The following is a 49,543-nucleotide window of genomic DNA, read 5'->3' on the forward strand; positions in this document are numbered from 1 at the left end:
GGAGACCTCTTCAGTTATCGATCACCGCCACGCCGTGACCCCACCCGACCAACACCCACTTACGAAACGCGCCCTAGTGCCGTTGCTTGCGCCCCCGCCACCGTCGGATGTTCCCTAGCGACGGTTAGCGCCGGACCTCTTGCTGACTTCTCGCTGACGTGGCGCCCAGACACCCCCGGCGTCCGGCCGGCCCTGGCCAGTACCGGCGGTCGCGCCGCCAGCAGGTCAGAGCCGGCCCGGGAACCAGCGGATTAAGAGTGCTCCCTCTCGACCGAGCTCAACCGCCCTAGCCTCATCCCTGCTAGCCAGGCGGCTTGGCCGATCGTGCTCATCTTGCGGCCGGCTGGGGTCAGAGCGCCACGGGGTCGCTTCGTCCCGAACGCCGGCGCGGCGCACCGTAGGTTGTCAGCTGCGGCCGTTTCGATGCCTTCATGCTGCCTCTGCCCCCAGGAGATCAAGACTCGCATCAACCAAACGGTCGGTGACTGGTGCTGTCCTACTCGCCATGTCGTGTCCCGCCGGTCTCCGACGGGGTACGTCGGCCGGCTTAGCCCATACGGATGGTCGCACATCCAAGCGAGGCTCCGATCGGCCAATCACCAGTCCGCCCCACCAGCGCATAGGTGCCGCTCAACCATCAAGCCGCCAGGAAGTCCGATACCCGACACCCTGCATCCTTGAGTATCCATGCTAAGGCATTGAGGATGTCGATGACTGATGCCATGCTCACCTACCATGAATTGCAGCATGCAGGCCCGAATCAAGTTTCCGATTCCGCTGGCGACGCCCATCGCGAACGAATGCTGGTTTCCTGACGTCTCCGACAACCACATCAAAGACGATTCGACCCTACGAGTTTCGGGGACAAAATAGTGACAACTGGCGTAGAAGCAGGGATCGCACGTGCAGTTGTCAGCGCAACACGTTTCATCGTGCCAACAATTGCCGAGAAGCAGCGTCGCAAGAAATTGGCGGATGAGGTCAAGCCCCTCCTTGCTGCACACAACGCCGACATCCTGATGAATGAAATCGGCAGCAAGAATGCAAAGCCGCTGTTAAGCTTCTTCGAGTCTCCGGAATTTGAAAGAATAGCTTTGACTCTAACGGTGTCCGTTTACAACGGATCGAAGGAGCCGGAATTATCTCAAGTAAGGGAAGAGTTGCGACTAGGGCTTGCCCGGCACATCAATGAGGAATCGGAACGGCTCTTTGAAATCACGGAAGTGACATTCAACATCCTGCTGGCTTCCGCAAACATGGTGCAGGCAACATTAAGGACTCCCGTCGGAGGGCACGCCTCTCCTGCTCTTCTGGCAACTACAGCCCAACTTGTCGCAGCTTCGTCGCGCAACTGCGACATCCTATCTAGAACCAAAGAGACTGCCGCCTTCGAGGATTTCTGTACTGCACTTAGAGGACAGGCGAAAGCGGCATATGCAACGATGAAGTTGCCACACGCCGGACTTAACCGTGCTGTTTCATACAGTCGAATATTCGTCCAGCCAGACATTTACAGATTCCAGCTCAGAGAGAATCAGAAGGCGTCCCAGGATCAGGCTCGAACCACGGTATCCAAGCTAATTTCAACCAAGCTCAGATTCGTGTTACTCGGCGATCCAGGCGCGGGCAAATCCACATCGGCAAACAAGCTTGCTTTCGACATCGCGACCAACAAGATACCCAGCTTGGTGAACCGCGTGCCATTCCTTGTCCAGCTTCGCGATCATACCGAGAAGTTGAAGGGTTCCGCAGATGCCACCCTCATCGACTGCATTAAGGCAAGCTGCAACCGGCCGCACCATATATTCCCTAGCACGGAACAGATAGAGCATGCGCTACTCGGGGGGCGCGCCGTGTTAATCATCGACGGCGTGGACGAGTTGGGCGAGCCATCTTTACGCGCCCGGCTCGCCGATCTCGTCGAAGGATTCGCAGTACGGTACCCTCTAACTCAAATCATGGTTACTTCCCGCCAAGTTGGCTACTTCGACGCACCGCTAAATGAAGAGGCGTTCCCGATTTACCGTGTCGCCCCTTTTAGCGAGAACCAGGTAATTAGCTACTCCAATAAATGGTTTCAGGCGGGATCGGGAGCTTATCAACTGAGTGCGAGCGAAATGTCGAAAGCGTTCGTGCAAGAAAGCCAGACAACCGTCCCCGACCTGCGCACCAACCCTCTCCTGCTTTCGCTATTGTGCGGCATGTACGCGTCAACGCAATATCTACCTAGAAATCGCCCCGAAGTTTACGAGAAGTGTGCCGAGATGCTCTTTGAACGCTGGGATCGTTCTAGAGGCGTCCACGTACCGCTCCGCTTCGCCGCAGACATTCGGCCCGCTGTCCAGCAGCTCGCTTGGCTACTTCTAACTGATCAAAAAAGCCGCGTGGCTCTTCCGCGCTCTGAAATTCTTCGGTTCCTGACCGACTACCTCAAGAGCAAACGATACGAGGACGAGGATGAGGCCACCCAGGCGGCGACTGATTTCGTCGACTTCTGTGCGGGCCGAGCCTGGGCGCTATCGGAAGTCGGTTCTAGCCTCGCCGAGCCCTTATATGGGTTCACTCATCGCACCTTCCTTGAATATTTCGCCGCTAGCAGAATAGTGCGCCACGCGCCAGATGCACGTATGATCTGGAGCTTAATAGGAGATAAGATCCTGGACAGTTCCTGGCGAGAGGTGGCCCATCTTTCCATGCAGATCCTCGATCGAACAGTCGAGGACCAGGCCAACTTGTTTCTTGAGCTAATTCTCGACACCTTGCCCAGCGAACATGAATATGAGCGAGGCCAGTATCTAGCATTCTGCGTAAACTCCCTGAGCGCGATCCATCCCTCACCTGCGACTTTCCGAAGGCTTGTCAACAGCACAGTCCAAATGGCGAGCGCTCGCACGGTTCAAGAGCGCTGCCCGGTCATCACCCAGCCCATCTACCTCGGCTCCATGTTCGGGGGAGATGATGCATTAATTATGCTCCTCATGAATCGACACGAATATCGCGAGAAAGCATGTCGCCTCGCTATCGAAGAGATGCTGTCTTTGTCTAAAACATCTCCTTGGTACGAAAACGCCGCAAGCCTACTAATAGCGAGCCTCTTGCCGGGCCATCCTTTCAGCGATGTGACCATCCCTGAACTCTCCGGCAAAGAGGCAATAGGAGCCTCTTTGCCGTGGCACCAACTCTTTGACGCAGTCTGTCCGCCCGATGTAGAGAAGCTGACGGCTCGTCACTTCCTTGGACGACCGCTCTTTTTTTCGAGGATTACCTCATCCCCCCTTGAGAAAGTTATCGAGCTCGGACTACAAGATGAGCTGAATTCTTCGACCAGACGACTGGCGAAACAGATGGAGAACACGCTCATCTCCACGCCAAACCCCTGGGAGACTGTGGTTTACTCCGCTACTCCAAGCCGAAATTCTTTGCGTGAACGCACATTGCTACTTCCGCCGTCAACAATTATCAAGAACTCGAAGCGGACCGACAGTATTGCGCTTTCCTCGATGGAGGAAAGCGGTCTGGTTGCGATTCCGGAAGAATGTCGAGGGCTGGCTATTCTCGGGGCGTTGCCGATGGTAGAGATTTATAGCGATGCGCCTGACAGCACTGAAGATGACTGGCTTTCCCTCAACTCGTCGTTCTACATGAAGCTCTTGCGGGCGCGATCCGTGGGGCTGGCCCGCGATCGTGACTATGCCCGTTCTGCTCTAAAGCGACTCAAGCTGCAACCGAGAGTAGAAGAGTTTATAGAGGGCTGGATTGAGCACCGAGTCTCTGTGCTATCACTTCAACTGATTCATCCGAGCGAGAAACTCCGCCTCGTATCGCCGTGACCTACCGCGCGCCCGCTTCATAACTGCACCTCAGCTAGGTTCTGCCATCCCGATGCTCCTATGGAGGTCAAGGGGTGAGGGCGGCGAAGTCTGCGCGTAGGGCGGTGTAGACGTCGCGGACGATGTAGCGCTTGAGGCAGCGGAGGATTTCTTGCTTGCTAAGGCCTTCGGTGATGCGTCGTTGCTGGTAGGCGCGGGTGCGTTCGTCGTAGCGCAGGCGGCAGAGCGCGATGGTGTGTAGGGCGTGGTTGGCGCCGCGGTCGCCTCCTCGGTGCAGGCGGTGGCGGCGCACCCGTCCGGAGCTGGCGGGGATGGGTGCTGCGCCGCAGAGGTGGGCCAGGGCTGCTTCGGAGCGCAGCCGGTCGGGGTTGTCGCCGGCGGTGGTGAGCAGTTGGGCGGCGACGTCGGTGCCGACGCCGTACAGGGCGCTGGTGTGTGGTGCGGCTTGGCGGACCAGGGGTGCCAGCTGCCGGTCGAGGGTGGTGATCTCCTCGGTAAGTGCGACGACCCGTCGGGCGAGTCCGGCCAGTGCAGCAGCGGTGGCGTGTTCCGGGTCGTTGAGGCGGGTCGGGTCGATGGTGAGGGCGGTGCAGCGTGTGACCAGGACGGCTGCGCTGAGCTTGGTCAGCTTCGCCCGCAGAACTTCCGGTGCGGCGGCGACCAGGCCGCGCATCTGGTTGATCGCCGCTGTGCGGGCCTTGACTGCACCTTGGCGGGCTACTCGCAGGGCGCGGATGGCTTCGACAGGTCCGCTGCGGGTCTTGGGCGTGCCCATGGCGGTGCCCGCGAGGGTGGCCCTGGCGGCGGCGATGGCGTCGATCGGGTCGGACTTGCCCTTGCTCCGGCGGGTCCTGCGATCCGGGCGGTCGACCTCGACAACGGTGATCTTTTGGCTGGTCAGGTGGCGGGCCAGGCCGGCGCCGTAGCTGCCGGTTCCCTCGATGCCGACGGCGATCAGCCGGCCGAACGAGCGCATCCAGGCCAATAGGTCGGCATAGCCGGCGGCGGTCGCCGCGAACTCGGCGTCGCCCAGGAGCCCGCCCGTGCTGTCGATGGCTGCCGCGTGGTGGGTGTCGCGGTGCGTGTCAACACCGCCGATGACCGCTCGCTTCTTCGCTGCCATGCTGGTGAGGTCCGCCTTTCTCGGTCGCGTCGAGAACACGTGGACACGTCACCGGTCAGGCGATGCGGACAACACAGTGGTGGGCGCCTCTCGCACAGGCTCCTATCAAGTCACGACGCCTGGCCGGTGACATGCAGATGTCGGGGCCACCGAGCCGGCCGACGAATCGGGATCAGGACAGCAACCGTCGGTCTGCCGGTGAGTCAGACCAACCCGGCGACCCACCCCACCATCCTCACTGTCTGCCGCCGACCCACACACCGTGGAGCGGGCCAGGGCCAGGGTGACAAGGTGGAGCGCCCTACCGGACGTACGACCTTGTCGCCCTGGCCCTGGTCTGCTCGGCTTGCCTGGGTCGGTGGCTGGCGGGATGGCATCCCACCCCAACCACCCATGACCGCAACCGTTCGGCAACTCCATCCTGGAGTCGTTGCGCCCCCGCCGGAGGCAGCTCTAACCCCAACCCCGCCCCCACCCTCCGCCCCCTCCCCTACCTACACCCCTTCCCCACCTCGGACCCGTGAGCGGCCTGACGGATTCCGTTCGGCAACTCGACCGGGCGACCGTCGACCGGTCCGCGGTGAAACGTCACCAGGGCTGGAAGCCACGGAAGGTAGAGGCTGTCGCATGGTCCCGGTCAGTCCCGGGACTCGTCACCGGGTCCCTTCACGGACCCAGGCGTGACGCGCGGGGCGGGGCGTGGTTTGCGGGCCGGCTGACTTTCCGCCCCGGCGCCGTAGGCGGCCGGGGCGGCGGCTCCGTAGGAGCCGGTTGCCGCGCCCCGGCCCGCGCCGCGCGGAGCGCCTTGATCTAGTACAGGCCAATTCGGCAACAGATCACAGGCAGCTCCGAGCCGACCAAGGCCAACACGACACCACCCACCGCCCTGCACTTCCACCCGCAGCGGCTACGCAACCCGGCACCGCACCAAGTCTGGCCCCTGACCGAGCTGCCCCCGCTCGCAATCCGGCCAGCCACTCCCCCGGCACCTCCCCAACCAATGACGCCGCGTTCGTGCTCGTGCCTCAACCTCGGCTCGCCTTGCCCTTCCCCTTCTCCCCCGCTGAACAAGCCGAGGGCGGCTCCTCTCGAAGCCGCCCTCACCCTGCGCCACCTCTTGCCCTGGTCACTTCAACGGAAGCGCCTGCACGGTTCGCCACTCGTACATCTGCTGATCGCGGTGCATCTCGATGAGGTCGACGTGGTTGATCGTCAACCGTGCGGTCCCGACCTCTGCGCGACTCACGGCGTCGACGTACGGCACCGCCGATCCATCCGCAGTGATGTAGGCGACGCTGACGTGAGGGCGAAACCGGTCCGCGTCCTCGGCGACCTGGTCCTCACCGAGAACCCGACTGAGGGCCTGGCGAGTCAGGCGGCGTAGCTCGCGAATCGGTTCCGCTGGCTCGGCAGGCATGACAATCGCTTCGTCTGCCACGACGATCGGTCCGAACTCCACATCGAAGGCCGGAACGCTCGCGAGTATGGACCGGGCCTCCGCGGCGATCCTGCCGACCACGTCGGGTGCGAGTTCATCGGCGAAACCAACGCCCTGCATCGTGAGGTGTAGCCACCGGTCCGGAATGAGGGTCAGGCTCGGCTTCTCTGCCAGGGTCGTTCGATATGCGGTCGCCAGGTCGTAGAGGGTGGGTTGGTTGTCGAAGGTGATGTGGAAGGCGTAGAAGCGCCTCCCGACATGCCATCCGGGACGCCATCACCAATGGTTGCGAACGTGGGCGGCGTGCGTGCCGGGAGGGAGGTCAACGAGCGACATGGGCTACCTCAGACTTCGGAGGGCGTGTCGGGTTCGGAGGGCTCCGGCTCTACCGGGTACTCGTCGATGACGACGATGCGGTCTGCCGGCCAGACCGATTCGGATACCTCCAGCACGGTTCCGTCCTCGGCGCGGGCCACGTGGATGACCTGCATGACCGGTGCGCCTGTCGGCAGTTCCAGCGCTGAGGCTTCCTCGGCGGTGGGAAGACGAGAGAGCCAGTGATCGCGAGCGGTGGCGTACCGCTTGCCGCTCAGCTCTTCGATACACAGGAACAGGGCTTTCGGCACCACGGTGGGCTCTTCGAGGTAGGTCCCACCGCCGATGTCGGTCAGGATGTAGCTCGCCCCGATTTCTTCGGGCTTGCCCGTCTCACGGTTGTAGAGGTGCCGGCGCCGGACCACTACCTCTGTGCCCGCTGGTAGGTCCATAGCCGTGGCGATCTCGCCTGTCACCGGCGCCCGTCCCGCGAACACGATGTCGTGGCGCAAGTGCGCCGTCAGTAGCTTCTGATCGTTCCTCGCTCGGCCGTAGCGGTGCCGTGAGCGCCTTTGAAGGCGGCGGCTTTCACGGACGAAAGTCCCCACGCCGTGACGGGACTCGATCAGCCCTTCTGCGCGGAGCACGCTGATGGCGTTGCGCAGGGTAATCGGGCTGACCTTGAAGCGTTCGGCCAACGCCGTCTCGGCTGGCAGCCGTTCTCCGGCCTTCATCTGCCCGTCGCGGATACTCCGCCGCAGCTCTGCTGCGATCTGTAGGTATTTGGGGGCCCTTGTGCCCCCGACACCCCCGGCCGCCTGCTCCGCATGGCCGACAGCCGGGCCGTCTACTCCGTCCGCGAGGTCGCCCGGCTGCTCTCCCTCTCCCTCGGCAGCACCTACGCCCTGGTCCGCGAGGGCGAGATACCCGCCCGCAAGCTCGGCGGACGCTGGGTCATCCCCAAGAAGCGATTCCACGCCTGGCTCGACGAATGCACCGAGCAGCCGACCGACGAACCGGAGGGCTGGGCCTAATGGGACACATCATCAAGACGCCTGCGGGCACTTTCCGGGCCAACTGGCGGGACGCGAGCGGCCGGCAAAAGGCCAAGACTTTTCCGACCAGGCGTCAGGCGGCTTCCTTTCTCGCCGAGACGGAAACCGCCATCGCGCGGGGTGGGTACGTCGATCCTCACGCCGGTCGGCTGCCGTTCGGGAAATACGCGGAACGGTGGCGGGAGTCACGTAACGACGAACTCACCACGAAGGCCCGGGATGCCTCGATCCTGCGAACGCACGTACTCCCGCGCTGGTCCGACGTGCCGCTGCACCGGATCGATCACCTTGCCGTACAGACCTGAGTGACGGAGCTCAGTGCACGACGCTCGCCCGCCACCGTGGCGGAGTGCTTCCGCCTGCTCTCGGCTGTCCTTCGTTCCGCCGTCCGTGATCGGCTCATCGGCACCAACCCGTGTGAGGGCGTCAAGGTGCCAGCGCGCCGTAGGAAGGACACGGACGGACTGGTCCTGTCCCGCGCTGATCTGGTCGCCAGACTCCTGCCGGCCGTGCCTGACCGGTACCGCGCCCTGGTCGCGCTTGCCGGCGGTACCGGGCTGCGTTGGGGCGAGTGCATCGGGCTCCGCTGGGAATCGCTCGACCTGACCAGGAAGACGGTCGAGGTCGTCCGGGTCGCCGTCGAGGTCGCCGGCACCGTCACCAGCAAGCCCTATCCGAAGTCGCGGGCAGGTCGGCGTACCGTCCCGGTCCCGGACTTCGCGGTCGAGCTGCTGACGGCCCACCGCGACGTCTTCCCCGCCGGTCCCCGCGGTGAGGTCTTCACCAACTCGTCCGCCGGTCCGCTACGCCGGACGCTGTTCCGCGCTCGCGTCTGGCGACCGTCGCTGGTCCGTGCCGGCCTGCTCGGGAACGTGAGTCGGCTCGGGCACTTCAAGTGGCGTGCGGCCTGGCTCGACCTCGAAGGCGTCGAGTGGACGGCGGATTTCACCACCGAGCGGGAGGCGGTCGCGCACGTGGCGAAGATGGCGCCGGGCGGTCTTCGCTTTCACGACCTGCGGCACTCGTACGCCACGGAGCTGGTGTCGCGGGGCGTCCCGGTCAACGACGTCCAGGCCGTGATGGGCCACGAGAAACCGTCGACCACCCTGAATCTCTACACCCACCGATCCGACGGGCGGGATCAACGCATCCGCGAGGCGTTCGCTGACGATCCGCTGACGCCCAACGACGACTGACGATGGAATCAGCAAGAGCCACCCTCTTCCGAGGGTGGCTCTTCTGCGTTACTTCGATGGTGGGCGATACTGGGATCGAACCAGTGACCTCTTCGGTGTGAACGAAGCGCTCTCCCGCTGAGCTAATCGCCCTCAGCGCCGATGACTCTACCTGATCGAGGGACCGGACCGGAAATCCGGGGTCCGCGTGCCGCGCGGCGGCCGGTCGCCCCGGCGGAGCGCCGGGTCAGTGCGTCGCCAGGTAGTGCAGCGCCTCGGCGACCACGTCGATGCCGAAGCTGTACTTCAGCGACAGCCAGACCACCGAGCCGACGAAGACCAGGCCGACGGAGCCGAGCAGGAAGCGTACGGCCAGCGACCGGTCCTTCACCCACTGCGTCCAGTTGTGCACGTGCCGACGGGTGAAGCCGAGCAGCCGGCGGGCCCAGTGGAACTCGACGGCCCAGACGCCGAGGCCGGCGATCACGAGCAGCCAGCCGGGGCCGGGCAGCGGGATGAGGGCGATGCCGATGGTGACGACGAGGGCCCCGGCGATGGCGATGAAGATCTTGAGCGCGACCCGTCCGGTGGGGTTGGCCCGGATCAGTTCGAGGGTGGTGCTCAGCCGCTGCCGCCAGCGCGGTCGCTGCCGCCGTTCGGCCAGCATCGTCCGGCCGGCGTCACCCCGGTCGGCTCCCGGCCGGCCGGGCCGCTCGTGCTGCTCCATCGGCACCCCGTACCCCCGCTTTTCGGCTGGCCGGGCCGCGACTTTCGGCGGGCCCGGCTCTGCCATCGGATCCACTGAGGATCGTTTCGTAACCATTTCCTCCCCCAGTGTGGCTCGCGCCCGTCACTGCAACGGCCGACTGGACGTTACCGGAGTAAGTCGACGACTGAACCACCCGATGCCGGGCGGGATCACGCACTGGGCAGAACCGGAAATCCTACATGAATCTTCACATTCACGCGGCCTTTCCGACCCCCTTCCCACCACTGGGTGAAGTCAGCGTATGGCGGAGCGTAGCCAGGAGTAGCACCTGAGTATGGGAAAAGCGGGACACGCGCGTTCCGCAGCGGTGCCGGGGGGAGATCGTCCATGAGTGTCATCCGACCGACGACCGTAGAGGTCGAGACGTCGCTAAGGCTCGTCGCACCTGATGCCACCGCCTTGCCGGTGCGTGCCAGTCTGCGTTACGACCCTGCTGATCCGTATGCGGTCCATGTCCTGTTCCACGCCGAATCCGCCGGCGGCGAGGCGGTCAGCTGGTCGTTCGCCCGGGAGCTGCTGGTCACGGGTCTCGACGAGCCGGCCGGTATCGGGGACGTGCGGGTCTGGCCCTGGGCCACCCCGCGCGGGGACTTCGTCGCGCTGGCGCTGTCGTCGCCCGACGGCAACGCACTGTTCGAGGTGCCGCGCAGCGTCCTGGTGCGCTTCCTGCGCCGGACCTACGTCGTCGTTCCGCGCGGCCGCGAGGCCGAGCACCTGGACGTCGACACCGCGGTGAGCCGGCTGCTCGCCGGCCGCTGAACCACCGGCCACTCCGGCCTACCAGGGGGTACGCGCACCGTCTCCCGCCTCCCGCCGTGCTCAGCCGTGGGTGGTGATGCCGCCGTCGACCGGGATCACCGCACCGGTGAGGTACGCGCCGGCGCGCGACGACAGGTAGATCGCGGTGCCGGCCATGTCCTCCGGCCGACCGATCCGGCCCAGCGGCACCTGCCCCTCGATGGCGGTCCGGGACGCGGGGTCGTCCAGCGCGAACGCCATCATCTTGCTCTCGAACGGCCCCGGCGCGATCGCGTTGACGGTGATCCGCTCGCCGGCGAGCTGGTGCGCCAGGCTGCGGGTGAGCATGTGCACGGCGGCCTTGGTCGCCGAGTACGCGTACACCTCCATCATCGGCACCCGGATGCCGTCGATGGAGCCGATGTTGATCACGCGGGCCGGGTCGTCGGCGCTGGCCGAGGCGCGCAGCGCGGGCAGCAGTGCGGTCGTCAGCCGGAAGACCGCCTTGACGTTGACGGCCCAGAGCTTGTCGAACGCGCTCTCCGGGTACGACTCCAGCGGCGCGCCCCAGGTGGCACCCGCGTTGTTGACCAGCACGTCGAGCCGGTCGAACCGCTCCCGTACGGCGGCGGCCAGGCCCTCGGCGCCGGCGTCGTGGCCGAGGTCGGCGGGGATGGCCTCGCAGCGCCCCTCGGCGGAGAGTTCCTTGGCCACGGCCTCGCAGACCTCCGCCTTGCGGGACGAGATGATCACGTGTGCGCCGGCCCGGACGAAGCCCTGGGCGATCATCAGGCCGATCCCCCGCGAGCCGCCGGTGACCAGGACCGTCTTGCCTTCGACCGAGAACAGATCCGTCATGCCCATCCCATCGCGAGTCGGCCGGGGCCGCCGGGGCGGGGCGGCCCGACCGGCGCGGACCGGCTCCGGCCGTGCCTCGACCAGACGGCGCTACCGCTCGGTAACGTAGCCCGGCCCCGGTGACCTCGACAACCCCCGCCGGCCCTGGCGCGCCGTCCGGCCGGTGACCGGGAGCCGCAGCGTGCCCGCATGCCGCCCGGCCTGGGCGGCCGTCCCGGGATGCGTTGATCGTCGCCCCGGGCTACGGTCGCAGGCGATGGTCTCTTCCGGTCAGCTCTCCCCCGCTCCGCCCGGCAACCCGGCGACCGCCCCCGCCGAGATCGACACGGTGGCCCTCGGTGACCTCGCCTCCGAGCCGCGTTGGCGGCGCCCGGTGCTGCTTGACAGGGACCTGCTCGTGCTGACCACGGGCGGACACGGCACGGCCGAGCTGGATTTCCGCGCCCTGCCCTGCCGCCCCGGCACCCTGCTGCGGGTGCGTGCCGGGCAGGTGCTGCGCTGCGCCGGCCCGCAGCTCGACGCGACGGTGGTGCGCTGGGATCCGGCGGCGCTGCACGGGCTCGACGTCGACCCGGACGCCGTCGGGGCCTGGTTCCAGCTCGCCGGCGAGGACGAGGACGCGGTCATCAACGAGGTCAGCCAGCTCGCGGTCGACTGCCAGCGGCACCGGGGGGTGGCGGCGGCGCGCGGCCTGCTCCGCCACCAGCTCGCCGTGCTGCTGCTGCGGCTGTCGCTGCTGCCCGAACGCGCCTCCCGGGCCACGCGGGCGGAGGCGGCCACGTTCCACCGGCTCTGCCGGGAGGTCGAACGCGGCTACCAGCACACCCGCCGGGTCGAGGACTACGCCGATCGGCTGGGCTGCTCGGTGCGTACGCTCACCCGGGCCTGCCTGGCGGTGACCGGGCGCAGCGCCAAGCAGGTGGTTGACGAGCGGGTGGCCCTCCAGGCGAGCCGGCTGCTGGCGGCCACCGACGAGCCGATCGCCCGGATCGGCCGGCGGCTGGGCTTCTCCGAGCCGACGAACTTCGGCCGGTTCTTCACCCGCGAGGTCGGGGTGAGCCCGGGCGCCTTCCGTGCGGCCCGCGAGCAGCCGCTGCCCGGGCCGCTCGTGCGGCCCCGCCCGCCCGCCGAGGCGACCGGCCGCCCGCGCGGGGCATGATGGCGGGGTGCAGATCTCCGCGCGCGGCGACTACGCGGTACGGGCGGCGCTGAGCCTCGCCACCGCGTACCCCCGGCTGCTCTCCACCCAGGCCATCGCGGCGGAGCAGGACATGCCCCGCAAGTTCCTGGAGGCCGTCCTGGCCGACCTGCGGCGGGCCGGCGTCGTGCGGGCGCAGCGCGGCGCCGAGGGCGGCTACACGCTGGCCCGGCCGCCGCGCGAGGTGACCGTCGGCGCGGTGCTGCGCGCCGTGGAGGGTCCGCTGGCCGGCGTCCGCGGGCTGCGCCCGGAGGAGACCAGCTACGAGGGCGCGGCGGAGAACCTGCCGGGGCTGTGGGTGGCGGTGCGGGCCGCGGTGCGGCGCGTGGTCGACGAGGTGAGCCTCGCGGAGATAGTCAGTGGCCGCCTGCCCGCCCACGTCCGTAGGTTGACGGCGTTGCCCGACGCCTGGGAGCCACGCTGATGCCCACCCCCGTCCTGCGCACCGCGCGCCTGCTGCTGGAGCCCTACCGGCCCGACGACGCCGAGGACTTCGTCGCCCTGCTCACCGACCCGGAGGTCGGCCGGTTCATGGGCGACGGACCGCTGAGCGCCGAGGAGGCCGGCGCCCTCTTCGGGCGGGTGTTCACGAAGGTCTACGCCGAGGACCTCTTCGACGTCTGGGCGGTACGCCGCGACGGCCGCTACGTCGGGCACGCCGAGGTCAAGCGGACGGACCAGGTCGACGGGCACGAGATCATCTACGCGTTGGCGAAGCCGGCCTGGGGCGTGGGCCTCGGCACGGAGCTGGCCCGGGCCCTGGTCCGTCACGGCTTCGACACCCTCGGCCTGCCCCGCGTGTACGCGACCGTCGCCGACGCCAACCACGCCTCGCTGGCGCTGCTGGGCAGGATCGGCTTCGTGCACGAGCGCGACATCGCCGAGGACGACGGCAGCGTCACCCGCGTGCTCGTCGCCGACCGCGCCACCGCCTGACGCCGTCCGCCCCGTCCCCGCAAGGGGCCGTCCCCGCCACCGACCGGCGTGCCCGCCGTCCCCGTGTACCCCACGACGGCGCCGCCGGCCGACGTGTCGGCGGGGGCCCGGCCGGGTCACGCCCGCGTCGGCGGGCCCGTGGTGGTGTAGCCGCCCCGGTGGTAGACCAGCGGGTCCCCGTCCTCGCCGCCGCCGAGCGCGAGCGGCTCGGCCACGAAGAGCGTGTGGTCGCCGGCCGGCACCCGGTGCGCGACGCGGCAGAGCAGCCGGGCCAGCACCCCGGACAGCAGCGGCACATCGAACGGCCCCGGCGTCCAGTGCGGATAGGCGGCGAACCGGTCGATCCCGCCGGTGGCGAAGACCCGGGCGGCCTCCCGCTGCTGGGCGCCGAGCAGGTGCACGGCGACGTGCTCGGCCCGGGCGAAGACCGGCCAGCTCGACGAGGCGGTGCCGAGGCAGAACGAGACGAGCGGCGGGTCCAGCGACACCGAGGTGAAGGACGTGGCGGTGAAGCCGGCCCGCACGGGCTCGCCGGAACCGTCGGCGCGGGTCGGCCCGGCGGTGTCCGGGGCGGCGGTGGTGACCACGGTGACGGTGGCGGCCTGCCGGCGCAGCAGCGTCCGGAACAGGTCCCGGTCCACCGGAAGCAGGTCGGCCGCGTCGGGCCGGGACCACTCCACGGTGGTCACGCCGCCACCGGCGCCGGGCGGACGTGGGGCAGCCCTGCGTCGACGGGCGGGCGAGCCGCGTGGAGAAGATCGTCCCGCTGCGTCATCGCCCCATGCTGCCGCCGACCGCATCCCCGGTCAATGCCCCTATCGATGGCGGCATCGACGTCGGCCGACACCGTCACCGACCCCTACCCCGGCGGCCGGGCCGCGCGTCACCCGTCGGCGTAGGGGTTGCCGGCGACCCCAGGGCTCGATCCACGCCGGCCGGACCGGGTTTCCCGATCCGGCCATTCGGGAATGTTCGGTTTCGACAGGGCAGGGAAGGGATTCGAAGGGAGCTTGAGCGATGGGTCTGATGTTCCGCAAGCGCAAGAAGTACGGCCCGATCATCCTGAACTTCACCGAGAACGGGTTCTCGTCCTGGAGCATCAAGATCGGTCGCTGGTCGTGGAACTCGCGGGCCAAGGCGCACCGCGTCGACCTGCCGGGCCCGCTGTCCTGGAAGCAGGACAAGTCCCGGGCGTGAGATCCCGAGGTCGAGCGGGGTGCCGGTGATTCACCGGCACCCCGCTCGGCGTCGGGTCAGCGGGCCGTCGCGGCGCCGTGGGCGGAGATGACCACGTCGCCGCCGAGCCGGCCGTGCTCCGGGTCGCGGGTCGCCTCCCCCGCGTCGAGCAGGCCGGTCAGCGCCCGGACGGCGTCGGACGACCGGTAGACGGTCGCCGTGAGGACGTGCCGGCGCAGCTCGGTGACCGTACGCGGGCCCGAGCGTCGCAGCTCGGCGAGCAACTCGTCGCGCAGCGGGCCTGCCTCCGGGACCTCGACGACGTCGAGCAGCCCGCCCGCCGGGTCGCGGTAGCGCACGCCGGAGGCACCGTCGCCCGCCCAGAGCGCCTCCTTGAACGCCTCCAGGCTCTTGTCCGACCCGGTCGCGAAGGCGAACAGCCGCGCCGGGTCGCCGTCGGCGGTCACCAACTCCACCTCGCTCGTCAGCGGGAACCCGGCGTCGGCGAGGGCCGCCCGCGCCGGGGTGCCGACGGCGGTGGCGAGCAGCACGTCCGCCGGCTTGCCGGCCGCCGCGGCGGTCAGCACGGCGGGATCGGCGGTGTCGTCGTCCACGACGGACAGCAGGGGCGCGCCGGCCGCGCCGGCCGCCTTCACCGCGACCGGCAGCCGGGCCGGGCCGCCGGGCACGAGGTGCACGGCGACGCCCGCCGGCAGTTCCGCCTCCACGGCGCCGAGCCGGGTCGGCAGGTCCTCGGTGCCGTCGGCGAGCACCAGCACGGTGAGTTGCCGGCCCCGCAGCCGGTCGGCGTGTCCGGCGACCACCCGCAGCGCGGCCTCCGCGCAGCCGGCGTCGCCACCGGCGTACGCCAGGGCGAGGGTGGCCCGGCGGGCGCGGTGCAGCGCCCCCGGCAGCCAGGTCTCCAGGTGTCGGACGAGCAGCTCGCGCAGGACGGCGTCGGTCGGCATGCTGCCGTTCTACCGCACGTCGCCCCGGGCCGGGCACGGCTCCCCCGACCGCAGGGGGCGTCCCGGCCCCCGGGCGGGCCTCGTCGGCCCTGCGGTCGGCTCGCAAGACCCCGGTGCCGTCGGCCCGGGTCCGGTCAGGCCGGGACGGAGATGCCCACGCCGCCCCGGGTCTGGCCGCCGTAGCGCCGCCGCTCGGCGTCCAGGTCGAGCCGGCCGATCCGCTTGCGCGCGGCCAGGGCGGTCTCGTCGAGCCGGTCGGCCGGCACCAGCCAGACGATCTCGAACTCCAGCCCGTCCGGGTCCTGGCCGTAGAGGCTCTTGGTGGTGCCGTGGTCGGACGCGCCGACGAGCGCGCCGGCGGCGGCGAGCCGCTGCGCGGTGGCGTCCAGCTCGTCGAGGGTGTCGACCTCCCAGGCCAGGTGGTAGAGGCCCACGGTGCCGCGGCCGGCGGTGGAGCGCCCGGCGCCCGCGCCGACCTCGAACAGGCCGAGGTCGTGGTCGTTGGTGGAACCGGGCGCCTGGAGGAAGGCGGCGCCCCGGAAACCGTCCGGCGTCATCGGGATCGGCCGGAAGCCCAGCACGTCCCGGTAGAAGTCGACGCTGCGGGCGAGGTCACTGACGTAGAGCACGGCGTGGTTGAGGCGGTGGATTCCCATGCCACCGACGCTAGCGCGGTTTCGTTGAACGTTCAACTAAGTGCCGTATGATGGGCGTCATGACCCGCTGGCTGGATCCCGACGAGCAGCGCACCTGGCGCGCGTACCTGACCGCGTCCCGGGCACTCATGGAGGCGCTGGACCGGGAGCTGCAACGCGACGCCGGGATGCCGCACGCCTACTACGAGATCCTGGTCCGGCTCTCCGAGGCACCCCAACGGCGGCTGCGGATGAGCGAACTGGCCCAGGTCAGCGGCTCCTCGCGCAGCCGGCTCTCCCACGCCGTGGCCCGGCTGGAGGCCGAGGGCTGGGTCCGCCGCGAGGAATGCCCCACCGACCGGCGCGGGCAGATCGCGGTCCTCACCGACGAGGGATTCGCCACCCTCGCCGCCGCCGCGCCCGGCCACGTCGAGGGGGTACGCCGGCACCTGTTCGACGCGCTGACCCCCACCCAGGTGGACCAGTTGCGCCGGATCAGCGAGACGCTCGCCGCACACCTGACCGGTTCTTGACCAATACACTCCCCCTCGGGTCTTGTACTTACCGTCGTCGGATGAGCACGATGGGGCGTGCCTTCCGGCTTCGGTGATCTGACTGACCAGGCGCACCACCTGGTGTCCTCCGGCGACCTCGCCGGCGCCCAGCGGCTGCTCGCCGACGCGCTGACCGACGCCGACCCGCGTCCGGCCAACGCCACGCCCGAGCTGGCCGAGGCCGCCAGCCTCCAGGCCCGCGTACTGGTCGCCCTCGGCGAGCCGCACTCGGCCCGGGGCTGGGCCGCGTTCGCGTACGCGGCCACGACCCGGTTGCACGGGCGCGCCGACCAGCGCACGGTGGCCGCCGCGGCCACCCTCGCGGCGGTGCTGCACCGGGTCGGCAGCTGGTCGCGCGCCGCCCGGCTCTACCAGGAAGTGATCATCGAGCTGACCGCGCTCGACGGGCCGGAGTCGCTGCGGGTGCTCGCCGCCCACGCCGACCTGGCCACGGTGGAATACGCGCGCGGCCAGTGCCAGGTGGCCCGCGACCGCTTGCAGGACGCCTGGGAGCTGCACCGCGAGGTCTACGGCGACGGGCACCCCAGCGGCATCAAGATGCTGGCGCGGCTCGGGGCGATGCAGCGCGACTGCGGGCAGTTCGCCGAGGCGCACGACAACCTCGCGCTGGCCAGGGAGCTGTGCCGCCAGCACCTGCCGGCGGACGATCCGCTGGCGGCGCAGGTGGCGGGGCTGGCCCGGGCGGCGGCCAACCCGGACCACGTCTGCGCCGACACCGCACCCGTCGGCCGCGACGGCCCGATCGTGCCGTCCGCGCGTACCCCGCCCCCGGGCGACGGACCGGCGACGGCGCAGCACCCCTCGCAGCAGGGCTACCGCCCGGCGGAGCCGGACCCGTACGCCGCAGCGGCACACACCGACCCCTACGCCGCGCCGCCGCACCCGGTGCCGACGCCCCGGCAGCCGACGGAGGATCCGCCGCCCGGCTGGTGGCCCCCCGACGCCGACGACGGCCCGGCCGACAGCGCCGTGCCGCCGGCGGTCGTACCCCTGGCCGGTGGCGCTGCCACCGAGGAGGCCGACGGGGTGCACCGGGTCCACCGGCCCGACGCGCCCGAGGAGCCCTACCAGCCGTCGCGGCTGCTGCCGGTGCCGGTGCACCGCGCGCCGGCGCGGCGCGGCAACCTGCTGCTGCCGCTCGCCGTCGGTGGCGTCGCGGTGGTGCTGCTGGGCACGGTCGCGGTGATCACCGGGGTGGCCGCAATGGACGGTGCCCCCGACCCGGCGCCCCCTGCCGCGACCGGCGCGCCGGCCTCCACGCCGGCGGGCGGGTCGACCGGCACGGGCGCCCCGCCCGCCGCCGGCCCGACGAGCGGGGCCGCGGCCTCCCCCGGCAGCCCGCCGGGCGCGGTCACGCTGCGGGACAACCGCGACAACGTGGCGCTGCGCTGGACCTACCCGGCCGGCGGAGAGGGTCCGGTGGTCATCTCGGGCGGCCGGGCCGGCCAGGCGCAGACGGCCTTCGCCAACCTGCCCGCCGGCACCACCACCTTCGTCGTCTACGGCCTGAACCGCAGCACCGACTACTGCTTCACGGTCGCGGTCGTGTGGTCGACGGACACGATCGCCCGCGCGCAGCAGGTCTGCACCCGTCGCGGCTGACGGCCCGGTCCCGGCTGACGGTCCGCCGCCGGTCCCGGGCGCGGCGACGCCGATCGCAGGCGTGCCGGATGGTCCGGAATTGGGCCCCGCCCGGCGTGGCGTCCTTCGTCAGGGTTTCTCCGGGTCGGGCAGGGTCGGCAGCAGCAGCCGTACCCGCAGCCCCGGCCCGCCGGCCCGCCCGGGGTGGGCGTCGGTGAGCTCGATGCCGCCGCCGGCCCGGCGGACCAGCTCGCGCACGATGGCCAGGCCGAGGCCGGCGCCGCCGTCGTCGCGGGCGCGGGCGTCGTCGAGCCGGGTGAACCGGCCGAAGACCCGCTCCCGGTCCCCGGCCGGGATCCCCGGCCCGTCGTCGGTCACCGTCACCAGGTGGTACGCCCCGACGCCGCTGCCGCCCGCTCCCCCGCCGCCTGCCGCTCCCCGGCCGGCCCGCCCGCCGGCGGCCTGGCCCCTGCCGGACGTCCCACCGTCGCCGCCCGCCCCGTCGGCGCCCGGGCCGGCGGCCAGCACCACCTCGCCGTGGGCGTGCCGGACGGCGTTGTCGACCAGGTTGGTCAGGATGCGACGCAGCTCGTCGGGATCGCCCTCGGTCCACAGCGGCGCCGCCGGGGCGTCGAGGCGCACCGGCGGCGACGGGTACCGGGCGGCCACCGCCGCCAGCAGGGCCCCCAGCTCGACCGGCCCCGTGGCCCGCGCCGGCGGCCGCTCGTCGAGCCGGGCCAGCAGCAGCAGGTCGTCGACGAGCCGACCGAGCCGCTCCGTGTCGGCGAGCAGGTTCGCCGACACCGCCGTCCAGTCCGTCCGGTCGGCCAGCCGCCGGGCGACCTCCAGCTCGGTACGGATGTTCGCCAGCGGGCTGCGCAACTCGTGCGCGGCGTCCGCGACGAACGCCCGTTGCCGGTCCCGGGCGGACTCCAGCCGGCCCAGCATCCCGTTGAGCGTCACCGCGAGCCGGTGGATCTCGTCCCGCGACGCCGGTACGGGCAGCCGCCCGCCCCCGTCCCGCCCGGTGATCTCCTCGGCCCCCCGGCGCAGCGCCTCCACCGGGCGCAGGGTCGCGCCGACCACCCGCCAGGCCACGGCGGCGAGCACCACGACCAGCAGCGGGAAGCTCACCAGCAGGATGGTCCGTACGACGTGCGCGCTGTGCCGCACGTCCGCCAGCGACCGGGCCACCAGGACGGTACGCGGGTCGGCGGCGGTGCCCGCCGGTACGGCCACCACCCGCACCGGCCCGGTCAGGCCGACCCGCTCCCCCGACACCGTCAGCCGCTGCCGCACGCCGGCGTCGAGGCTCCCCGGCGACACCATCGGCACCAGCCGGTCGGCGTCGATGGAGGCCGCCCGCACCCGGCCCGCGGCGTCGATCACCTGCACCCGGACCTGCCCGCCGGCCACCGGCAGCGGATCGGGCAGTACCTCCTCGGCGGCGAGCAGCGCGACCGCGTCGGCGGTACGGAACGCCTCGGTGTCGACGGCACGTTGCAGGGCCCAGCCCAGCACGGCGAGCAGGACGAGCCCGCCGACGGCGAGTCCCCCCGACACACCGAGTACGCCGACCGCCATCAGCCGCCCGCGCAGCCCGGGCCCGGCGCGCAGCCGCCCGCGCGTCCCCCGCGTCACGGGGCGAGCCGGTAACCGGCGCCCCGGACCGTCTCCAGGCGCTCCCGGCCGATCTTGCGCCGCAGGTACCCGACGTAGACCTCGACCGCGTTCGGCGCCGTCTCGACGCTGGCGTCCCAGACGTGGTCCAGCAGCTCGGTCTTGGAGACCACCTCGCCGGGGCGGCGCATGAGGTAGTCGAGCAGCGCGAACTCGCGGCTGGTCAGCGCGACCTCGGCGTCGGCGCGGGTCACCCGTCGCCGCGCCGGGTCCAGCCGGAGGTCGCCGACCGCGAGCACCGTCGGGCGTTCGGGGGCGCCCCGGCGCAACAGGGCCCGCAGCCGGGCCAGCAGCACCACGTACGAGAAGGGCTTGGTGAGGTAGTCGTCGGCCCCGCAGTCCAGCCCGTCGGCCTGGTCGTACTCGCCATCCTTGGCCGAGAGCATGAGCACCGGCAGCCAGTGCTCCTCGGCGCGCAGCCGGCGTACCAGCTCGTAGCCGGAGAGGCCGGGCAGCATCACGTCGAGGACCATCGCGTCGTACCCGCCGTGGCGTGCCGCGTCGAGCCCCTCCGGGCCGGTCGCCGCCACGTCCACCGCGAACCCCTCGGCCTGCAACCCCCGTTGCAGGGCGGACGCCAACCGCGACTCGTCCTCCACCACCAGCAACCGCACGCCTCCAAGGGTGCCACCCGGGCGCCCGGGGTCGTACGGCCGTCCTCAGCGCCCTCACAGCGTCGAGGAGGCAGGATGTCCGGCAGGAGGTGTCACATGTCCGTCCTGAAGAGCCGTCCCGTCCTACGCTGGCTGGTCCCGGTGACCGCCGTCGCGACCGTCATCGGCGGCGGCGCCGCGCTCGGCACGTTCGCCGCCCAGGCCGAGCCGAGCCTGCCGCCGCGCACCGCCGCCCAACTCCTGGTCGACCTTCAGACCTCCCGGCTGGAGGGGCTCTCCGGCACGGTCGTGCAGCGCGCCGACCTGGGCCTGCCGCCGCTGGCCGGCCTGGTCGGCGGCGACGGCCTGACCGGCCTGCTGACCGGCACGCACACCCTGCGGGTCTGGCACTCCGGGCCCGACCGGCAGCGCGTCGCCCTGGTGGACACGCTCGGCGAGCACGACATCGTGCGCAACGGCCGGGACGTGTGGGCCTGGAACAGCCGGTCCAACACCGCCACCCACCGCACGCTGCCCGAGGGCACCACCGGGGCCCAGACGCCGGAGTTGCCGGTCACCCCCGGGGAGGCGGCCGACCGTGCCCTCACGGCGATCGGCCCGAGCACCGAGGTGAGCGTCGGCCGCTCCGCCACGGTCGCCGGCCGCGACGCGTACGAGCTGGTGCTCGCCCCGCGCGACGCCGCCTCGCTGGTGCACCAGGTGCGCATCGCCATCGACGCGCGGCAGCACGTGCCGCTGCGCTTCGAGGTCTTCGCCGACGGCAGCGACAAGCCGGCCTTCGAGATGGCCTTCACCCAGGTGTCGTATGCCCGGCCCGACGCCGACCAGTTCACCTTCAACCCGCCGCCCGGCGTGAAGGTGACCGAGGAGACCGCCGGCAGGCAGCCCGCCGACGCCCCCGGGAAGCGGCGCGCGGACGGCGAGCGGCCGGACGTGCGTACGGTCGGCGAGAGCTGGGCCACCGTGGTGGTCGCGCGGCTCGACGGTGCCGGCGCGCCCGCGGACCGACCCGCCGCCCCCGGCCGCGCCGGGAACGGACCGGCCGGCGACCCGGCGGCGTTGCTCGGCGCGCTGCCGAAGGTCAGCGGCGACTGGGGCAGCGGCCGGCTGCTGACCGGGAAGCTGTTCAGCGTGCTGCTCACCGACGACGGCCGGCTCATCGCCGGCGCGGTGACGCCGGAGCGGCTCTACGAGGTGGCGAAGGGCTGAGAATCGGCAGTCCGGGGGCCCGCCACGCGGCGGGCCCCCGCTGTCTGTGCGGGACGAGTCGCGGTGTGGCCCGGCGCGCTTGGTCGAGGCGACCGGCGCACGGTATCTTTCTCAGTTCAGGCAACAAAAAAGAACGGCTGATAATAGCCGTTCCGAGAGAGATGCTACTCGAATGGGAGACGGCTTGTCAAGGCATTCCGCCGATTCCGCCGAATTGCAGCCCGATGACGAAATCGGCCGCGAACAGGAATACGTCTCGATGCTCTATCGCCGGCTGGACGAGCTGCGTGAGCAGGCCTCCCGCCGGCTGACCGACGAGCTGCGGGCGACCGGCGGCACCCTCCAGGCCCGCTCCCAGCGCGACAGCGCGGTGCGGATGTACGCCGACCAGGTCGAGCAGTTCTCCTCGGTGGAGAGCGGCCTCTGCTTCGGCCGGCTCGACACCGACGACGGCGGCCCCCACTACATCGGCCGCATCGGGATCTTCGACACCGGCGGCGACTACGACCCGCTGCTGATGGACTGGCGCGCCCCGGCCGCCCGCGCCTTCTATCTCGCCACCGCGGCCAACCCTCAGGGCGTACGCCGCCGCCGGCACCTGCGTACCCGGGAACGCAAGGTGACCGCGCTCAACGACGAGGTGCTGGACCTGGACACCGCCTCCCCCACCGCGCACGAGGAGCTGACCGGCGAGGCGTCGCTGCTCGCCGCGCTCAACGCCGGCCGCACCGGCCGGATGCGCGACATCGTCGAGACCATCCAGGCCGAGCAGGACCGGATCATCCGCGCCGACCTGCCGGGCGTACTGGTCGTGCAGGGTGGCCCCGGCACCGGCAAGACCGCCGTCGCGCTGCACCGCGCGGCGTACCTGCTCTACACCCACCGCGAGCAGCTCTCCACCCGGGGCGTGCTCCTGGTCGGCCCGAACGCCACGTTCCTGCGCTACATCTCCCAGGTGCTGCCGGCGCTGGCCGAGACGGGCGTGCTCCTGCGGACCCAGGGCGACCTCTTCCCGGGGGTCAGCGCCCGCCGCGCCGAGCCCGCCGCGACCGCCGCGCTCAAGGGCAGCGCGGTGATGGTCGGGGTGCTGGCCGCCGCCGTCCGGGACCGGCAGTGGGTGCCCGACGAGCCGCTGGAGATCGAGCTGCCGCAGCAGGAGGTGCTGCGGCTCGACCCGGAGACCGTGCGCGCCGCCCGGGACCGGGCCCGCCGGTCCGACCGGCCGCACAACCTGGCCCGGGCGCTCTTCGACGTCGAGATCGTCCATGCCCTCGCGGCCCAGGTCGCCGAGCGGATCGGCGCGGACCCGCTGGGCGGGGAGAACCTGCTCGACGAGGCCGACGTGGCGGAGATCCGCCGCGAGCTGCGCGAGGAGCCCGAGGTGCGCGCCGTGCTGGACCAGCTCTGGCCGGTGCTCACCCCGCAGCGCCTGCTCGCCGACCTGTACGCCTCCACCGAGCGGATCGCCGTCGCCGCGCCCATGCTCAGCGACGCCGAACGGGCCGCGCTGCACCGCGAGCCGGGCGGCTGGACGCCGGCCGACGTGCCGCTGCTGGACGAGGCGGCCGAGTTGCTCGGCGAGGACGAGCGGGCCGCCGCCGCCCGCCGGGAACGGATCCGGACCCTGCAACGGGAGTACGCCGAAGGCGTACTGGAGATCGCCCGGGGCTCCCGCTCCATCGACGTCGAGGACGAGGCCGACGGCGGTGAGATCCTCGGCGTCACCGACCTGCTCGACGCCGACCGGCTGCTCGAACGGCAGGAGGAGGCGGACCGGCTGACCACCGCCCAGCGGGCCGCGGCCGACCGGCGCTGGGCGTTCGGGCACGTGATCGTCGACGAGGCGCAGGAGCTGTCGCCGATGGCCTGGCGACTGCTGATGCGCCGCTGCCCGAGCCGCTCGATGACCATCGTCGGCGACGTGGCGCAGACCGGCGCGCTGGCCGGCACCCCGTCCTGGGCCGACGCGCTGGAGCCGTACGTGGCGCAGCGCTGGCGGCTGGAGGAGCTGACCGTCAGCTACCGCACCCCGGCCGAGATCATGGCGGTCGCCGCCGAGGTGCTCGCAGAGATCGATCCGGCGCTGCGCCCGCCCCGCTCCGTACGCTCCAGCGGGGTGCCGCCGTGGGACCGCGCGGTGCCGGCGGAGCGCCTGACGGCGGAGCTGGTGGCCGCCGCCACCCGGGAGGCGGCCGGCCTGGACGACGGCCGGCTCGGGGTCATCGTGCCGGCCGGGCGGGTCGACGAGTTGGGCGGCGCGCTCACCGCCGCCCTGCCCGAGGCCGCCGTCGGCGAGGACCCGGCGTTGGAGAGCCGCGTGGTGGTGCTCACCGTCGGTCAGGCCAAGGGGCTCGAGTTCGACTCGGTCCTCCTGGTCGACCCCGACCGCGTCGTGGCGGAGTCGCCCCGGGGTCGCAGCGACCTCTACGTCGCTCTCACCCGCGCCACCCAACGCCTCGGCATCGTCCGCCCCACCTGAACCACCGACCCCGCCCTCCCGGTTGGCGCTGCGGTAGGTGGGGTCGGCGGGTCAGTCCGGGGTGAAGTCGCCGACCTGGCTGGCGGGGCCGGACTGGTCGCTGGTGGATCCGCCGGCCGGGGTGCTCAGACCGCCGGTGGTGGCGTCGCCCGTGGTGGTCGGCGCCACCTTGCCCGGGTGCCGCTCCGGCTGCCGCGCCAACCGGCGGACGGACGCCGGTCCGGCGGTGCCGCCGGTCGTGGTGACGGCGCCCTGTCCCCGGGTGGGGCCGCCGTCGCGCAGCACCTCCGGATCGACCGGAACGTGGGCCGGATCGTCCGGGTCCTCGTCCTGGATCACCCGCTGCACGTCGGTAGGAGGCACGGTCACCTCGTCGAGAGCGCCCTCGCCGTACACGCCACCGGCGATCCGTTCCTCGGCACGCCGGGCGGCGTCCTGCCGCATGTCGTCCTCACGCATGTCCATCACCTCGCACGAGTCGTAGTCCCGAGACGCGTGCCCATCACCCCCACCACCAAACCCCCGCCCATGCCTGGCGGGGGGCGGGGACGGGGCCGATCAGGCAGTCGTGGTGCCCGCCAGCGGCCCATCAGGGCGTTTTGCACCCCACCACAACTGCATGATCGCTGCCGGAGCACGGGGCGTGGGGCGGGGAGGATTCCGGCTGGCGGTGGGTGTTACTGCCCCCGTCGGGTCGGGTAGACGGCGGGTGCCCCCGCCATGAACGCGAACCGTGCCGTGGCCGACACGCGGTAGCGGGGCGAGGGAACGCAGGTACGACTCATCGCATCCTGAGGAGGACAAGATGAGCACGCAGGCTGCTTCCACCAGGCCGATGAACCGGCCGACGCAGGACATGCCCAACCGGGCGATGCAGGACAGGGCCATCCAGGAGACGCCCACCCGTCCGATGCCGATGATGCACGACGGGCACCGGGAGGCCATGCAGGCGCCCGGCACGGAGACCAAGCCGTCGCTGCGGACGACCGAGTTCTGGGTCTACATCGCGGCCGTGATCGGCGTGCTGGCCGCCTCGCAGCTGGTCGGCCGGAACACGGCCGGGGTGGACATCTTCCGGGCCGACAACGCCTGGTTCATGATCACACTGCTGACCATCGGGTACCTGGGTAGCCGTGGTCTGGCCAAGGCCGGCAGCAACTGGCGCAGCGGCGAGGAGCGCAAGGCCCGGCACTGACCGGGCACCGCGTAGCCGCGCACCACGGCACCGCAGTGGCCCCCGGGACTGTCGTCCCGGGGGCCACCGTCGTGTGTGGTCCTACTCCTCGAAGCCGCCGAAGTCCTCGCCGTCGCCCTCGAAGGCATCGCCGATCATGTCACCCACGATCATGCCGCCGACGGCTCCCACCGCGGCGCCGGCGACGACGCCGCCCATGCCGACCCCCCGGCCGTGACCGTGCCCGTGGCCGTGCCCGCCGAAGCCGTGCGCGCCGCGCAGGCTGCCGTAGCGGGACGTCGTCTCCCGCAGCCAGCCGTCGACCACCTGGACCCAGTCCGTCCCGTCGGCGTCGGTGTGCGCGACCCGGTAGTGACCGAACGCGTCGTGCCCCGGGGTGAGGAACCCGCCGCGCTTGTCGCACTCGAGGATGACCTCGACACCGTGCGGGCTGGTCACGAAGGTCAGCTCGACCTCGTTGATGGTGCTCGCGTACTGGGGCGAGGCGAAGAACTCGATCTCCTGGTAGAACGGCAGCGTCTGCTGCGTGCCCCGGATGTGGCCGCGTTCCAGGTCGGCGTGCTTGAACCGGAAGCCGAGCCGCTGGAACGCCTCCAGGATCCGCTCGTGCACCGGCAGCGGGTGCACGTTGACCTGGTCCAGGTCGCCCTTGTCCACCGCCCGGGCGATGGCCAGCTCGGTACGCAGCCCCATCGTCATGCCGCGCAGCCGCTGACCGTAGACGTCGGTGATCGGGGTCTCCCACGGCATCGGGAGCTGGAACGGGATGGCGAGCTGCTGCTTCGCGGCGAGCTGGAGCGGGCCGCTGACCGGCAGCCGGTGGAACTCCATGACCCCGGCGTACTCCGTGTCGTGGCCCTCGATCTCGACCCGGGTGACCAGGCCGACGACGACCTGCTCGATGTTGGCCGGCGCGTCGCCGCCGAGCAGGTTCACCTGCCCCTCGAGGGTCAGGCCGGGCCGGGTGTTCGGGTTGGTCAGGACGGTGTCGACGCTCGGCCCGCCCACGCCGAACGCGCTCAACATCTTCTTGAAGACCATCGGAACTCCCGTGCAAAGACACCGCGCTCCACCTTGGAGCCGGTCGCTGACTTCCCGGGACCCTATCCGTGGGCGCTGTGAAGTGCCTGTGAAGGCGCGCCGTCCGACGGAAGCACCGCAGGTGGAACCGTCGCGGAGTGGACGTCGCGGCGTCGACGGCCGCGTGACCGGCGGCACGAGCGAGCAGGTGATCAAGCGGCGCCGTCGTCCCGCGCGAGCCACTGACGGACGGCTGAGAGGTCGGTTTCGGTGAGGCCGACGTACGGGTCGAGCAACGGCTCTGGTGGTGGTGCCGGGGTGCCATGATCGGTTCATGTCGCTGTGGGAGGCCACCTCGCGCGTCGGCGGACCCCTGATCGTCGTCGTCGGCGCCGCAGTCACCGTGTCCGTCGCGTTCTCCGCCCCGCCGGGCACGTTCTCCCGGCCACGCGGCTGGCAGTGGGCGTGGGTGGGGCTGTGGCTCATGGCGGCCGGTGATGCGGCGTTCGGCAACGACAGATCGTGGTTCGAACGTGCCTGGAAGGGCGCCACCGCGCTGCTCGTTGCCGTGGCCGTCACAGTCGCGGTGTGGCGCCACCACCGGTGGCGGAAGCGCGTCCGGCCCGCGGACGGTGTGTCCGCGCCGGCCGAGCGGACGCCGGGGTCCACGAGCTGAGGGTCACGCCCTCGTTCGACGGGGAGGCACCGGTCAGCCTGCGGCGACGTCGGAACCGCCGGGATCAACCGCCACGGCGCGGGCGAAGGTCTCAGCCGCCCTCGACGACGACCAGTTCGCCGACCTGCTCGGCGAGCTGAGCGCGCGCCTCCGGGGGCAGGCCCGCGTCGGTGACGAGCACGTCGGCCTCGGACAGCGGGGCGATGGTGGCCATCCCGACGGTCTCCCACTTGGTGTGGTCGGCCAGCACCACCAGGCGCCGCGACGCCTCGATCAGGCACCGGTTCGTCCCGGCCTCCAGCAGGTTCGGCGTGGTGAACCCCGTACGCGGGCTCATGCCGTGCACGCCGAGGAAGAGCACGTCGACGTTGAGGGAGCCGATCGCCGCCTCGGCCACCGGGCCGGTGAGGGCGTCCGACGGGGTACGGATGCCGCCGGTCAGCACGACCGTCCGGTCGGCGCGGGGGTTCTGGTGCAGGGCGTCGGCGACGGGGATCGAGTTGGTCACCACGGTCAGGCCGCGTACGTCGGCAAGCAGGGTGGCCAGCGCTGCGGTCGTGGTGCCGGCGGAGAGCGCGACGGCCATGCCGGGCTCGACGAGGGCGGCGGCCCGCCCGGCGATGGCCCGCTTCTCGGCCTGCTGGCGGACCGACTTCGCGGCGAAGCCGGGCTCCTCGGCGGAGCCGGGGCCGGGCAGGGTCGCGCCGCCGTGGACCTTGTCGACCAGCCCCAGCTCGGCCAGCACCTCCAGGTCGCGCCGGATCGTCATGTCGGAGACGCCGAACCGGCTGACGAGGTGGCTGACCCGCACGCCGCCGTGCTGCCGGATCAGTTCGAGGATCGCGGTCTGCCGTTGTCGGGCCAGCATCCGGACGTCCTCCTTCGCGCCGTCACCGGGCCGCGCCTGCGGCCGGTTCCTCGCGGACCACGGCCACCTCGCCGGCCGGCACGACCAGGTGGTCGGCGCAGGCCGCCCCGGTCAGCAGCTCCACGCCGGTCGCGTCGAGCCGGGCGTCGGCGTCGGTGTGGTTGATGACGAAGAGCCAGCTGCGCTCGCCGGCACGCCGCCGGACCACCTCCACCTCGGCGGGGGCCTGCGCCGCCGGGCGTACGCCCGCCTCGGCCACCAGCCGGGCGACCAGCCGGTCGGTCGCCGCCGCGTCCAGCCGGGTGCCGACGTACCAGGCCGCGCCCGCGCCCACGGCATGCCGGGTCAACGCCGGCACGCCCGGCAGGGGCCCGTCGGCGTACGCGGCGAGCACCTGCGCGCCCTCGGGGTGCAGCCACTCCGTCCACACGTCGGCGCCGGAGCCGTCGTCGAGGGTGACCCGCTCCCCCGCCCGCAGCGGGAAGAACTCCTCGACGCGTACGCCCAGCAGTTCCCGGAACGCCCCCGGGTAGCCGCCGAGGCGGATGTGGTCGTGCTCGTCGACGATGCCGCTGAAGTACGTCACCAGGGCGGTGCCGCCCGCCTCGACGTACGCGCGCAGCGCGGCGGCGTGCGCGTCTAGTACCAGGTAGAGGGTCGGAACGAGCACCAGCCGGTAGCGGGCGAGGTCGGCCGACGGGTGCACGACGTCGGCGGTGACCCCGGCCCGCCACAGCGCGTCGTGCAGCGCGCTGAGGCGGTCGACGTACGCGACGTCGACGCTGGGGTGCGAGTCCAGCTCGGCGCCCCACCACGCCTCGTAGTCGAACAGGATCGCCACCTCGGCCTCGACCCGGCTGCCGCGTACCTCGGCGAGGGCCCGCAGGTCCGCGCCGAGGCGGCACACCTCGCGGAACACCTTGGTCTCCGGGCCGGCGTGCGGGACCAGGGCGGAGTGGAACTTCTCCGCCCCGGCACGGGAGGCCCGCCACTGGAAGAAGAGCACGCCGTCCGCGCCCCGCGCGACGTGCGCCAGGCTGTTGCGGCGCAGTTGCCCGGGGGCCTTCGCGACGTTGCGCGGCTGCCAGTTCACGGCGCTGGTCGAGTGCTCCATCAGCAGCCACGGCGCGCCGCCGGCCACGCCCCGGGTGTGGTCGGCCGCGAGGGCGAGGTCGACGTGGGCGCGCGGGTCGGCGGCGGTGAGGTAGTGGTCGTTGGCGACCAGGTCCACGTCGGACGCCCACGAGTGGTAGTCGAGGTGCTTGATGCCGGTGCCGACCATGAAGTTCGTGGTGACCGGCTGGCGCACCAGCCGATCGAGCACCTCGCGTTCGGCGCGCAGCTGGGCGCGCTGCTCGTCGGAGGAGAAGCGCAGGAAGTCCAGCTGCTGGGTGGGATTGGCGAAGGTCGGCGCGGTGCGCGGCGGGTTGATCTCGGCCCAGTCGCCGTAGCGCTGACTCCAGAAGGCGGTGCCCCAGGCGTCGTTGAGCCCGTCCAGGTCGCCGTGGCGCTCGCGCAGCCAGCGGCGGAACGCCTCGGCGCTGACGTCGCAGTAGCAGTGCACGTTGTGGCAGCCCAGCTCGTTGGAGACGTGCCACATGACGACGGCGGGGTGCTCGGCGTACCGGGTGGCGAGGGCCTCGACCAGGGCCAGCGACCGCTCGCGGAACACCGGCGAGCTGGGGCAGTACGCCTGCCGTCCGCCGGGCCAGAGGATCGCGCCGTCGGCGCGCCGGGGCAGCGTCTCGGGGTGCCGGTGGGCCAGCCACGGCGGTGGGCTCGCGGTGGCGGTGGCGAGGTCGACGGAGATCCCGCCGTCGTGCAGCACGTCGAGCACGCGGTCGAGCCAGCCGAACTCGTACGCGCCGGGGGCGGGTTCCAGCAGCGCCCAGGAGAAGATACCCACCGACACCAGGTTGACCCCGGCGCGGCGCATCAGCTCGACGTCCTCGGCCCAGGTCGACTCGGGCCACTGCTCGGGGTTGTAGTCGGCGCCGAACCACATGTCGTCGCCCTGCCATCGCCGCATGAACGCAGAGCGTGCCCGGCGAAGCCGGCCAAGTCAACACGTTCCAACATCGATCATCTTTACAACGTTTACCTCCCAATGCCCTTGTCGCGGCCGGATTGGCGGGCGTCAGCCGCCCTCTTGACAGCGCCCGGAGGACGAGTAGCTTGAGGCGCCACTGGCAATTCGTGTTCGCCAATGTGGATTCGCGATGGATCCGGATGTGTGATCACGGTTGCCGGGGCACCGCCACCGACGGCCCTCGGGCACTCCTCTTCATCCGCAGGAGGCACCATGTCCCGTCCCCGCACCCGAGCCGAATACCTCGCGCGGCTCGTACCCCCCTCCGTGGCCGGCCTCAACCGTCGTTCGCTGCTGGCCGGCGCCGCCGGCAGCACCGCGCTGCTCGGCACGGGCCTGCTCGCCGGCTGCGGTTCCGACTCCGGCGGATCCGACGCCAAGACGGTGTCGCTGGGCTCCAACCAGTCCGACCCGAAACCCAAGGAGGTGGTCGCGAAGGTCGTGGACGGGTTCCAGACCTCGTCCGGCCTCCAGGTCGCGGTCAACACCGTCGACCACAACACGTTCCAGGAGAACATCAACAACTACCTCCAGGGCAAGCCGGACGACGTGTTCATGTGGTTCGCCGGCTACCGCATGCGGTTCTTCGCCGCCCGGGGCCTCGCCGGGGATCTCAGCGACGTCTGGGGCAAGCTCTCCGGGATGTCCGACGCGTTCCGCAAGGCGTCGACCGGGGACGACGGCAAGCAGTACTTCGTGCCGTCGTCGTACTACCCGTGGGCCGTCTTCTATCGCAAGTCGGTCTGGCAGCAGAACGGCTACCAGGTGCCGAAGACCCTCGACGACCTGACCGCGCTCGCCGGGGAGATGAAGAAGGACGGCCTCACCCCGATCGCCTTCGCCGACAAGGACGGCTGGCCGGCGATGGGCACCTTCGACATCCTCAACCTGCGGATCAACGGCTACCAGTTCCACATCGACCTGATGGCCGGCAAGGAGTCCTGGACCTCCGACAAGGTGAAGAAGGTCTTCGACACCTGGCGCGGCCTGCTGCCCCTGCACCAGCCGGACAGCCTCGGCCGGACCTGGCAGGAGGCCGCCCAGTCGTTGCAGCAGAAGAAGAGCGGCATGTACCTGCTCGGCCTCTTCGTCGGCCAGCAGTTCGACGGCGACGACCTGGCCGACCTCGACTTCTTCACCTTCCCCGAGATCGACCCGGCGATCGGCGCCAAGGCCCTGGACGCGCCCATCGACGGCTACATGATGGCCCGCAAGCCGAAGCAGGAGGCCAACGCCAGGAAGCTGCTGGAGTACGTCGGCTCGAAGGCCGCCGCGGACATCACCGTCAAGAACGACCCGAGCACGCTGGTCGCCAACAGCGAGGCCGACACCAGCGGCTACAGCGCCCTGCAGAAGAAGGCCGCCGAGCTGGTCGGCTCGGCCACCGAGATCGCCCAGTTCCTGGACCGCGACACCCGCCCGGACTTCGCCTCCACGGTGATCATCCCGGCGCTCCAGCAGTTCATCAAGGACCCGAAGGACATCGACGGGCTGACGTCCAGCATCGAGAACCAGAAAAAGTCGATCTTCACCGACTGACGGCGAGAGGGTGAGGGCACCGTGTCCGACCTGCCCCTGATCCAAGCGGATCGCGCCGCGCCGCCGGCGGCGGCCACCACCCCCACGGGTGGCCGCCGCCGGCGCGTACGGCTGCTGTCCCGCACCGACCGCGTGGTCGTCGCGCTCATGGTGGCCGTACCGCTGCTGCTCGTCGTCGGCCTGGTCTGGCTGCCGGCGGGCGCCACCGTGCTGCTCTCCGGCACCGACTGGGACGGCATCGGCCCGGTCTCCGACATCGAGTGGGTCGGCGGTCGCAACTACGCCGACGTGGTCCAGAACTACCCGCCGTTCGTGCCGGCCGTGCAGAACAACCTGCTCTGGCTGGCGGCGCTGTTCGCGGTGGCCACCCCGTTCGGCATGTTCCTGGCCGTCCTGCTGGACAAGGAGCTGCACGGCACCCGGTTCTACCAGACCGCGCTCTACCTGCCGGTGGTGCTCTCCCTGGCGCTGATCGGCTTCGTCTGGCAGCTGCTCTACTCCCGCGACCAGGGCCTGCTCAACGCCGTCCTCGGCACGAACGTCGACTGGTACGGCGACCCCGACGTCAACATCTGGGCCGTGCTGGTGGCCGCCGGCTGGCGGCACGTCGGCTACATCATGCTGCTCTACCTGGCCGGGCTCAAGGGCGTCGACCCGTCGCTGCGGGAGGCCGCCGCCGTGGACGGCGCGTCGGAGGGCCGGACCTTCTTCAAGGTGATCTTCCCGGTCCTGCGGCCCATCAACATCATCGTGCTGGTGGTGACGGTGATCGAGTCGCTGCGCGCGTTCGACCTGGTCTGGGTCATCAACAAGGGCCGCAACGGCCTGGAACTGCTCTCGGCGCTGGTCACCCAGAACGTCGTGGGCGAGGCGAGCCGGATCGGCTTCGGCTCCGCGCTGGCGACGATCATGCTGGTCGTCTCGCTGCTCTTCATCACCGTCTACCTGGCGACCGTGCTGCGGGAGGGACGCCGATGAGCACCGCTACCGTGTCCCGGCAAGCCGGCACCGCCCCCGCACCCCGGCGGCGCCCGCCGCCGCGCCCGGCCCGGATCGTGCTGCACGTCTTCCTCGCCGCGGTGGCGATCGGCTGGCTCTTCCCGATCCTCTGGGCCGTGCTGACCTCGCTGCGCTCCTACGAGTACACGGCCACCAACGGCTACGTCTCGCTCGGCGGGTGGACCCTCGACAACTACGTCACCGCCTGGCGGACCGCCGAGTTCGGCAAGCACTTCCTCAACTCCGTCTACATCACCGTGCCGGCGGTGCTGCTGACCCTCTTCCTCGCCTCCTGCGTGGCGTTCGTCATCGCCCGGTTCAGCTGGAAGACCAACATCGTCCTGCTCGGCCTGTTCACCGCCGCGAACCTGCTGCCCCAGCAGGCCCTGCTCATCCCGCTGTTCCGGCTCTTCACCCAGGTGCCGCTGCCGGCGTTCATGAGCGACTCGGAGGTGCTCTACGACAGCTACTGGGGGCTGATCCTGGTCAACGTCGCCTTCCAGTGCGGATTCTGCGTCTTCGTGCTCAGCAACTACATGAAGGCCCTGCCGCACGACCTGTACGAGGCGGCGATGATCGACGGGGCGAGCGTCTGGCGCCAGTACTGGCAGGTCACCATGCCGCTGTGCCGGCCGGCCCTCGCCGCGCTGGCCACCCTGGAGGTGACCTGGATCTACAACGAGTTCTTCTGGGCCACCGTGCTCATGCGTACCGGCGACAAGTTCCCGGTGACCAGCTCGCTGAACAACCTGCGCGGCGAGTTCTTCACCGACAACAACCTCGTCTCGGCCGGCTCGGTGCTGGTCGCGATCCCGACCCTGGTGGTGTTCTTCCTGTTGCAGAGGCAGTTCGTCCGGGGCCTGACCCTGGGAGCGTCGAAAGGATGAGTGTCGTCCACCTGCGCCGTGCCCGGACCAGCGTGGTGCTCGACGCGCGCGGCCCGGGGCTGCCCCGCCTCGCGCACTGGGGCGCAGACCTCGGCCCGGTCCCGGCCGACGACCTGCCCGCCCTGCTCGCCGCGACCGTCGCGCCGGTCGTACCGAGCAGCTTCGACGCGCCGACGGTGCTGTCCCTGCTGCCGGAGGCGTCCGCCGGCTGGGGCGGCCGCCCGGCGCTGGGCGGGCACCGCGAGCGCCGGGACTGGTCCACCGCCTTCCGGCTCGACGACGTCGACGTGGCCGACGACGGCAGCGGTCCCGCCCGGGTCACCGTACGGGCGGCCGACGCCGCCGCCGGGCTGTCGCTGACCGTCGAGCTGACGCTCGACGCGACCGGGCTGGTGCTGCTGCGGCACCGGCTGCGCAACACCGGCGACCACCCGTACGAGCTGCGGGAGCTGACGCCGGTCCTGCCGGTGCCGGCGGTCGCCACCGAACTGCTCGACCTGACCGGCCGGTGGTGCCGGGAACGGTCCCCGCAGCGGCACCCCTGGCCGATGGGCACCTGGGTACGCGAGGGCCGGCACGGCCGCACCGGGCACGACGCGACCCTGCTGCTGGTGGCCGGCACGGCGGGGTTCGGCTTCGGCCACGGCGAGGTGTGGGCCGTGCACACCGCGTGGAGCGGCGACCACGTCACCTTCGCCGAGCGGCGGCCGACGGGCGAGTCGGTCCTCGGTGGCGGCGAGCTGCTCGCCCCCGGCGAGGTGGTGCTCGACCCCGGCGGGGAGTACGCCACTCCCCTGCTGTACGCCGCCTTCTCCGCCACCGGGCTCGACGGGATCAGCGACGTCCTGCACACCCACCTGCGCGCCCGCCCGCAGCACCCGGCCACGCCCCGCCCGGTCACCCTCAACGTCTGGGAGGCCGTCTACTTCGACCACGACCTGGAGCGGCTGCGCGCGCTGGCCGACCACGCCGCCGAGGTCGGAGTGGAACGCTTCGTGCTCGACGACGGGTGGTTCCGGGGGCGTCGCCACGACCGCGCCGGTCTCGGCGACTGGTACGTCGACGAGACCGTGTGGCCCGACGGCCTGCACCCGCTCGTCGACCACGTACGCGGGCGCGGGATGCAGTTCGGTCTCTGGGTCGAACCGGAGATGGTCAACCCGGACTCCGAGCTGTTCCGCGCCCACCCCGAGTGGGTGCTGTCGACGCCCGGCCGGCTGCCGCCGACGTGGCGGCACCAGCAGGTGCTCGACCTGGCCCACCCGCCCGCGTACGCCCACCTGCTGGAGCGGCTCGACGCGCTGCTCACCGCGTACCCCGGCATCGACTACCTCAAGTGGGACCACAACCGGGACCTGACCGAGGCCGGCCACCAGGGCCGCCCGGGGGTGCACGGACAGACCCTCGCGGCCTACCGGCTCCTCGACGAGCTGCGCCGCCGCCACCCGCGGGTGGAGATCGAGAGCTGCGCGTCCGGCGGCGCGCGGGTGGACCTGGAGATCCTGCGGCGCACCGACCGGGTCTGGGCCAGCGACTGCAACGACGCCCTGGAACGGCTGGCCATCCAGCGTTGGACGGGTCTGCTGCTCCCGCCCGAGCTGGTCGGCAGCCACATCGGGCCGGAGCGCTCGCACACCACCCACCGCGTGCACGACCTGGGTTTCCGCGCCGCGACCGCGCTCTTCGGCCATTACGGCATCGAGTGGGACATCGGCACGATCGACGCGGGTCGGCGCCGCGAACTGGCCGCCTGGGTCGCGCTGCACAAGCGGCTGCGCCCGCTGCTGCACGCCGGCCGGGTGGTCCGGGTCGACCACCCCGACCCGGCCGTCTGGGCGCACGGCGTGGTCGCCCACGACGGCGCCCACGCGGTGTACGCCGTGGCCCGGCTGGCCACCTCGGTGGCCCAGACGCCCGGGCCGGTCCGGCTTCCCGGCCTCGACCCCCGCCGCCGGTACGCGGTGCGGCCCGTCGCCGGCGTGCCGGAACCCGCGACCCTCGAACTGACCGGGCCGGGTTGGCTGGCCGACGGCGGCGTGACGCTCGGCGGCGCGGTGCTGGCGACCGTCGGGCTCCAGATGCCCGCGCTGCATCCCGAGCAGACCGTGCTGCTGGAGGTCACCGCCGTCGACTGAACGAGGTGGGGCGGTTCTTCCCGAAGAGCCGGGCTGGCCACCTCCCGACCGGGCGCTGACCCGACACGACACGGTGTATCCCTGCCGTACGTCCCGGAGGTTGCGGGTCAGCATGCGGCGCCGCGCTCGTCGGGGACCGGAAGAGCGTGTCGCCCCTGTCGAGCTGCCCGCGCAGACGGGGCAGGATGTTGCGGGTCCGCGGCGGCGGCCGGTCCCACGGACGGGGCAGCTCGACAGCGCGCACGGCAACGCCCACCGGTGGCCGGGCCCGCGCGGGCCCGGCCACCGGTGGTACGCCGGATCTCAGCTCGCGGTGCAGGTCACCGCGGGCGTGGCGTTGGTGCCGTTCCAGCTGGCGATGAAGCCGAAGCTGGTGCTGGCGCCGGCGCCCAGCCGACCGTTCCAGTCGGCGTTGCGGGCCGTGACGGTCGCCCCGCTGCTGCTCAGGACGGTGCTCCAGGACTGGCTGACGGTCTGACCGTTGGCGAAGGTCCACTTCGTCGTCCAGCCGGTGATCGCCGCCGAGCCGGCGGTCACCTTCACCTCACCCTGGAAGCCGCCCTGCCACTGGTTGGTCACCGTGTACGTCGCCGTGCAGCCGCCCGGCGGCGGGGTGGACGGTGGCGGGGTCGTGGGCGGGGGCGTCGTCGGCGGCGGGGTGGTGGGCGGCGGGGAGGTCGGCGGCGGGGTGCTGCCGAAGACCGTCGCCTCCTTCGCGGTGGCCTTGATGCCGTTCGCCCCGTTGAAGATGCGCTGGCCCCAGGTGGTCAGCGCGGCGGGGTTGAAGCTGGTGACCATGTCGAGGTACTCGACGCCGCCGCCGTTGCCGCTCCACGACCAGCCCAGGTAGCCGATCCCGTTGGCCTGGGAGTAGGAGAGGATGGTGTCCTCGTCGGGGTTGCCGTCGGAGTGGTCGAAGCCGAACTCGCCGACCACGATCGGCAGCTTGGCGGCGCGGAACCGGCCGAGGTAGTCGCTGATCTCGGCGGCGGTGTCGAAGACGCCGTACATGTGGATGGAGAAGACGGTGTTCTTCTGCGGGTCCGCCGCGAAGACCGACGCGGCGTTGTCGCGCATGGTGAACGACCAGTCCTGGCCCCAGTTGGGGGCGTCGACCATGATGGTGTGCGTCAGGCCGCCCGCCCGCAGCCGCTTGATCGCGTTGGCGGTGTCGGTCGCCCAGGTGCCGTAGCCCTGGTTGCCGTACGGCTCGTTGCCGATGTTGACGATGACGTACTTCTCCTGGCCGGCGAGGGCGCTGGAGACGCTGAGCCAGTAGTCGACCGCCTGGTCCAGGGTGGCCGCCCCGCTCTGCTCGCCGTAGCCGGTGGTGTCGTGCACCTCCAGCACGCAGATCAGCCGGTTGGCCTTGCACAGCGAGATGACGTTGGCGACGTCGGCGGTGTCGTTCTTCGCCCACCGCTGGCCGCTGGCCAGCACCACGCGCACCGTGTTCGCCCCGAGCGCCTTGATGTTGGCGAAGGAGCTGGTCTGCTGCTGGTACCAGGTGTGCGCGTGGTTCACGCCGCGCATGACGAACTCGCTGCCGTTGGCGTCGTAGAGCTTGCCGTCGGCGACGGAGAAGCCGGTGGCGGCCCGCGCGGGCTGGCCGAACGCCAGTACGGCGACCAGCAACGCGAGCAGGGCCGCCCCGGCGGCGGAGAGTCTCTTCTTCATGGCCTTCCTCAGAGGGAGGACCCCCACTGCCCAGGTGGGGGTGGGACGTCACAGGGGATGGCGGCTGCAGCCCGGCAGCCGCCGCCCGGCTCCCGGCGGCGCAGGGATCAGCGTAGGCGGGTCGGGCCGGTCACGCAATGAACCGGTTAAGCAGCGGTCGGTCGACACCGGACGCGGGGGTTGACCGGGGCTGGCCGGGGTATCCGGGGATGATCCGCCCGGGTCGGAAGGAGACATCCATGGTCAACGTCGGCTACACCCTGATGTGCGAGCAGGCCGGTCCGAAGCAACTGGTCGACTACGCGGTGCGGGCGGAGGCGGCCGGCTTCGACCAGCTCGTCATCTCCGACCACTACTACCCCTGGCTGGACTCCCAGGGCCACTCCCCGTACGCCTGGTCGGTGCTCGGCGCGGTCGCGCACGCCACCAGCCGCGCGGAGCTGATGTCCTTCGTCACCTGCCCGATCCGCCGCTACCACCCGGCGGTCGTGGCGCAGAAGGCCAGCACGGTCGGGGTGCTCTCGGACGGCCGGTTCACCCTCGGCCTGGGCGCGGGCGAGAACCTCAACGAGCACGTCGTCGGCGGCTGGCCGCACGTGCAGCAACGGCACGAGATGTTCGAGGAGGCGCTCCAGATCATCCGGCCGCTGCTCAACGGGGAGACGCTGACCTTCTCGGGCAACCACTACGACGTGCCCGACGCCTACGTGTGGGACCGCCCGGCCCGGCCGGTGCCGATGGCCGTCGCCGCCTCCGGCCGCCAGTCGGTCACCCTCGCCGCCGAGTACGGCAACGGCCTCGTCGCGACCGAGCCGGACCCGCACATCATCGAGATGTACGACGAGGCCGGCGGCGCCGGGCAGCCCCGCTACGGCCAGGTGGCCATCTGCTACGGCCCGGACGAGGCGGAGTGCCGCAAGATCGTGCACGACCAGTTCCGCTGGTTCGGGATGGGCTGGAAGGTCAACGCGGACCTGCCCGGTCCGGAGTCGTTCGCCGCCGCCACGCAGTTCGTCCGCGAGGAGGACGTGGCCGAGGGGATCTCCTGCGGGCCCGACGTGGACCGGCACGTCGAGGCGTTCCGCAAGTTCGTCGACGCCGGCTTCACCCACGTGGCGATCGTGCAGGTGGGCGGCGAGACGCAGCCGATGTTCCTGGACTGGGCACAGGAGCAGCTCCTGCCGAGGCTGCGCGAGCTGTGAGGACCACGCCGACCCGGCGGCCCCGGGTGAGCCCGCCGGGCCGGTTCGGTCCGGCGGAGCTGCGCGTCGCGCTGGCCGCCCCGAGACCGGCCGCCGGGCTGACCAGCGAGTGGCGGCTGGTCGACGGGCTGCGTACGCACACCCGCCGCGCGGGCGACCCCGGCACCGCCGCCACCCCGGTCGTGCTGGTGCACGGGCTGGCCGTGTCCCACCGCTACCTGACCCCGCTCGCCCTGGCGCTGGCCGACACCCACCCGGTGTACGTGCCCGACCTGCCCGGCTTCGGGCTGACCGAGCGCCCCGACAGCGCGTACGACGTGCGCGAGCACGCCGCGCACCTGGCCGCCTGGCTGGCCGCGTACCGGATGCCGCCCGTCTGCCTGCTCGGGCACTCCTTCGGCGCGGAGGTCGTCGCGGCGCTGGCCGCCCGGCACCCCGACGCGGTCGCAGCGGTGGTGCTCGCCGGCCCGACCAGCGACCCGGCCGCCCGGTCCCGGCGGGCGCAGTTCGGACGCTGGCTGGTGGACACCCTGCGGGAGGCGCCGTTGCAGGCGCCGATCCTGCTGCGGGACGTCGTCGACGCCCGCCCCTGGCGGGTGCACGCGACGCTGTCGCACTCGGTACGCAACGGCATCGAGGTGGACCTCGTCCGCATCGCCGCGCCCACCCTGGTGGTCGTCGGCTCCCGGGACCCGATCGTGCCGCCGTCCTGGCGTACGCAGGTGGGCCGGCTGGTGCCGCACGCCCGTACGGTCACCGTGCCGGGCGCCGCGCACAACGTCGCCACCACCGCGCCGGCGCAGCTCGCCGACGCGATCCGCGCCCTCCTCGCCCCCTCGCTGACGAACAGGTGATCACATGCGTATCGGTAACACGGAGATCCGGCCGGCCGGCGGCGGCCTCGGCTGCCTGCTGATGATCCTCTTCTCGATCGTCGCGTCGGTCGTCCTGACCGTCCTGCTCAACCTGCTCCTGTAGCCCGCTCCGGCTCCGCCCCCGCTTGCGCTTGCGCTTGCGCTTGCGCTTGCGCTTGCGCTTGCGAGATCTTGGTGCGGGAGTGTCCCTGGAGGGGCCGTTTCGCGCCAAGATCTCGCTCGGGCACCGCTCGTCGGGCGGCGTGGGCGGTCAGCCGCGCAGGCCCAGGGCCGTCAACACCTCACGGGTCGCCTGGCGGACCGGGTCCACGACGGCGCGGCGCACCCAGCGCACGGCCGGCGACACCGTCGCCCGCCACGCGGCGGCCACCGCCCGGCCCACCGGGCGGACGGCGTTCCGCCACAGCCAGCCCGCCGCCAGCACGAAGGGCCGCAGCGTGAGCGCGTAGCACCACCACAGCAGCCGGCCGGCCGCCCACCAGGCCCAGGCGAGCGCGTGCAGCAGCACCCGACCCGCCGCCGCCAGCCAACGGCCGACCGCCGCGAGCCCGGCCAGGAGCAGGCGTCCGAGCGGAGCGAGCAGGCGGCCCAGCCAGCGCAGCGGCACCCAGATCAGGTGGTACGCCAGCCAGGCCAGCGGCACCCACACCACCGTCCGGGCCAGCCAGGCCAGCCCGCGCCCCAACCAGACCAGCGGCACCCAGACCAACGTCCGGAACAGCCAGCCCAGGCCACGGCCGAGCCACACCAGCGGCACCCACAGCAGCATCCGCAGCAGCCAGCCCAGCGGGCGCAGCAGCCAGCGGTCCAGGAAACGGCCGACCGGCGCGAGCAGCCAGCGGTGCAGCCAGCCGCCGACGGCGGCGACCAGCTCCCAGATCAACCGCAGCGGCACCACCACGACCAGCGCGATTCCCCGGGCGACGGCGACCAGCAGCGGAGCGGGCGGCGACCCGGTGCGCCCCGGCTCCGGACTCGGCGAGTCGATCACCAGCTCACGGTAGTCCGCACCGGCAACGCGCCGTCCTCGCGGCCCTCGGGACGGCCAGGTGGTCAGGCCGGGTCGAGGTCGAGGTCCGCGACGACCGGGTAGTGGTCGGAGGCGTACTCGGTCTCGCCGCCGCGCAGCACCCGGCAGTCCCGCACCCGCTCGGCGAGCGCGGCGGTGCCGAACAGGTAGTCCAGCCGCATCCCCGAGAACTCAGCCCCGCCCCCATGCCGGGTGGGAGCCGTCAGCCCGTCGTCCGGCCGGCCGGCCGCCGCGTACAGGTCGACCAGGCCGGCGGCGAGCAGCCGGGCCACCGCCCGGGTCTCCACCGTCCGACCGTCGCGGCGCAGGTGACGACGGCGGTACGCGGCCGGCAGCCGGGCGACGCGGTCGGTGTGCTCGGCCACCGGGTCGAGGGTGTTGAGGTCGCCGGCCAGCAGCCCCAGTCGCCCCGGCGCGCGGCGTAACGCGGCGGCGGCCCAGCCCGCCTCGACGCGCCGCCGCAACCCCGAGTACGGGTCGAGGTGCACGCTCAGCACCGTCAGCGCGCCCGCGGTGGTGGCCACGCTGACGCGCTGCGCGGCGTGGTGGAACGGCCGGCGCACCCGGGTCGCGGCGAGCGCCCGCAGCGGCGGGCGGAGCAGCACCGCCACCGGCTGACCGAAGCAGGACCGGGCCAGGTGGGGGCGCATCCCCACCCGGCCCGCGAAGTCGGCGAGCACGCCGCCCGCATCTGCTCGGCGACCACCGGCGGGGGCAGGCGCAGCGGCCGGCCGGTCGTCGAAGTCCCGCAACTCCTGCAACGCCAGCACGTCCGGCCGCTCGGCGGCGACGACCCGCACCAGCAGGTCCCGGCGGTCGGCGCCGCCCCGGTCGCGCCCGCCCGTGCGGATGTTCCAGGTCATCGCCCGCAGCATGGGCCGGGTCAGTCCGCCCGGCCGGCCTTGGCCAGCTCGTCGTCGAGGGTGTCCACGTCCTCGGACTCGATGCTCGGCCGGTTGCCCTCGCGCAGGTCCTCGTTGGGACGTACGACCCAGTAGAGCAGCCCGATCCAGAGGGTGGTGAGGATGATCGCGCCCATGAAGTCGGTGGGGTGGTGCATCCCCCGGTACATCCGGCTGATCGCCACGCCGGCCGGCATCACGACCGCCAGCGCCACGAAGATCCACCGCCACCACCGGTCGGTACGCGGAAAGACGATCACCGCGATCGCCACCCAGACGCAGAGCGTGGCGGCGATGTGGCCGGACGGGAAGGAGGAGGTCGGCATCGGCCCGTCGAGGTTGCCGACGGGCGGGCGCGGCCGGTCGACCGCGGCGGCGGAGGCGAGGAAGAGGCTCAGCTCGCCGAACATGGTCAACGCCACGAACAGCACCGGTCGCCAGCGCCGCCACACCGCGAGCACGAGCGGGCAGAAGACCAGCGAGATGAGCAGGATCGCGTGGGTGTCGCCGACCTTGCTCCACCAGTAGCTGAAGTCGTCCCTGCCCGGGGTGCGGTGCTCGGCGAACCACCGTGGCACGTCGGTGTCGAGGGTGGCGAAGAAGGTGCCGCCGGCGTAGTAGCTGACGAACATGCCGAAGCCGTACAGCGCGCCGAGGATGAGCACCCAGCCGACGATCAGCTCGAACACGGCGGCCCGGGGGTGCGGCAGCAGGTGCGCCTCGTCGGGGGCGGGCGCGACGTCGTGCGCGGCCTCCGGCTCCAGCCCGTCGGTCAGCGCCGGGACCGGACGGCCCCGCTCCAACCGCCAGAGCCGGAAGGCGTACGCGGTGACGCCGAGCCAGGCGGCGCCGAGCAGCCAGGCCCCCAGCACGTCCGAGACGAAGTGCACGCCCAGCGCGATCCGGGTCAGGCCGATGAGGAACACGACGACGGCGACCAGGGCGATCGCGGGCTTGCGCCAGCGGCGCGACATCGCCGGCAGGAAGACCAGCAGCAGCGCCCCGTACGCGACCATCGAGCCGAGCGCGTGGCCGCTGGGGAAGCTGTCCCCGGCGTACGTGCCGATGGGCACCTCCACCTCGGGGCGCAGCCGGTCCACCAGGGTCTTGAGCGCCGGGTCGAGGACGAGGGCGCCGACGCCGGTGACGATCAGGAACACCGCGAGCCGGCCCTGCTTGCGGATCAGCAGGCCCACCACTGCGACCGACACCAGCCAGATGATGACGGCCCGCCCGCCGAGGTCGGTGAGCGCGTTGAGCACGGTCACCAGTGGTCCGTGCGGGGCGACCAGGTCGTTGAGCCATTGGGCCACGCCGTGGTCGACGTCGTAGAGGGGGGTCCACCGGGTCCGGACCAGCACGAGGAGCACCCCGAAGCCGACCCCGGCACCGAGCACGATCGCCAGACCGGCGAGGGTCCGCTCGGTGAAGTGACCCAAGGGTCGTCGCAACGCCTCTTTGACCGCGCCCACGGCAGCCTCCCTCTCGCTTCTGGCGTGCCGCAATACCCGATCGGCGCTCCGCGTACACCGGGGGTGTCCGATGCGGAGCTACAGCGAGCTCATCTCGCCCGTGTCGTGAAGCTCCTCGCGCTGGGCCTCGGGCTCCCAGAGATCGGGCTGGGCGGGCTCCCGCACGCCGATGCGCAGCGCCTCGAGCTGGGCGGCGAAGGAGAGTCCACCGAACAGCGCCATGCCCGTCAGGTTGGCCCAGAGCAGCAGCGCCATCATCCCGGTCAGCGCCCCGTACGTCTGGCCGAACCCCCCGCTGAAGCGCACGTACGCGGCCAGCAGCAGGCTGGCCAGCCACCACAGGGCGGTGGCGATCCCGGCGCCGAAGAAGAGCCAGGACAGGCCGGGCTGTTTGCGGCGGGGGGCGTGCCGGAAGATCACGGCGACGGCGAGGACGGTCAGACCCAGGCTGAGCGGCCAGCGCACCACGTCCCAGACGGCGTTGGCGAGCTCGCCCCAGGCGTAGTGCCGCTGCACGGAGTCGCCCATCGGGCCGCCGCCGACGAGGATCAGGAACCCGGTCAACGCCGGGACGCCAGCGGCGAGGGCGAGGATGGTGGCGCGGACGTACTTCCAGAGCGCGGGCCGGTCCCGTTCCACGCCGTAGATGCGGTTGGCCCCGCGTTCGATCTGGGCCATGGTGCTGGTCAGCGCGACCAGGCCGGTGATCATGCCCAGGCCGAGCGCCAGCTCGCCCGCGCGTTCGGTGCGGTCCCCCTCGCCGAGCAGCTCGGCCACCATCGGCTCGCTCGCCCCGGGGGTGAGGGCCAGGACGGTGTCGGCGACGACCTGGCCGCCCTCCTCCACGCCGAGTTCGCTGATCAGGCCGGTCAGCGCGATCAGGAACGGCACCACGGCGAGACAGAGTTGCAGCGCGAAGGCGCGCGAGTGGCTGAACCCGTCGCCGTAGCGGAACCGGATGAACGCGTCGCGCAGCAGGTGCCAGCCGCCCTGCCGGCGCAGGGTGTGCCAGGCGTCGTCGGCGTTGAGTTCCTCGTCGGACATCAGCCGGGTCTCCGGCACGATCCGGGTGCTACTCACTGCGGGCTTCCTCGATCAACTGCTCACCACGCTCGGCGGCCGCCTTCGCGTCCTCGGCCAGGTCGGGATCCTGCTCCGGCTGCGGCACGCAGAGCCACAGCGCCCGTCGCCGGATCTCGGCCTTGAGGGTGCGCCCCGGCTCGATCAGATCGCCGTCGAGCTGCCGGGGCTGGGCCCGGTTGCTGGTGATCTCCACCCGTCGGACGCGGAAGACCTCCATCCGGGGCACGCTGTCCTGCTTGCGTACGACCGCCCAGCCGAGCGCGAGCCAGTGCCGCAGCGTACGCGGGGTGAGCACCGCGACGTCGAGGTAGCCGTCGTCCGGTTCGGCCTCGGTGAGCAGGCGTACACCGCCCTGGAGGCGGCCCACGTTGGCGACGAGGACGGAGCGGGCCCGGCGGCGCAACGGCTGCTGGTCGTCGATGCGGATGGAGACCCTCATCGGCCGGTCGCGCAGGTGTCGGGCGGCCCCCACCACGTACGCCGGCCAGCCGATCCGCTTCTTGGTGGTCTCCGAGGTGTCGGCGAGCATCTGGGCGTCGAAGCCCATGCCGGCCATCACCGTGAAGTAGTGGTCCTCGACCGCGCCGACGTCGAGCAGCCGACGGCCACGCTCGACGGCGACCTCCAGCCCGGCGGCCAGGTCACCCGACAGCCCCAGGTTTGCCGCGAGCAGGTTGCCGGTGCCCTGCGGCAGCACGGCGAGCGCCACGTCGGTGCCGACGAGGCCGCTGACGCAGGCCATCACGGTGCCGTCGCCGCCGCAGGCGAAGACGACGTCCACGCCGGCCGCGACCGCCTCCTCCGTCTGGCCCCGGCCCGGGTCCTCGACCGTGGTCTCGAACCACAGCGGCTCGGGCCAACCGGCCGCGGCGAGGGCGTCGTGGACCGTACGACGCAGCTCGTCGAGGTCGGCCACCTTCACCGGGTTGACCACCACGGCCGAGCGCAGACCGCCGTCGTGCGCCGGGCGTCCCTTGTCCTGTCCAGCATCCACGGCGCCAGTGTGCAGCAGATCCGGCACGGCAGCGACCCGGCGGCGCGGTGACGTTACGCGCAGCGCAAACACGTTTGCCGCGCCCCTGCGCCCCTCCACCTCCTCCGCACCCCGCCTCGCCCTGCCGCGACCCGTCGTCCGGGAGGCTGGCGGCAGTTCCCGAGGTCGACCGCCCCGCCGATCCCATGATCGACGGAGCGGGGCGGGGGAAGGCCGCCTTCCCCGCCGCAACGACCTGAAGGGCGTCGCCGACGCCACGACGCTCGGGTTCGCCGCCGACCTCGTGGTCGAGGGGCGGGTGGTAAGGCGGGGTCGCCGCCGACTTCAGGGAAGGAAGGGGCGGTCGGTCAGGCGGGGGTGCGCAGGGCGGTCTCCACCCGGCGGCGCAGGTCGTCGAGGTCGGCGCCGGCCTCGGTGAGCACGAGCGCACCGAGCCCGTGGCCCTCGCGGAGCACGCCGAGCAGGATGTGCTCCGTGCCGATGTGCCGGTGGCGCAGGCGCAGCGCCTCCCGCAGGGCCAGCTCCAGCACCTTCTTGGCGCGCGGGGAGAAGGGGCCGCCCGCGTACCGCCGACGACCCCAGCGGCGACGCGGCGCCGGCGCGGCCTCGCGCAGCGCGTCGGGGCCGAAGGACTCCTCGATCCGGGCCACGATGGCGGCCAGGTCGATGCCGATCTCGCGCAGGGCCGCGGCGTCGGCGTCGCCGAGGCCGGTGGCTCCCCGCTCGGTGTGCCGGCGGATGCGGGCGCGCAGGTCGTCGGCGCGCAGGCCGGCCTCGGCGAGCACCCGGGCGGCGAGGCTGTCGCCGTCGGAGAGCAGGGCGAGCAGCAGGTGCTCGGTGCCGACGGGCCGCTGGCCCTCGGTCCGGGCCTCGTCCCGGGCGTCGCGCACGACCGTGCGGGCCCGGTCGGTGAACCGTTCGAACATCACGCCTCCCAGGAGGATCCGACCGCCGGACGACCGGCGTGCTTCTTGTGGACCGCCTGCCGGCTGACTTCCAGCTCGTCGGCGATCTCCTGCCAGGACCAGCCCTGTCGACGGGCGTTGTCCACCTGGACCACCTCGAGCCGCTCGAGCAGCCGGCGCAGCGCGCGGACGGCGCGCAGCCCGACCCGGGGGTCGGTGCTGCCGGCTGCCGCCGCGAGTTCCGTTGCCTGACTCATGTCGTCAACCTACGTTGACACGCGTCGACTGTCAACCCGCGTTGACAGTCGCTATGGTGTGTCGATGGCCACGGTCAAGCAGGTACAGATCACCTTCGACTGCGCGGAACCCGAGCGCGTCGCCCGCTTCTGGTGCGAGGTGTTGGGCTACGTCGTACCGCCGACACCGGAGGGGTACGCCACCTGGGACGACTTCGATCGCGCACTGCCGCCCGAACGACAGGGTTCGGCGTTCGCATGCGTCGACCCCTCGGGTGTGGGCCCGCGACTGTTCTTCCAGCGCGTTCCCGAGGGCAAGGTCGCCAAGAACCGGCTGCATCTCGACGTACGCGTCGGCACCGGGCTGGTGGGCGAAGAGCGCCTGGCCGCGCTTGAGGCCGAATGCGCGCGGCTGGTCGCGCTCGGCGCGGTACGCGTGCGACTGCTGCGCGCCGACGGCTACAACGAGTCGTGTCTCGTGATGCAGGACATCGAGGGCAACGAGTTCTGCCTCGACTGATTGGCCGCTGACGCCTCTCAGCCGAGCAGGTACGCGGTCAGCCGGTCGGCGAGCCGCTCCGGATGGCTGAGCGCCACCGAGTGCCCACCGTCGATCTCGTCCGGGACGACGCCGAGTCGCTCGGTGACCACCCGGCGCTGGAAGTCCGCCAGGAAGAACTGGTCGTCGCGGGCGATGAGCACCTTCGTCGGCACGGTCGGCCAGGCGTCCAGAGGCCACGGCTCGTTCCACTCCGCGCTGACCTGCGCCCGGCTGTGCGCCGCGGCCTCCGCGACGGTCTCGGCCGGCAGGCCGTTGTAGAACTGCTCCTCCCCGCTCAGCCCCTCCGCGACCCGGTGACCGGTGTCGTCCCACCAGTCCCCGGGCCTCTCACCGGGCTTCGGCACCATCGGCGCGAGCAGGACGATCAGCCGCACCGGCAGCCTGTCGGCGATCAGCGGCGCGGTGAACGCCCCGTACGAGTGCCCGACGACAACGAGATCGCTCCGGTCGCCGATCGCGTCGACGACCGCTTCGCGGAACTCGGCGAACCCCGCCGAGGCATCCTCGATCGGCAGCTCCGGCACCACCACGTCGTGGCCACGACCGACCAGCTCAGGGGCCAGAAGATGCCAGTCCCAGGCGCTGCCCCCGCCGCCGTGGATCAGAACGAAAGTCGCCACGCTCCGAAGCCTCACACACGGGTACGACAGCAAGCCGGACACCCGGCCCGGTCCTGGTCGTGCGCGCGTCGCCGGATGCAACAAACCTGCATGTCTCCCACTCTTGCCTCGCCGGCAAGCGCTTTCCTAGCCTGTGTTTCATCGATGTTTCCGATTCTCGACCGGGCCGAGGGTGCGGACACGAAGCCACCTGCGGTGTCGGGCGGCAAGGCAGCGCCCCGCGCCGTGCCTACTCCTGAGGAGTCCAACAGTGAGAACCGCAGTGCGACACAAGCTTCTCGCCGGCGGCACCGCCGTGGCCGCCGCAGCCGCGGTCGCCGCGGCGCTGCCGATGACCCAGGCGTCGGGTGCGTCCGGCGGCCCCACTCCCGCATCGGTCAGCGCCAACGCGACCAACCTCAGCCTCGGGGGCGACTCCGACGGCTCCAGCAAGGCCAGCGGCACCAGCTACGGCAACGTGCGCGACGGCAACATGAGCACCTACTGGTCACCGGTCGGCTCGACCGGTCGCATCTCGATCAAGTGGGACTCCGCCACCACGGTGGCCTCGATCAACATCCGGGAGGCGGCCGGCGCCGTCGGGGCCATCGGCTCCTGGCGGGTCGTCAACAACGACACCGGCACCACCCTGGCCAGCGGCGCCGGGGCGGGGGCCATCAGCTTCGCCGCCACCTCGCTCCGCAAAATCAACTTCGAGATCACCAGCTCGACCGGCACCCCGAGGGTCGCCGAGTTCGAAACGTACGCCTCGGGTACGACGACCCCGCCGCCGACGACCGGGCCGACCACGCCTCCGCCGACCACGCCCCCACCCACCACACCGCCGCCGACCACGCCCCCGCCGTCGAGCAGCACGCTGTACGTGGCACCGACCGGCACCGACAGCGCGGCCGGCACCGAGGCGAACCCGACGACGCTCACCTCCGCGATCACCCGGATCACCGCCGGCGGCACGATCTACCTGCGCGGCGGCACCTACCGCTACTCGCAGACCATCACCATCGGCCAGGGCAACAACGGCACGTCGAGCGCGCGCAAGAACATCTTCGCCTACCCGGGCGAGACCCCGATCCTGAACTTCTCGGCCCAGAGTGAGGACCCGGCGAACCGCGGCCTCGCGGTGGGCGGATCGTACTGGCACATCCGCGGCATCATCGTCGAGCGGGCCGGGGACAACGGCATCCTGCTCGCCGGAAACAACAACATCATCGAGCGTACGGTGACCCGCCACAACCGGGACTCGGGGCTCCAGCTCTCGCGGCTGGTGGCCAACGCGCCCCGCGACCAGTGGCCCGCCAACAACCTCGTGGTGAGCACCGTGTCGCACGACAACGTGGACTCCGACGGTGAGGACGCCGACGGTTTCGCCCCGAAGCTCACCGTGGGCCCGGGCAACGTCTTCCGCTACACCGTGGCCCACAACAACATCGACGACGGCTACGACCTCTACACGAAGAGCGACACCGGGGCCATCGGCGCGGTGACCATCGAGTCCTCCCTCGCCTACGACAACGGCACCCTCAGCAACGGCGGCCAGGCCGGGGCCGGCGACCGCAACGGCTACAAGCTCGGTGGCGAGGACATCGGGGTGAACCACATCGTCCGGGGCAACATCGCCTACGACAACGGCAAGCACGGATTCACCTACAACCGCAATCTGGGCACCATGCAGGTGTCGAACAACGCCAGCATCGGCAACACCGAACGCAACTTCACCTTCGACGGCGGCTCCTCGGTGTTCCGGAACAACACCTCGTGCGACGGCGGCTCGAACGACAAGATCGTCGGCAACTCCGACAGCTCGAACCAGTTCTGGTCCGGCACCAACGGATCCCGGTGCTCCCAGTACTCCGGCGCCCTGGGCTGGTCCTTCGCGTCCGACGGCCGCCTCGTCGTGACCTTCGGCGGCAGGGTGGTCGCCCCGTAAACGAGCGGGACGACGTCGGCGTCACCGCAGCGGTGACGCCGACGTCTGCTGCCGCGCCGGCCGGGGCGACAAGCGACGGCCGATCACCGGCACAAGGAATGGCGATCGTCCGCTCCGGTTCACCCGATCGGGGCCGCCACGCAGACGCCGCTGGCCGGCACCCCGGGTGGGGTGCCGGCCAGCGGCAGTCGTTCACACTGCTCGGGTCAGCTGTTCCAGTGCTCGGCGACCAGGTCGGCGGCCTGCTGCTCCCACTGGGCGTAGTGGTCCGGGTAGGCCGACACCTGCACGGTCTGCG

At 71.6% G+C, this 49,543-nt stretch carries 46 protein-coding genes and 1 tRNA gene; 23 read left to right on the top strand and 24 right to left on the bottom strand.

All coding sequences use genetic code 11. The features are described 5' to 3' along the window. Nucleotides 1-872 precede the first annotated feature (872 nt). Nucleotides 873-3,830, top strand: a complete 2,958-nt coding sequence (locus AC5L34_RS28470; RefSeq protein ID WP_494827762.1) for an NACHT domain-containing protein — start codon at nucleotides 873-875, stop codon at nucleotides 3,828-3,830. Between the two features lie 67 nt (nucleotides 3,831-3,897). On the opposite strand, the gene AC5L34_RS28475 is transcribed toward AC5L34_RS28470, so the two are convergent. From AC5L34_RS28475 to AC5L34_RS28485, 3 genes are all read right to left on the bottom strand, one after another. Next, complete coding sequence (locus AC5L34_RS28475; protein WP_494827764.1) at nucleotides 3,898-4,953, bottom strand: IS110 family RNA-guided transposase; 1,056 nt, start codon at nucleotides 4,951-4,953, stop codon at nucleotides 3,898-3,900. Nucleotides 4,954-6,079: 1,126 nt separating this feature from the next. Beyond that, nucleotides 6,080-6,622 carry a 2'-5' RNA ligase family protein gene (locus AC5L34_RS28480; protein WP_494827785.1) on the bottom strand — a complete coding sequence of 181 codons (543 nt, stop codon included), beginning with the start codon at nucleotides 6,620-6,622 and terminating at the stop codon, nucleotides 6,080-6,082. 113 nt (nucleotides 6,623-6,735) lie between these two features. Beyond that, a complete protein-coding gene (locus AC5L34_RS28485; protein ID WP_494827787.1) occupies nucleotides 6,736-7,479 on the bottom strand; it encodes a GntR family transcriptional regulator in 744 nt (247 codons plus the stop codon). Between the two features lie 54 nt (nucleotides 7,480-7,533). Between AC5L34_RS28485 and AC5L34_RS28490 the strand changes: the two genes are divergently transcribed. The 3 genes from AC5L34_RS28490 (at nucleotide 7,534) to AC5L34_RS28500 (ending at nucleotide 8,957) form a co-directional block, all read left to right on the top strand. Beyond that, entirely contained in the window at nucleotides 7,534-7,740 is a 207-nt protein-coding gene (locus tag AC5L34_RS28490) for a helix-turn-helix domain-containing protein (RefSeq protein ID WP_151457602.1), read from the top strand. After that, a complete protein-coding gene (locus AC5L34_RS28495; RefSeq protein ID WP_494827766.1) occupies nucleotides 7,740-8,066 on the top strand; it encodes a hypothetical protein in 327 nt (108 codons plus the stop codon). Before AC5L34_RS28490 ends, AC5L34_RS28495 begins: the two co-directional genes overlap by 1 nt. A 126-nt stretch (nucleotides 8,067-8,192) precedes the next feature. Then, a complete protein-coding gene (locus AC5L34_RS28500) occupies nucleotides 8,193-8,957 on the top strand; it encodes a tyrosine-type recombinase/integrase (protein ID WP_494827768.1) in 765 nt (254 codons plus the stop codon). Nucleotides 8,958-9,014: 57 nt separating this feature from the next. On the opposite strand, the gene AC5L34_RS28505 is transcribed toward AC5L34_RS28500, so the two are convergent. Together AC5L34_RS28505 and AC5L34_RS28510 are read right to left on the bottom strand one after the other, a co-directional pair. Next, a tRNA-Val gene (locus tag AC5L34_RS28505) sits at nucleotides 9,015-9,089 on the bottom strand. A gap of 94 nt (nucleotides 9,090-9,183) precedes the next feature. Beyond that, nucleotides 9,184-9,729 (bottom strand): TIGR02611 family protein, encoded by a 546-nt coding sequence (locus AC5L34_RS28510; RefSeq protein WP_441178096.1) that lies wholly within the window; start codon nucleotides 9,727-9,729, stop codon nucleotides 9,184-9,186. Nucleotides 9,730-10,032: 303 nt separating this feature from the next. Here AC5L34_RS28510 and AC5L34_RS28515 point away from each other — a divergent pair, with 303 nt between their 5' ends. After that, nucleotides 10,033-10,464 (top strand): SsgA family sporulation/cell division regulator, encoded by a 432-nt coding sequence (locus AC5L34_RS28515; protein WP_067311359.1) that lies wholly within the window; start codon nucleotides 10,033-10,035, stop codon nucleotides 10,462-10,464. Between the two features lie 60 nt (nucleotides 10,465-10,524). Here AC5L34_RS28515 and AC5L34_RS28520 read toward each other — a convergent pair whose 3' ends face one another. Next, nucleotides 10,525-11,301, bottom strand: coding sequence for a glucose 1-dehydrogenase (locus tag AC5L34_RS28520; protein WP_494827771.1), 777 nt, complete (start codon nucleotides 11,299-11,301; stop codon nucleotides 10,525-10,527). Nucleotides 11,302-11,557: 256 nt separating this feature from the next. On the opposite strand from AC5L34_RS28520, the gene AC5L34_RS28525 reads away from it, so the two are divergent. The 3 genes from AC5L34_RS28525 to AC5L34_RS28535 are packed head-to-tail and all read left to right on the top strand — an operon-like array spanning nucleotide 11,558 to nucleotide 13,435. Beyond that, entirely contained in the window at nucleotides 11,558-12,460 is a 903-nt protein-coding gene (locus AC5L34_RS28525) for a helix-turn-helix transcriptional regulator (protein ID WP_441178085.1), read from the top strand. A gap of 7 nt (nucleotides 12,461-12,467) precedes the next feature. Continuing rightward, on the top strand, nucleotides 12,468-12,923 hold the full coding sequence (locus AC5L34_RS28530) for an RrF2 family transcriptional regulator (protein WP_089001265.1): 456 nt from the start codon (nucleotides 12,468-12,470) through the stop codon (nucleotides 12,921-12,923). Continuing rightward, nucleotides 12,923-13,435 (top strand): GNAT family N-acetyltransferase, encoded by a 513-nt coding sequence (locus tag AC5L34_RS28535; RefSeq protein WP_441178084.1) that lies wholly within the window; start codon nucleotides 12,923-12,925, stop codon nucleotides 13,433-13,435. Before AC5L34_RS28530 ends, AC5L34_RS28535 begins: the two co-directional genes overlap by 1 nt. A gap of 116 nt (nucleotides 13,436-13,551) precedes the next feature. Here AC5L34_RS28535 and AC5L34_RS28540 read toward each other — a convergent pair whose 3' ends face one another. Then, entirely contained in the window at nucleotides 13,552-14,124 is a 573-nt protein-coding gene (locus AC5L34_RS28540) for a flavin reductase family protein (protein ID WP_441178083.1), read from the bottom strand. A gap of 328 nt (nucleotides 14,125-14,452) precedes the next feature. On the opposite strand from AC5L34_RS28540, the gene AC5L34_RS28545 reads away from it, so the two are divergent. Further along, nucleotides 14,453-14,632 (top strand): DUF4236 domain-containing protein, encoded by a 180-nt coding sequence (locus AC5L34_RS28545; RefSeq protein ID WP_007075522.1) that lies wholly within the window; start codon nucleotides 14,453-14,455, stop codon nucleotides 14,630-14,632. Between the two features lie 56 nt (nucleotides 14,633-14,688). Here AC5L34_RS28545 and AC5L34_RS28550 read toward each other — a convergent pair whose 3' ends face one another. Further along, a complete protein-coding gene (locus AC5L34_RS28550; RefSeq protein ID WP_441178082.1) occupies nucleotides 14,689-15,579 on the bottom strand; it encodes a hypothetical protein in 891 nt (296 codons plus the stop codon). Nucleotides 15,580-15,713: 134 nt separating this feature from the next. After that, nucleotides 15,714-16,235, bottom strand: a complete 522-nt coding sequence (locus AC5L34_RS28555) for a VOC family protein (RefSeq protein WP_441178081.1) — start codon at nucleotides 16,233-16,235, stop codon at nucleotides 15,714-15,716. A 50-nt stretch (nucleotides 16,236-16,285) separates the two neighbouring features. Here AC5L34_RS28555 and AC5L34_RS28560 point away from each other — a divergent pair, with 50 nt between their 5' ends. Next, the gene (locus AC5L34_RS28560; protein WP_357662927.1) at nucleotides 16,286-16,747 is read left to right on the top strand and encodes a MarR family winged helix-turn-helix transcriptional regulator; all 462 of its coding nucleotides are present in this window, start codon (nucleotides 16,286-16,288) and stop codon (nucleotides 16,745-16,747) included. 57 nt (nucleotides 16,748-16,804) lie between these two features. Next, complete coding sequence (locus AC5L34_RS28565; protein WP_441178080.1) at nucleotides 16,805-18,391, top strand: fibronectin type III domain-containing protein; 1,587 nt, start codon at nucleotides 16,805-16,807, stop codon at nucleotides 18,389-18,391. Between the two features lie 108 nt (nucleotides 18,392-18,499). On the opposite strand, the gene AC5L34_RS28570 is transcribed toward AC5L34_RS28565, so the two are convergent. Continuing rightward, complete coding sequence (locus AC5L34_RS28570) at nucleotides 18,500-19,954, bottom strand: sensor histidine kinase (protein ID WP_441178095.1); 1,455 nt, start codon at nucleotides 19,952-19,954, stop codon at nucleotides 18,500-18,502. A 53-nt stretch (nucleotides 19,955-20,007) separates the two neighbouring features. After that, nucleotides 20,008-20,664: a response regulator transcription factor gene (locus AC5L34_RS28575; protein ID WP_089001271.1), complete on the bottom strand. Its 657-nt coding sequence runs from the start codon at nucleotides 20,662-20,664 to the stop codon at nucleotides 20,008-20,010. Nucleotides 20,665-20,760: 96 nt separating this feature from the next. On the opposite strand from AC5L34_RS28575, the gene AC5L34_RS28580 reads away from it, so the two are divergent. Both AC5L34_RS28580 and AC5L34_RS28585 read left to right on the top strand, forming a co-directional pair. After that, entirely contained in the window at nucleotides 20,761-21,873 is a 1,113-nt protein-coding gene (locus AC5L34_RS28580) for a LolA family protein (protein WP_441178079.1), read from the top strand. Nucleotides 21,874-22,045: 172 nt separating this feature from the next. Next, entirely contained in the window at nucleotides 22,046-24,352 is a 2,307-nt protein-coding gene (locus AC5L34_RS28585) for a HelD family protein (protein ID WP_441178078.1), read from the top strand. Nucleotides 24,353-24,403: 51 nt separating this feature from the next. On the opposite strand, the gene AC5L34_RS28590 is transcribed toward AC5L34_RS28585, so the two are convergent. Then, nucleotides 24,404-24,811 (bottom strand): hypothetical protein, encoded by a 408-nt coding sequence (locus AC5L34_RS28590; RefSeq protein ID WP_441178077.1) that lies wholly within the window; start codon nucleotides 24,809-24,811, stop codon nucleotides 24,404-24,406. Nucleotides 24,812-25,157: 346 nt separating this feature from the next. On the opposite strand from AC5L34_RS28590, the gene AC5L34_RS28595 reads away from it, so the two are divergent. Further along, a complete protein-coding gene (locus tag AC5L34_RS28595; protein ID WP_441178076.1) occupies nucleotides 25,158-25,547 on the top strand; it encodes a hypothetical protein in 390 nt (129 codons plus the stop codon). 81 nt (nucleotides 25,548-25,628) lie between these two features. Here the strand turns inward: AC5L34_RS28595 and AC5L34_RS28600 are convergent, their stop codons facing one another. Beyond that, nucleotides 25,629-26,588 carry a sporulation protein gene (locus AC5L34_RS28600; protein ID WP_350823810.1) on the bottom strand — a complete coding sequence of 320 codons (960 nt, stop codon included), beginning with the start codon at nucleotides 26,586-26,588 and terminating at the stop codon, nucleotides 25,629-25,631. Nucleotides 26,589-26,901: 313 nt separating this feature from the next. Here AC5L34_RS28600 and AC5L34_RS28605 point away from each other — a divergent pair, with 313 nt between their 5' ends. Further along, on the top strand, nucleotides 26,902-27,243 hold the full coding sequence (locus tag AC5L34_RS28605) for a hypothetical protein (RefSeq protein ID WP_441178075.1): 342 nt from the start codon (nucleotides 26,902-26,904) through the stop codon (nucleotides 27,241-27,243). A gap of 91 nt (nucleotides 27,244-27,334) precedes the next feature. Here AC5L34_RS28605 and AC5L34_RS28610 read toward each other — a convergent pair whose 3' ends face one another. Continuing rightward, nucleotides 27,335-28,111, bottom strand: coding sequence for a DeoR/GlpR family DNA-binding transcription regulator (locus AC5L34_RS28610; protein WP_441178074.1), 777 nt, complete (start codon nucleotides 28,109-28,111; stop codon nucleotides 27,335-27,337). Nucleotides 28,112-28,133: 22 nt separating this feature from the next. Beyond that, nucleotides 28,134-30,140 carry a beta-galactosidase gene (locus AC5L34_RS28615; protein ID WP_441178073.1) on the bottom strand — a complete coding sequence of 669 codons (2,007 nt, stop codon included), beginning with the start codon at nucleotides 30,138-30,140 and terminating at the stop codon, nucleotides 28,134-28,136. A gap of 273 nt (nucleotides 30,141-30,413) precedes the next feature. Here AC5L34_RS28615 and AC5L34_RS28620 point away from each other — a divergent pair, with 273 nt between their 5' ends. From AC5L34_RS28620 to AC5L34_RS28635, 4 genes are read left to right on the top strand one after another with little or no spacing between them, the layout of a single operon-like run. Then, complete coding sequence (locus AC5L34_RS28620; protein WP_441178072.1) at nucleotides 30,414-31,739, top strand: ABC transporter substrate-binding protein; 1,326 nt, start codon at nucleotides 30,414-30,416, stop codon at nucleotides 31,737-31,739. A gap of 21 nt (nucleotides 31,740-31,760) precedes the next feature. Then, complete coding sequence (locus AC5L34_RS28625; RefSeq protein ID WP_441178071.1) at nucleotides 31,761-32,717, top strand: carbohydrate ABC transporter permease; 957 nt, start codon at nucleotides 31,761-31,763, stop codon at nucleotides 32,715-32,717. Beyond that, nucleotides 32,714-33,625: a carbohydrate ABC transporter permease gene (locus tag AC5L34_RS28630; protein WP_441178070.1), complete on the top strand. Its 912-nt coding sequence runs from the start codon at nucleotides 32,714-32,716 to the stop codon at nucleotides 33,623-33,625. The genes AC5L34_RS28625 and AC5L34_RS28630 overlap by 4 nt, the downstream gene beginning before the upstream one ends. Further along, on the top strand, nucleotides 33,622-35,760 hold the full coding sequence (locus AC5L34_RS28635) for an alpha-galactosidase (RefSeq protein WP_441178069.1): 2,139 nt from the start codon (nucleotides 33,622-33,624) through the stop codon (nucleotides 35,758-35,760). Before AC5L34_RS28630 ends, AC5L34_RS28635 begins: the two co-directional genes overlap by 4 nt. A gap of 303 nt (nucleotides 35,761-36,063) precedes the next feature. On the opposite strand, the gene AC5L34_RS28640 is transcribed toward AC5L34_RS28635, so the two are convergent. Then, a complete protein-coding gene (locus AC5L34_RS28640; protein WP_441178068.1) occupies nucleotides 36,064-37,437 on the bottom strand; it encodes a cellulase family glycosylhydrolase in 1,374 nt (457 codons plus the stop codon). A gap of 239 nt (nucleotides 37,438-37,676) precedes the next feature. Between AC5L34_RS28640 and AC5L34_RS28645 the strand changes: the two genes are divergently transcribed. Next, on the top strand, nucleotides 37,677-38,639 hold the full coding sequence (locus AC5L34_RS28645) for a TIGR03557 family F420-dependent LLM class oxidoreductase (RefSeq protein WP_101414817.1): 963 nt from the start codon (nucleotides 37,677-37,679) through the stop codon (nucleotides 38,637-38,639). Further along, nucleotides 38,636-39,493, top strand: coding sequence for an alpha/beta fold hydrolase (locus tag AC5L34_RS28650; protein WP_441178067.1), 858 nt, complete (start codon nucleotides 38,636-38,638; stop codon nucleotides 39,491-39,493). Before AC5L34_RS28645 ends, AC5L34_RS28650 begins: the two co-directional genes overlap by 4 nt. Nucleotides 39,494-39,764: 271 nt before the next feature. Here the strand turns inward: AC5L34_RS28650 and AC5L34_RS28655 are convergent, their stop codons facing one another. From AC5L34_RS28655 to AC5L34_RS28685, 7 genes are all read right to left on the bottom strand, one after another. After that, nucleotides 39,765-40,505: a hypothetical protein gene (locus tag AC5L34_RS28655; protein WP_441178066.1), complete on the bottom strand. Its 741-nt coding sequence runs from the start codon at nucleotides 40,503-40,505 to the stop codon at nucleotides 39,765-39,767. A gap of 62 nt (nucleotides 40,506-40,567) precedes the next feature. Next, on the bottom strand, nucleotides 40,568-41,419 hold the full coding sequence (locus AC5L34_RS28660) for an endonuclease/exonuclease/phosphatase family protein (protein WP_441178065.1): 852 nt from the start codon (nucleotides 41,417-41,419) through the stop codon (nucleotides 40,568-40,570). Between the two features lie 8 nt (nucleotides 41,420-41,427). After that, nucleotides 41,428-42,918 carry a phosphatase PAP2 family protein gene (locus AC5L34_RS28665; RefSeq protein WP_441178064.1) on the bottom strand — a complete coding sequence of 497 codons (1,491 nt, stop codon included), beginning with the start codon at nucleotides 42,916-42,918 and terminating at the stop codon, nucleotides 41,428-41,430. 78 nt (nucleotides 42,919-42,996) lie between these two features. Then, nucleotides 42,997-43,998: a YihY/virulence factor BrkB family protein gene (locus AC5L34_RS28670; RefSeq protein WP_441178063.1), complete on the bottom strand. Its 1,002-nt coding sequence runs from the start codon at nucleotides 43,996-43,998 to the stop codon at nucleotides 42,997-42,999. After that, entirely contained in the window at nucleotides 43,991-44,995 is a 1,005-nt protein-coding gene (locus AC5L34_RS28675; protein WP_441178062.1) for a diacylglycerol/lipid kinase family protein, read from the bottom strand. The genes AC5L34_RS28670 and AC5L34_RS28675 overlap by 8 nt, the downstream gene beginning before the upstream one ends. 347 nt (nucleotides 44,996-45,342) lie before the next feature. Beyond that, the gene (locus AC5L34_RS28680; protein WP_101414811.1) at nucleotides 45,343-45,921 is read right to left on the bottom strand and encodes a Clp protease N-terminal domain-containing protein; all 579 of its coding nucleotides are present in this window, start codon (nucleotides 45,919-45,921) and stop codon (nucleotides 45,343-45,345) included. After that, nucleotides 45,921-46,157, bottom strand: a complete 237-nt coding sequence (locus tag AC5L34_RS28685) for an HTH domain-containing protein (RefSeq protein ID WP_089001290.1) — start codon at nucleotides 46,155-46,157, stop codon at nucleotides 45,921-45,923. The genes AC5L34_RS28680 and AC5L34_RS28685 overlap by 1 nt, the downstream gene beginning before the upstream one ends. A gap of 64 nt (nucleotides 46,158-46,221) precedes the next feature. Here AC5L34_RS28685 and AC5L34_RS28690 point away from each other — a divergent pair, with 64 nt between their 5' ends. Continuing rightward, the gene (locus AC5L34_RS28690) at nucleotides 46,222-46,656 is read left to right on the top strand and encodes a VOC family protein (RefSeq protein WP_441178061.1); all 435 of its coding nucleotides are present in this window, start codon (nucleotides 46,222-46,224) and stop codon (nucleotides 46,654-46,656) included. A 17-nt stretch (nucleotides 46,657-46,673) separates the two neighbouring features. Here the strand turns inward: AC5L34_RS28690 and AC5L34_RS28695 are convergent, their stop codons facing one another. After that, nucleotides 46,674-47,318 carry an alpha/beta fold hydrolase gene (locus AC5L34_RS28695; protein ID WP_441178060.1) on the bottom strand — a complete coding sequence of 215 codons (645 nt, stop codon included), beginning with the start codon at nucleotides 47,316-47,318 and terminating at the stop codon, nucleotides 46,674-46,676. 250 nt (nucleotides 47,319-47,568) lie between these two features. Between AC5L34_RS28695 and AC5L34_RS28700 the strand changes: the two genes are divergently transcribed. After that, nucleotides 47,569-49,245 carry a right-handed parallel beta-helix repeat-containing protein gene (locus tag AC5L34_RS28700; RefSeq protein WP_494827783.1) on the top strand — a complete coding sequence of 559 codons (1,677 nt, stop codon included), beginning with the start codon at nucleotides 47,569-47,571 and terminating at the stop codon, nucleotides 49,243-49,245. The last annotated feature ends 298 nt before the right edge of the window (nucleotides 49,246-49,543 follow it).

The sequence above is a fragment of the Micromonospora sp. ZG13 genome, assembly GCF_059359355.1.

What these genes read in the sequence shown, in the direction of transcription:
- AC5L34_RS28475 (WP_494827764.1), bottom strand. Translation starts at nt 4,953, where the DNA reads ATGGCAGCGAAGAAGCGAGCGGTCATCGGCGGTGTTGACACGCACCGC.
- AC5L34_RS28595 (WP_441178076.1), top strand. Translation starts at nt 25,158, where the DNA reads ATGAGCACGCAGGCTGCTTCCACCAGGCCGATGAACCGGCCGACGCAG.
- AC5L34_RS28545 (WP_007075522.1), top strand. Translation starts at nt 14,453, where the DNA reads ATGGGTCTGATGTTCCGCAAGCGCAAGAAGTACGGCCCGATCATCCTG.
- AC5L34_RS28680 (WP_101414811.1), bottom strand. Translation starts at nt 45,921, where the DNA reads ATGTTCGAACGGTTCACCGACCGGGCCCGCACGGTCGTGCGCGACGCC.
- AC5L34_RS28640 (WP_441178068.1), bottom strand. Translation starts at nt 37,437, where the DNA reads ATGAAGAAGAGACTCTCCGCCGCCGGGGCGGCCCTGCTCGCGTTGCTG.
- AC5L34_RS28590 (WP_441178077.1), bottom strand. Translation starts at nt 24,811, where the DNA reads ATGCGTGAGGACGACATGCGGCAGGACGCCGCCCGGCGTGCCGAGGAA.
- AC5L34_RS28685 (WP_089001290.1), bottom strand. Translation starts at nt 46,157, where the DNA reads ATGAGTCAGGCAACGGAACTCGCGGCGGCAGCCGGCAGCACCGACCCC.
- AC5L34_RS28570 (WP_441178095.1), bottom strand. Translation starts at nt 19,954, where the DNA reads ATGGCGGTCGGCGTACTCGGTGTGTCGGGGGGACTCGCCGTCGGCGGG.
- AC5L34_RS28580 (WP_441178079.1), top strand. Translation starts at nt 20,761, where the DNA reads ATGTCCGTCCTGAAGAGCCGTCCCGTCCTACGCTGGCTGGTCCCGGTG.
- AC5L34_RS28550 (WP_441178082.1), bottom strand. Translation starts at nt 15,579, where the DNA reads ATGCCGACCGACGCCGTCCTGCGCGAGCTGCTCGTCCGACACCTGGAG.
- AC5L34_RS28520 (WP_494827771.1), bottom strand. Translation starts at nt 11,301, where the DNA reads ATGACGGATCTGTTCTCGGTCGAAGGCAAGACGGTCCTGGTCACCGGC.
- AC5L34_RS28535 (WP_441178084.1), top strand. Translation starts at nt 12,923, where the DNA reads ATGCCCACCCCCGTCCTGCGCACCGCGCGCCTGCTGCTGGAGCCCTAC.
- AC5L34_RS28515 (WP_067311359.1), top strand. Translation starts at nt 10,033, where the DNA reads ATGAGTGTCATCCGACCGACGACCGTAGAGGTCGAGACGTCGCTAAGG.
- AC5L34_RS28560 (WP_357662927.1), top strand. Translation starts at nt 16,286, where the DNA reads ATGGGCGTCATGACCCGCTGGCTGGATCCCGACGAGCAGCGCACCTGG.
- AC5L34_RS28635 (WP_441178069.1), top strand. Translation starts at nt 33,622, where the DNA reads ATGAGTGTCGTCCACCTGCGCCGTGCCCGGACCAGCGTGGTGCTCGAC.
- AC5L34_RS28490 (WP_151457602.1), top strand. Translation starts at nt 7,534, where the DNA reads ATGGCCGACAGCCGGGCCGTCTACTCCGTCCGCGAGGTCGCCCGGCTG.
- AC5L34_RS28555 (WP_441178081.1), bottom strand. Translation starts at nt 16,235, where the DNA reads ATGGGAATCCACCGCCTCAACCACGCCGTGCTCTACGTCAGTGACCTC.
- AC5L34_RS28510 (WP_441178096.1), bottom strand. Translation starts at nt 9,729, where the DNA reads ATGGCAGAGCCGGGCCCGCCGAAAGTCGCGGCCCGGCCAGCCGAAAAG.
- AC5L34_RS28630 (WP_441178070.1), top strand. Translation starts at nt 32,714, where the DNA reads ATGAGCACCGCTACCGTGTCCCGGCAAGCCGGCACCGCCCCCGCACCC.
- AC5L34_RS28525 (WP_441178085.1), top strand. Translation starts at nt 11,558, where the DNA reads ATGGTCTCTTCCGGTCAGCTCTCCCCCGCTCCGCCCGGCAACCCGGCG.
- AC5L34_RS28615 (WP_441178073.1), bottom strand. Translation starts at nt 30,140, where the DNA reads ATGCGGCGATGGCAGGGCGACGACATGTGGTTCGGCGCCGACTACAAC.
- AC5L34_RS28600 (WP_350823810.1), bottom strand. Translation starts at nt 26,588, where the DNA reads ATGGTCTTCAAGAAGATGTTGAGCGCGTTCGGCGTGGGCGGGCCGAGC.
- AC5L34_RS28660 (WP_441178065.1), bottom strand. Translation starts at nt 41,419, where the DNA reads ATGCTGCGGGCGATGACCTGGAACATCCGCACGGGCGGGCGCGACCGG.
- AC5L34_RS28690 (WP_441178061.1), top strand. Translation starts at nt 46,222, where the DNA reads ATGGCCACGGTCAAGCAGGTACAGATCACCTTCGACTGCGCGGAACCC.
- AC5L34_RS28585 (WP_441178078.1), top strand. Translation starts at nt 22,046, where the DNA reads ATGGGAGACGGCTTGTCAAGGCATTCCGCCGATTCCGCCGAATTGCAG.
- AC5L34_RS28610 (WP_441178074.1), bottom strand. Translation starts at nt 28,111, where the DNA reads ATGCTGGCCCGACAACGGCAGACCGCGATCCTCGAACTGATCCGGCAG.
- AC5L34_RS28605 (WP_441178075.1), top strand. Translation starts at nt 26,902, where the DNA reads ATGTCGCTGTGGGAGGCCACCTCGCGCGTCGGCGGACCCCTGATCGTC.
- AC5L34_RS28620 (WP_441178072.1), top strand. Translation starts at nt 30,414, where the DNA reads ATGTCCCGTCCCCGCACCCGAGCCGAATACCTCGCGCGGCTCGTACCC.
- AC5L34_RS28645 (WP_101414817.1), top strand. Translation starts at nt 37,677, where the DNA reads ATGGTCAACGTCGGCTACACCCTGATGTGCGAGCAGGCCGGTCCGAAG.
- AC5L34_RS28495 (WP_494827766.1), top strand. Translation starts at nt 7,740, where the DNA reads ATGGGACACATCATCAAGACGCCTGCGGGCACTTTCCGGGCCAACTGG.